The following is a 57,410-nucleotide window of genomic DNA, read 5'->3' as shown; positions in this document are numbered from 1 at the left end:
ATCTACTGGGTGCCTACAACATCGCCAACGCGCTGGCGGCTGCGACGGCGGCTCATGCGCTGGGCGTAACACTCGAAGGCATCGTTGCCGGGCTGACATCGGTACAACCGGTCAAAGGTCGTGCGGTAGCGCAATTGGCCACTAACGGCATTCGTCTGATAGATGACACTTACAACGCCAACCCCACTTCCGTGTGCGCGGCCGTTGATATACTCGCCGGCTTTTCCGGGCGCACCGTCTTGGTGCTCGGGGATATCGGCGAGCTGGGCGAGTGGGCCGAGCAGGGCCATCGTGATGTGGGCGCTTATGCCGCAGGCAAGGTGTCGGCGCTGTACGCGGTTGGACCGCTGATGGCTCACGCCGTGAACGCTTTCGGCGAGCACGGACGTCATTTTGCAAATCAGCAGGACCTGATCGCAGCGCTTGGCGCCGAGCAGGACATCGACACCACCATTTTGATTAAAGGTTCGCGCAGTGCGGCGATGGAAAATATCGTCGCCGGTTTGTGTGGTTCTAGCCAGGAGAAACATTGATGCTGCTGTTGTTGGCGGAGTATTTACAACAATTCTACAAAGGCTTCGCAGTCTTCCAGTACCTGACCCTGCGCGGGATCCTTGGCGTGCTTACTGCATTGTCGCTCTCGCTGTTCCTCGGTCCATGGATGATTCGCACCCTGCAGACCCGCCAGATCGGCCAGTCAGTTCGCAATGATGGGCCGCAATCGCACCTGTCTAAATCGGGCACGCCTACTATGGGTGGCGCGTTGATTCTGTCCGCCATCGCCGTCAGTACGCTGCTGTGGGCGGACCTGAGCAATCGTTATGTGTGGGTTGTTCTGATTGTCACGCTGTTGTTTGGCGGGATCGGTTGGGTTGACGACTACCGCAAAGTCATTGAGAAAAACTCCAAGGGTTTGCCGAGCCGCTGGAAGTATTTCTGGCAGTCGGTATTCGGTCTCGCCGCCGCGATATTTCTTTATGTCACCGCGCCCTCCGCTGTGGAAACCACCCTTATCGTACCGATGCTCAAAGATGTGAGTATTCCCCTGGGCGTCGGCTTCATGGTGTTGACCTACTTCGTCATTGTCGGCTCAAGCAACGCGGTCAACCTGACTGACGGCCTCGACGGGCTGGCGATCTTGCCAACGGTCATGGTCGGCGGGGCGCTGGGCATTTTCTGCTACCTGTCGGGTAACGTGAAATTCGCAGAATACCTGCTGATCCCTTACGTTCCGGGCGCCGGTGAGTTGATCGTGTTCTGCGGCGCATTGATTGGCGCCGGGCTGGGCTTTCTCTGGTTCAACACCTATCCCGCCCAAGTGTTCATGGGGGATGTCGGTGCCCTGGCACTGGGCGCCGCACTGGGCACCATCGCCGTTATCGTCCGTCAGGAAATCGTCCTGTTCATCATGGGCGGCGTGTTCGTGATGGAAACCCTGTCTGTCGTGATTCAGGTTGCTTCTTTCAAGTTGACCGGCCGCCGCGTGTTTCGCATGGCGCCGATTCATCACCACTTTGAACTTAAAGGCTGGCCCGAGCCCCGGGTGATCGTCCGTTTCTGGATTATCACCGTGATTCTCGTGTTGATCGGCCTTGCCACCCTGAAGCTGAGGTAGAACGAGTGTCTCTGATCGCTTCTGACCACTTCCGCATCGTTGTCGGCCTCGGCAAGAGCGGCATGTCTCTGGTTCGCTTTCTAGCGAGCCGGGGTGTGTCGTTTGCCGTGGCAGACACGCGGGACAATCCACCTGAACTGGCGACATTGCGCGAGCAATACCCGCAGGTGGAAGTGCGTTGTGGCGACCTGGACGTAGAGTTTCTGTGCCGCGCTGACGAATTGTACGTAAGCCCCGGCCTGGCCCTGGCTACCCCGGCGTTGCAGCAAGCGGCGGCCCGTGGCGTGAAGTTGTCGGGTGACATCGAGCTGTTCGCGCGCAACGCGAAGGCGCCGATTGTGGCCATCAGCGGTTCGAACGCCAAAAGCACCGTAACCACCATGGTGGGTGACATGGCGCTTGCAGCAGGCAAGCGCGTCGCCGTGGGCGGTAACCTCGGCACACCTGCCCTGGACCTGCTCGACGACTCAATCGAGTTGTATGTGCTTGAGCTTTCCAGCTTCCAGCTTGAGACCACCGACCATCTTGGCGCTGAAGTGGCGACCGTGCTTAACGTCAGCGAAGACCATATGGACCGCTACAGCGGTTTGCCGGCGTACCACTTGGCCAAACATCGGATTTTCCGTGGTGCGCGGCAGGTGGTGGTCAATCGGCAAGACGCGTTGTCGCGGCCGCTGATTGGCGAAGGCTTGCCATGCTGGACCTTTGGCTTGAACAAACCCGATTTTCACGGTTTCGGTTTGCGCGAAGAGAACGGCGAAATGTACCTAGCCTTTCAATTCGAAAACTTGATGCCGGCTCGCGAACTGAAAGTTCGTGGGGCTCACAACCAATCCAACGCCCTGGCCGCGCTGGCGCTGGGGCACGCCGTGGGCTTGCCGTTCGACGCCATGCTCGAGAGCTTGCGCGCCTTCACTGGCTTGACGCACCGCTGCCAATGGCTGCGCGAGCGTGACGGTGTCAGCTATTACGATGATTCCAAAGCCACCAACGTGGGCGCCGCACTGGCCGCTATCGAAGGCTTGGGCGCAGACATCGGCGGCAAGTTGGTGTTGATCGCCGGTGGCGACGGCAAAGGCGCAGATTTCTCTGCCCTGCGCGCGCCGGTTGCTGCTCACTGCCGCGCCGTGGTGCTGCTGGGCCGCGACGCTGAGTTGGTGGCGCAAGCCCTTGGCGATGCTATCCCGTTAATTCGCGTCTCAACATTGGAAGAAGCCGTGCTGCGTGCTGCTGAAGTCGCTCAAGAGGGAGACGCTGTGTTGCTGTCGCCTGCCTGTGCAAGCCTGGATATGTTCAAGAATTACGAAGAACGTGGCCGCCTGTTCGCTCGCTCAGTGGAGGCCCTGTCATGATTCTTGGCGTGATCCGACCTTATCCATCACCCCTGATCAGCGGCCGTGGTATCGACGTCGACTTTCCAATGCTCGCCGGTTGCCTGGCGCTGCTCGGCCTGGGCCTGGTGATGATCACCTCTGCTTCGTCGGAAGTGGCTGCGGTCCAGTCCGGCAACCCGCTCTACATGATGATTCGTCACCTGATTTATCTGGTGATCGGCTTGGGCGCTTGCGCGGCGACCATGATGATTCCCGTGGCGACCTGGCAGCGGTTGGGTTGGCTAATGTTGATCGGCGCCTTCGGTTTGCTAGTGATCGTACTGGTGCCGGGTCTGGGCCGTGAGGTAAACGGTTCCATGCGCTGGATTGGTTTCGGCATGTTCAACGTGCAGCCGTCGGAAATCGCCAAAGTCTTCGTGGTGATCTTCCTCGGTGGCTACTTGGTTCGCCGTCAGCAAGAGGTCCGGGAAAGCTGGATGGGCTTCTTTAAACCCTTCATCGTTTTGCTGCCCATGGCCGGTCTGCTGCTGATGGAGCCGGACTTCGGTGCCACCGTCGTGATGATGGGTGCAGCGGCGGCCATGTTGTTTCTGGGCGGCGTTGGCCTGTTCCGTTTCACCTTGATGGTGGTGCTGGCCGTGGGTGCGGTGTTCGTGCTGGTTCAAGCGCAACCCTACCGTATGGCGCGTCTGATTACCTTCACCGACCCATGGTCCGATCAGTTCGGTTCCGGCTATCAATTGACCCAGGCACTGATTGCGTTCGGTCGCGGTGAGTGGTTTGGCGTAGGCCTGGGCAACAGCGTGCAGAAACAGTTCTACCTGCCAGAAGCGCACACCGACTTTGTGTTCGCTGTACTCGCTGAAGAGCTGGGCGTGGTGGGTTCGCTGCTGACGGTGGCGTTGTTTGTTTTCGTCAGTATCCGCGCGATGTACATCGGTATGTGGGCCGAACGGGCCAAGCAATACTTCGGTGCCTATGTCGCTTATGGCCTGGCGTTCCTGTGGATTGGTCAGTTCTTGATCAATATCGGGGTAAACGTCGGGTTGCTGCCGACCAAAGGCCTGACCTTACCGTTTCTCAGTTACGGCGGCAGTTCGTTGGTGATTTGCTGTGCAAGCCTGGGCTTGCTGCTGCGCATCGAGTGGGAAGCGCGGACCAACACCGGCAGCGAAGAAACAGAATTCAATGAAAGCGACTTCGCTGAGGAGTCGAACAATGGGCGCTAACGTGCTGATCATGGCGGGCGGTACCGGTGGGCATGTGTTCCCGGCACTGGCCTGCGCCCAGGAATTTAAAGCCCGTGGTTACAGCGTCCACTGGTTGGGCACGCCACGGGGTATCGAAAATGAATTGGTGCCCCAGGCAGGCTTGCCGCTGCATTTGATCAACATGACCGGGTTGCGCGGCAAAGGTGTGCTTGCGTTGTTTAAAGCGCCGTTTGTGTTGCTCAAGGCGTTGATTCAGGCGCGCAAGATTGTGCGTCAGTTGCAGCCGGTGTGTGTGCTGGGCTTGGGTGGTTATGTCACGGGGCCTGGCGGACTGGCGGCGAAGCTGGCCGGCATCCCGCTGATCATTCACGAGCAGAACGCCATTGCCGGCACCGCCAACCGCAGTCTGGTGCCGTTTGCCAGCCGCGTGTGTGAGGCGTTCCCGGACACGTTCTCCAAGTCGGCCAAACGCCGCACAACCGGAAACCCGGTGCGTAGCGAGTTGTTTCTGGAAACCCCGCGCCAAGCATTGGCCGGGCGTAAAGCGCGTCTGCTGATCCTCGGTGGCAGCCTCGGCGCCGAGCCATTGAACAAGTTGCTGCCCGAAGCATTGGCGTTGCTGCCATTGGAGCTGCGCCCTGAAGTGTTTCATCAGGCCGGCAAGAATCACGATGAGATTACGGCCGAGCGCTATCGCACTGCCGGTGTCGAGGCGCAAGTAGCCCCGTTCATCAAAGACATGGCTCAAGCCTATGGCTGGGCCGACCTGGTGGTTTGTCGCGCAGGCGCGCTGACCGTCAGTGAACTGGCGGCAGCTGGTCTGCCGTCGCTGTTGGTGCCATTGCCCCACGCAATCGACGACCACCAGTCCCGTAATGCCGACTATTTGGCCCGCGAAGGCGCTGCTTTCGTCATGCCACAAGCAACAACTGGCGTGGCAGAAATGGCTGCACGCCTGACAGAGGTTTTGATGCAACCCGAACAATTGAACAGCATGGCCCGTACGGCTCGCCGCCTGGCCAAACCTGACGCAACACGCACCGTGGTCGAAGTTTGTCTGGAGGTGGCCCGTGGTTGAGAATCAGCGCGCGATGCCGCAACCGGAAATGCGCCGTATCCGTCGTATCCACTTCGTCGGTATTGGCGGTGTGGGCATGTGCGGGATCGCCGAGGTGTTACTCAACCTGGGCTATGGCGTGTCGGGTTCTGACCTGAAAGCTTCCCCGGTGACTGAGCGCCTCGAGTCGTTCGGTGCACAAATCTTTATTGGCCATCGCGCCGAGAACACTGCAAGCGCTGATGTGCTGGTGGTTTCCAGCGCCGTGAATACCTCCAACCCGGAAGTTGCTAGCGCCATCGAGCGCCGGATTCCGGTAGTCCCGCGCGCAGAAATGCTGGCTGAGCTAATGCGTTATCGCCACGGTATCGCGGTCGCTGGCACCCACGGCAAAACCACCACCACCAGCTTGATCGCTTCGGTGTTCGCCGCCGGTGGACTGGACCCGACGTTCGTGATCGGCGGTCGTCTGAACGCCGCTGGCACCAATGCCCAGCTTGGCACCAGTCGTTACCTGATTGCGGAAGCCGATGAAAGCGACGCGAGCTTCCTGCACTTGCAGCCGCTGGTGGCCGTGGTGACTAACATCGACGCTGACCACATGGAAACCTACGAAGGGGACTTCAACAAACTGAAGAAAACCTTCGTCGAGTTTCTGCATAACCTTCCGTTCTACGGCTTGGCCGTGGTCTGTATCGACGACCCTGTGGTGCGCGACATCCTGCCACTGATCAAGCGTCCGACGGTGACTTATGGCTTCAGCGAAGAAGCTGACGTTCGTGCAATCAACGTCCGGCAGGACGGCATGCAAACGTATTTCACCGTGCTGCGCCGCGACCGCGAACCGTTGGATGTGTCGGTGAACATGCCGGGCAACCACAACGTTCTTAACTCGCTGGCAACCATTGCGATCTCCACCGACGAAGGGGTTTCTGACGAAGCCATTGTGCAGGGATTATCCGGCTTCCAAGGCGTCGGTCGGCGCTTTCAGATTTACGGCGAACTGCCGGTGGAAGGCGGCAACGTGATGCTGGTCGATGACTACGGTCACCACCCGCGTGAGGTGGCTGCCGTGATCAATGCCGTCCGTGGCGGCTGGCCGGATCGGCGCCTGGTGATGGTTTACCAACCGCATCGGTTCAGTCGAACCCGTGATCTTTACGACGACTTCGTGCAGGTGCTGACCGAGGCCAACGTGCTGTTGTTGATGGAAGTCTATCCAGCCGGTGAAGAAGCAATCCCCGGTGCGGACAGTCGCCATCTGGCCCACAGCATCCGTCAGCGCGGCCTGCTGGACCCGATTTACATCGAGCGTGGCGTTGAGCTGGCGCCGTTGGTCAAGCCGCTGCTGCGTGCCGGTGACATCCTGCTGTGTCAGGGCGCCGGTGATATTGGCGGCCTCGCACCACAACTGCTGAAAAGCCCGTTGTTCGCGGGTGCAATTGTCGCCCCGACCGAGGGCAAATTGAAATGAGTACACTCGCCATGAAGTCCCCGTTGTTTTGCACGCTGGAGCCAAAGGTTTTCGGCCGTGTGGCGGTGCTGTTCGGCGGTAAAAGCGCTGAGCGCGAGGTCTCGCTGAAATCTGGCCAGGCTGTGCTTGAAGCGCTGCAAGGCGCCGACATCGACGCCTTCGGTATCGACGTAGGTGATGACTTTTTGCAGCGTCTGGTCAGCGAAAAGTTTGACCGCGCATTTATCGTCCTCCACGGGCGTGGCGGCGAAGACGGCAGCATGCAAGGGCTGTTGGAGTGTCTGGAAATCCCTTACACCGGCAGCGGCGTATTGGCGTCGGCATTGGCCATGGACAAATTGCGCACCAAACAAGTGTGGCAAAGCCTGGGGCTGTCGACTCCCCGTCATGCGGTATTGTCCTCCGAGGCCAACTGTATTTCCGCAGCCGGGGAACTGGGCTTCCCTTTGATCGTCAAACCGGCCCATGAAGGTTCCAGTATTGGTATGGCCAAGGTGACCAGCGTCGACGAATTGATCGCCGCCTGGAAAGCCGCCAGCACCTACGATTCGCAAGTGTTGGTTGAGCAGTGGATTCAAGGTCCGGAGTTCACCATTGCCACTCTACGCGGCCAGGTTTTACCGCCCATCCGCCTCGGCACCCCCCACACATTCTATGACTACGACGCCAAGTACCTGGCATCCGATACCCAGTATCAGATCCCATGCGGGCTGGATGATGCCAAAGAGCTAGAGCTTAAAGACCTCACTGCACGTGCATGCGAAGCCCTTGGCATCGCCGGCTGGGCGCGAGCGGATGTCATGCAAGACGCGGACGGCAAGTTCTGGCTGTTGGAAGTGAATACTGTTCCGGGCATGACCGACCACAGCCTGGTTCCAATGGCAGCTCGTGCTGCAGGCCTGGATTTTCAGCAGTTGGTGTTGGCGATATTAGCCGACAGTATCGAGGCGCGAGGTTAATCCCATGCAAGGCGCGATGCTACGTCATCAGCAACCCGTCCCCGGCCGCAAGCCGGTGCCGCGTGGTGCCAGCCGAATGGTGGCTAAAGAGCCGCTATCGGCGCGCCTGCCTAAAGCCAACTTCGGGTTATTCAAACATCTTTTCTGGCCAGTGATGCTGGTGGTCCTGGGCTTTGGTACTTACGAGGCGGCCACCCGGCTGCTGCCGTATGCAGACCGGCCGATTACCAAGATCAACGTCCAGGGCGACCTGAGCTACATCAGCCAACAAGCCGTTCAGCAACGTATCGCGCCGTATGTGGCGGCAAGCTTTTTCACCATCGACCTGACGGGCATGCGTACCGAACTGGAGAAGATGCCGTGGATTGCTCACGCCGAAGTCAGACGCATCTGGCCGGATCAAGTGGTGATTCGTCTGGAAGAACAACTGCCAGTAGCGCGCTGGGGCGATGAGGCCCTGTTGAATAACCAGGGACAGGCATTTGCCCCGCGCGAACTGGCCAATTATGAGCATTTACCCCAGTTGTTCGGCCCGCAGCGTGCCCAGCAACAGGTGATGCAGCAGTACCAGGTACTCAGTCAGATGTTGCGGCCTTTGGGCTTCTCCATCGTGCGCCTGGAATTACGTGAACGCGGCAGTTGGTTTTTGACCACCGGAGCGGGCAGTTCGGGTCCGGGCATCGAGTTGTTGCTGGGCCGCGACCATCTGGTGGAAAAAATGCGCCGTTTTATCGCCATTTACGAAAAAACGCTGAAAGAGCAAATAACGAATATTGCGCGCATCGACCTGCGTTACTCCAACGGCCTTGCCGTCGGATGGCGTGAGCAGGTTGCGCCTACGACGGACAAACCCGCCGTCGCGAAGAATTGATAAGAGGCAGGACCATGGCAAACGTGCAAAGCGGGAAAATGATCGTCGGTTTGGATATCGGCACCTCCAAAGTGGTAGCGCTGGTGGGCGAAGTCGGGGCCGATGGGACCCTGGAAATCGTTGGTATCGGCACGCACCCTTCCCGCGGCTTGAAGAAAGGCGTGGTGGTGAATATCGAGTCCACCGTGCAGTCGATCCAGCGCGCGGTTGAAGAAGCTCAACTGATGGCGGGCTGCCGTATTCACTCAGCATTCGTGGGCGTTGCGGGCAATCATATCCGCAGCCTCAATTCCCACGGCATCGTCGCGATCCGTGATCGTGAAGTCAGCATGGCTGACCTTGAACGTGTGCTTGATGCGGCACAGGCCGTGGCCATACCAGCGGATCAGCGGGTGCTCCATACCCTTCCGCAGGACTACGTCATCGACAATCAGGAAGGCGTGCGCGAGCCGCTGGGTATGTCGGGCGTGCGTCTGGAAGCCAAGGTTCACGTGGTGACCTGCGCCGTAAACGCCGCGCAAAACATTGAAAAATGTGTACGCCGCTGCGGTCTGGAAATCGACGACATTATTCTTGAACAGTTGGCGTCGGCTTATTCCGTGCTGACCGACGACGAGAAAGAACTGGGCGTTTGCCTGGTGGATATCGGTGGCGGTACCACTGACATCGCCATCTTCACTGAAGGCGCGATCCGCCATACCGCAGTGATCCCGATAGCGGGCGATCAGGTGACCAACGACATCGCCATGGCGCTGCGCACACCGACTCAGTACGCCGAAGAAATCAAGATTCGCTACGCCTGCGCCTTGGCCAAGCTGGCCGGTGCCGGTGAAACCATCAAGGTGCCAAGCGTTGGCGACCGTCCACCGCGTGAGTTGTCGCGTCAGGCGCTGGCCGAAGTGGTTGAGCCACGTTATGACGAGCTGTTCACCCTGATTCAGGCTGAACTGCGTCGCAGTGGTTACGAAGATTTGATCCCGGCCGGCATCGTGCTGACCGGTGGTACATCAAAAATGGAAGGCGCCATTGAGTTGGCCGAAGAAATCTTCCACATGCCGGTACGCCTCGGCGTGCCACACAGCGTGAAAGGGCTCGCCGATGTTGTGCGCAACCCGATTTATTCCACCGGTGTGGGGCTATTGCTGTACGGACTGCAAAAGCAGTCCGACGGCATTTCATTGTCCGGCATCAGTAGTAGCAGTAGCGGCTATAGCAGCGATGAACCTAAAGCTCCTGTTCTTGAGCGCCTCAAGCGCTGGGTGCAGGGCAATTTCTAAGTTTCAAAGCGGTAGTGGTAGGCGGCAGTAGGCACAAAACTAGAGAAGGAGAGGGAAAATGTTCGAACTCGTAGACAACGTCCCGCAGAGCCCGGTAATCAAAGTTATCGGTGTAGGTGGTGGTGGTGGCAATGCTGTTAACCACATGGTTAAGAGCAACATCGAAGGCGTGGAATTCATCTGCGCCAACACCGACGCGCAAGCGCTGAAAAGCATTGGCGCGCGGACCATCTTGCAATTGGGTACAGGTGTAACCAAGGGCCTTGGTGCAGGGGCAAACCCTGAAGTAGGTCGCCAGGCAGCGCTGGAAGACCGTGAACGCATCGCTGAAGTGCTGCAAGGCACAAACATGGTGTTCATCACCACTGGCATGGGCGGCGGTACCGGTACCGGTGCTGCACCAATCATTGCCGAAGTGGCCAAGGAAATGGGTATTTTGACCGTCGCTGTTGTGACGCGTCCGTTCCCGTTCGAAGGCAGAAAACGCATGCAGATCGCCGATGAAGGCATTCGCTTGCTTTCGGAAAGCGTCGACTCGTTGATCACCATTCCTAACGAGAAGCTGCTGACCATCCTCGGTAAAGACGCCAGCTTGCTTTCGGCTTTCGCTAAGGCTGACGATGTACTCGCCGGTGCCGTTCGCGGTATCTCCGACATCATCAAACGTCCGGGCATGATCAACGTCGACTTTGCCGACGTACGCACCGTGATGAGCGAAATGGGTATGGCGATGATGGGCACTGGCTGCGCCAGCGGTCCTAACCGTGCACGTGAAGCGACGGAAGCGGCTATCCGCAATCCGCTGCTTGAAGACGTCAACCTGCAAGGTGCTCGCGGTATCCTGGTAAATATCACTGCCGGTCCTGACCTGTCACTGGGTGAGTACTCGGACGTGGGTAGCATCATCGAAGCGTTCGCTTCCGAGCACGCCATGGTCAAGGTCGGTACTGTTATCGATCCGGACATGCGTGACGAGTTGCACGTAACGGTGGTCGCTACAGGTCTGGGCGCGAAAATCGAGAAGCCTGTGAAGGTCATCGACAACACCCTGCAGCCATCGCAGCACGCATCGGCACAATCGTCTGCTCGTCAGGACATGCCGTCGCCGAACTACCGCGATCTGGACCGTCCAACGGTGATGCGCAACCAGGCTCATGCTGGTGCACAAGCGTCTGCCAAGATGAATCCTCATGACGATCTGGACTACCTGGATATCCCGGCATTCCTGCGTCGTCAGGCTGATTAATGAAATGTATCAGGGGTATTAGGGTGATTGGTGTTCAGCAAAGGTCTGGTCTGCTATTATCGCCAGCCTTTGTTGATACCAGTTCGCAACTTGCGCTGAAGCGGCCAATGCCATGATTAAACAACGCACCCTGAAAAATATTATCCGTGCCACAGGTGTAGGGCTGCACTCCGGGGAGAAGGTTTACCTGACCCTCAAGCCCGCACCCGTGAATACCGGCATCGTGTTTTGTCGTGCCGACCTCGACCCTATGGTGCAGATCCCTGCCCGTGCGGAAAACGTCGGTGACACCACCCTGTCGACCACATTGGTCAGCGGGGACACCAAGGTGGACACGGTAGAGCACTTGCTTTCGGCCATGGCTGGCCTGGGCATCGATAACGCCTACGTCGAACTCTCTGCCTCCGAAGTTCCAATCATGGATGGTAGCGCGGGACCCTTCGTATTCCTGATTCAATCTGCCGGCCTGGAAGAGCAGGACGCAGCCAAGAAATTCATCCGTATCCTGAAAGAAGTCACAGTGGAGGAGGGCGGTAAACGCGCTACTTTCCTGCCTTTCGAAGGATTCAAGGTGAGTTTCGAGATCGATTTCGATCACCCGGTCTTCCGTAACCGTACACAAAGCGCAACCGTGGATTTTTCCAGTACCTCTTTTGTTAAAGAAGTCAGCCGCGCACGTACCTTTGGTTTCATGAGTGATATCGAGTACCTGCGCAAGCACAACCTCGCACTCGGCGGTAGCGTAGAAAATGCCATCGTGGTCGATAAGGACGGCGTGCTGAACGAAGATGGCCTGCGGTATGAGGACGAATTCGTCAAACACAAAATTCTAGATGCAATCGGCGACCTTTACCTGCTGGGCAATAGCCTGATAGGCGAGTTCCGAGGCTTCAAGTCCGGGCATGCATTGAACAACGTTCTGCTCCGTGCATTAATTGCACAGACAGACGCTTGGGAAATTGTGACCTTCGAAGATGCCAGCGCCGCACCGATCTCTTATATGCGTCCTGTAGCGGCCGTATAGTTTAGTACTCTCTTTTCTAGTTTTGGGGCTGCCTTCGGGTGGCCTTTTTTTATGGCTGTCAAAAAACCCTGTAGGGAGCCAACAAGTTGGCTCCTGCAGAGATGGTTGTGTTCAGTCGACTTTAGGCTTCCCATGACTCGCCAACCGTTCCAGCGCGGCCTTCAGTTTCGGGTCTGTAATGCCCTCTGCCGTCGCCTGGATACTCTCTGCTGCCATTTCTGACAACGTAATCGTGTGTCCAGCGGCCCCTTGTTGCACGGTAGGCGGCTGTACTTTGAACAGGATGCGGGTCAGGTTGGCGAATTCTTCAAACGCTACAAGCTGTCGTTGCAGGCGTTTTTGTTGGTAGCGCAGGCGAGTTGCCCAGTGGCCGTCGGTCACAATCAACAGCAAACTACCTTCACGCCAAGAGGCAACGTGGCAGTGTTCGCGAGCGGCGGGTTGCAGTTGGCTTTCGAGCAGGCGCTGCAAATGGCCAAGGCGTTGAGCGTGGTGGAATATGGCTTTGAGCGGTTTTGCTTCGCGGAGTAAAACGGCGGGTGCCCGGGCTACCAAGGGGCGAAATGCCATGGGGGACACCTCAAGTTACAGAGTCGCCATGTTAGCAGAAAGCACCTCTGCAGCACGGCTAGATGGCTTTTTCCTTAGCTTTCAACGGTACTTTAATACGCCCCTTCATCCGCTAATGGGTTGAAGTCTGCCAGTTCGCCCCTATTGTAAAAATAGCCCCGTTACAGCGCTGTGCCAGCATCGTGGAATAACGCCACTTTCCTCACCACCGTTTCCGGGTAGAATGCTCGTTCGCATGCGGCCATGAGGGCTGCACGGGCGACTCACGGGGCCGCCCTCCATCCCTATGTGTGGAAGATCCTGTCGATATGTTTGCGCCTTTGTTAAAGAAACTTTTTGGAAGCAAGAATGAGCGCGAAGTCAAACGCATGCTCAAGACGGTTCAACTCGTCAATGCATTCGAAGAGCAAATGGTGGCCCTCTCGGACGAGCAACTGCGTGCCAAGACCGAAGAGTTCAAGGCCCGCTTAGCCAAAGGTGAGACCCTCGATAACCTGCTGCCTGAAGCTTTTGCGGTTGCTCGCGAAGCCGGCAAGCGCGTCATGGGTATGCGCCACTTTGATGTCCAGTTAATTGGTGGCATCACCCTGCATGACGGCATGATCGCCGAAATGCGCACGGGTGAAGGCAAGACTTTAGTCGCGACACTGGCGGTTTATCTCAACGCCTTGTCGGGCAAAGGTGTGCACGTTGTTACCGTGAACGACTATTTGGCTCGTCGAGACGCCAACTGGATGCGTCCGCTGTACGAATTTCTCGGTCTGACCGTGGGTGTTGTCACACCTTTTCAGCCGCCAGAAGAAAAACGTGAAGCCTACGCTTCAGACATCACCTACGGTACGAACAACGAATTCGGTTTCGATTACCTGCGCGACAACATGGCTTTCAGCATGGAAGACAAGTTCCAGCGCGAGCTTAACTTCTCCGTAATCGACGAAGTCGACTCGATCCTGATCGACGAAGCGCGTACCCCGCTGATCATTTCCGGCCAGGCTGAAGACAGCTCCAAGCTGTACACCGAGGTCAACAAGCTGATCCCGAAACTCGAGCAGCACATCGAGGAAGTGGAAGGCGTCGTTACCAAAGCCGGGCACTTCACCGTTGACGAAAAAACCCGTCAGGTCGAGCTGAACGAAGCCGGTCACCAGTTCATCGAAGAGATGCTGACTGAGGTCGGTCTGCTGGCAGTCGGCGAAAGCCTTTACTCCGCCCATAACCTGGGCCTATTGACCCACGTTTATGCCGGTCTGCGGGCGCACAAGCTGTTTCATCGCAACGTCGAATACATCGTTCAGGACGGTCAGATCCTGCTGGTCGATGAACACACCGGTCGTACCATGCCGGGTCGTCGTCTGTCCGAGGGCCTGCACCAGGCCATCGAAGCGAAGGAAATGCTCAACATTCAGGCCGAAAGCCAAACCTTGGCATCGACCACCTTCCAGAACTACTTCCGCCTGTACAACAAACTGTCCGGCATGACCGGTACGGCTGACACCGAGGCGTTCGAGTTCCACCAGATCTACACCTTGTCCGTGACGGTCATTCCGCCGAACAAGCCGTTGGCGCGTAAAGATTTCAACGACCTGGTGTACCTGACGGCCGAAGAGAAATACGCCGCCATCGTTACCGACATCAAGGAAAGCCTGGCCCAGGGCCGTCCTGTCCTGGTGGGCACCGCGACCATCGAAACTTCAGAGCACATGTCCAATCTGCTCATCAAGGAAGGTATCGAGCACAAGGTCTTGAACGCCAAGTATCACGAAAAAGAAGCCGAGATTATTGCCCAGGCTGGACGTCCAGGTGCATTGACCATTGCCACCAACATGGCAGGTCGTGGTACTGACATCCTGTTGGGCGGTAACTGGGAAGTGGAAGTTGCGGCGCTGGAAGACCCTACGCCTGAGCAGATCGCCCAGATCAAGGCTGACTGGCAGAAACGCCATCAGCAAGTGATCGAAGCGGGCGGCTTGCACGTGATCGCATCCGAGCGTCATGAATCGCGCCGTATCGATAACCAGTTGCGCGGTCGTGCCGGCCGTCAGGGTGACACCGGTTCAAGCCGTTTCTACCTGTCGCTGGAAGACAGCCTGATGCGTATTTTCGCCTCTGACCGGGTGAAGAACTTCATGAAGGCGTTGGGCATGCAGTCTGGCGAAGCGATTGAGCACCGCATGGTGACCAACGCGATCGAAAAGGCGCAGCGCAAGGTTGAAGGCCGTAACTTCGATATCCGCAAGCAATTGCTGGAGTTCGATGACGTCTCCAACGAACAGCGTAAAGTGATCTACCACATGCGTAACAGCCTGCTGGCTGCGGCGAACATTGGTGACACCATTGCCGACTTCCGCCTCGACGTTCTCAACAGTCTGGTCAGTCAACACATTCCGCCTCAGTCGCTGCCTGAGCAATGGGACGTTTCGGGTCTGGAAGCTGCACTGAATACTGATTTTGGTGTGCAGTTGCCAATTCAGCAGTGGCTGGACGAAGACGATCACCTGTACGAAGAAACCCTACGCGAGAAGCTGTTGCAAGCGCTGCTGGCGGCGTACAACGAGAAAGAAGAACAAGCCAGTGCTGACGCCCTGCGCACGTTCGAGAAGCAGATTCTGCTGCGTGTACTGGATGACTTGTGGAAAGACCACCTGTCAACCATGGATCACCTGCGTCATGGCATCCATTTGCGCGGTTATGCACAGAAGAACCCGAAGCAGGAATACAAGCGCGAGTCGTTTACCCTGTTCCAGGAACTGCTCGATTCGATCAAGCGCGATACCATTCGCGTGCTGTCCCACGTTCAGGTCCGCCGCGAAGATCCGATCGAAGAAGAAGCGCGTATGCGCCAGGATGCAGAAGACCTGGCTCAGCGCATGCAGTTTGAACACGCCCAGGCACCGGGTCTTGAAGCGCCGCAGGCAATCGTCGAGGAGGGCGGAGATGTCGCCGTCGCCGCCGTGCCGGTTCGTAACGAGCAACCGGTTCGCAACGAACAAAAACAGGGCCGCAACGAGCTGTGCTGGTGTGGTTCAGGCAAGAAGTTCAAGCACTGCCACGGCAAAATCGACTAGATTCAGCCTGGCGTTGTATCGATGAGACATCCGCGCCGCGACCGGCATCAGCCGTCGCGGCGTTTTTCAATTGATGAGCCGTACCCCTACGGGCGGCACAGATAGCTTCCAAGGAGCACTCAATGGCTGTTGGTCTTGGTCCTTTGCCGACATTGCACCCGGTACCCGGTTTTGAATTGGGCATCGCCTCCGCCGGCATCAAGCGCCCAGGGCGCAAAGACGTCGTGGTCATGCGCTGTGCTGAAGGTTCTCGTGTGGCTGGCGTGTTTACCCTGAACGCATTTTGTGCAGCCCCGGTGATTCTGGCCAAGCAACGTTTTGAAGGCCCGGTGCGCTATTTGTTGACCAATACCGGCAACGCCAACGCGGGTACCGGTGAACCTGGCCTTGTTGCTGCGACACGCACTTGCGCCAGGCTGGCTGAGCTGGCAGGCGTCGATGCACATGCAGTGCTGCCATATTCCACCGGGGTGATTGGTGAACCCCTGCCGGTAGAGAAGATTGAGAGTGCCTTGCAAGCGGCGCTTGATGATTTGTCTGTGGATAACTGGGCGGCGGCAGCCACCGGGATTATGACCACTGACACCCTGCCAAAAGGCGCCAGCCGCCAATTCCAGCATGACGGCGTGACGATCACCGTTACCGGTATCAGCAAGGGCGCGGGTATGATTCGCCCAAACATGGCGACCATGCTGGGCTACATCGCCACCGACGCCAAGGTCGCGCAGAGCGTGTTGCAAGACCTGCTGCGTGACGGCGCCAACAAGTCGTTCAACCGCATCACCATCGACGGTGACACCTCGACCAACGACTGCTGCATGCTGATCGCCACTGGCACGGCTGCGCTGCCGGAAATCACCGAGGCCAAAGGCCCGCTGTTCGCCGCACTCAAACAAGCGGTGTTCGATGTCTGCATGGAAGTGGCCCAGGCCATCGTGCGCGATGGCGAAGGCGCTACCAAGTTCGTGACGGTCGAAGTCAACGGCGGCGGCACCCATCAGGAATGCCTGGATGTCGGCTATACCGTGGCCCATTCACCGCTGATCAAAACGGCGTTGTTCGCCTCCGATCCGAACTGGGGTCGCATCCTGGCGGCGGTGGGTCGTGCCGGTGTTCCGGACCTGGACGTCAGCAAAATCGACGTGTTCCTCGGTTCCGTGTGCATCGCCAGTCAAGGCTGCCGCGCGACGACCTACACCGAAGAGCAAGGCTCGGCGGTCATGGCTGAGGCTGAAATTACCATTCGCGTCGAATTGGGTCGTGGTGACTGCCGAGAAACCATCTGGACCACCGACCTGTCCCATGAGTACGTGAAAATCAACGCGGAATACCGCACATGAGCCTGCACCTGGTGATTGGCGACAAGCGCTTTTCTTCGTGGTCCTTGCGCCCTTGGTTGGCGCTGGACATGGCGGGCGCAACGTTTACTGAGCAGGTGGTCCTGCTCAACCAGCCGGACACACTGCAAAATATTTTGCAGCACAGCCCGACTGGCAAAGTCCCGTTGTTGAAAACCGAACACGGTAGCATCGCGGATTCGCTGGCAATTGTTGAATACCTGGCCGAACGTTTCCCCGAGGCGCACCTCTGGCCGCAACAGATCGCGCCTCGGGCTCAAGCCCGCTCGGCGTGTGCACAGATGCACTGCGGTTTCACCGCCTTGCGTTCAAACATGGGTTTCGATTTGCGGCGTGACCAGGCGCTCGATGTTATGCCGGCCGAGGTTCAGGCCGACATCGACCGTATCGTCGCGCTGTGGGCCGAGTGCCGAGCGGCCGCTGCGGAGAGCGGGCCTTACCTGTTTGGCCGGTTGAGCCTGGCGGATGCGTTCTTCGCACCGGTTGCAGTCCGACTGCGTACTTATCGGGTAGCGCTGCCAGCCGAAGCGGCGGCGTACGTGGAGACAATTTATAAATGGCCAGCTTTTCAACGCTGGCAGAAAGCAGGTTTAAAGGAAGTGGTTCGGTGAAACGACTGCATGTAGCGGCTGCGGTTATTCGCGGCAATGACGGCAAGATCCTTATTGCTCGGCGTGCGGGGTCCCAGCACCAGGGCGGTTTATGGGAGTTTCCGGGCGGCAAGGTCGAAGCGGGTGAAACGGTCGAAGCAGCGTTGGCCCGTGAACTCTTGGAAGAACTGGGCATCGTCGTGGTCGCTGCGCGTCCGTTGATCAAGGTTCAACACGACTACCCCGATAAGCAGGTGTTGCTCGATGTCTGGGAAGTGTCGGCATTTAGTGGCGATCCCCACGGCGCGGAAGGTCAGCCGCTGGCATGGGTGACGGCCAGGCAGCTGGCTGATTATGATTTTCCCGCCGCCAATCAACCTATCGTCGCCGCTGCGCGCTTGCCTGATCGTTACCTGATCACCCCTGAGGGGCTGGACACGCCAGAGCTGTTACGCGGCTTGCAGAAAGCCATCGCTGGCGGCATCAAGCTGGTGCAACTGCGAGCACCCAACGGCTACAACCCGCAATACCGCGATCTGGCGGTGGATGCGGTAGGTTTGTGTGCGGGCAAGGCGCAGTTAATGCTCAAAGGTCCGCTGGAGTGGTTGGGCGACTTTCCTGCGGCGGGCTGGCACCTGACGGCTGCACAGCTGCGCAAATTGGCAAGCAATGGCCGTCCGTTCCCAAAAGAGCGCTGGTTGGCCGCCTCCTGTCATAACGCCGAAGAGTTGGCCTTGGCTGAGCTGATGGGCGTCGATTTCGTGACCTTGTCGCCGGTGCAGCCGACAAAAACCCACCCGGATGCGTCGCCATTGGGATGGGAGCCTGCATCGCAGTTGATCGCGGGGTTCAGCAAGCCGGTGTTCCTGCTCGGCGGAGTCGGAAACGATGACCGTCAGCGGGCATGGGAAAGTGGGGCACAAGGTGTGGCCGGAATACGCGCGTTTTGGCCTGAGGTTTAGCTAAAAACCAAAACTGACTACGGCTTCGCCGCCGCCTGCCACAAAATCTCTGCAATTCCCTGGCGCTTGGCGATTAACCGCGCAGCGACAAACAGCAAATCAGACAACCGATTTATGTAGGCCAGGCCAACCCCCGTCAGTGGCTCAACAGCATTGAGATGCTGACAGCGACGTTCGGCGCTGCGCGCCAGGCTGCGGCAGACGTGGGCGTGTGCAATCAGCGCCGAACCGCCCGGTAGTATGAAGTTTTCCAGCGGGCCCAATTCGTCATTCCACAGGTCGATAGCGGCTTCGAGGCGCTGTATCTCGGCGTTATTCAGCGCCTGATAAACCGGCATTGCCAGCTCGCCACCCAGGTCGAACAAGCGGTGCTGGCAAGGCTGCAGTACTTCGATCAGCTCACCCAGTCCGGGGCAGCGTGCAACCTGTTCGTTCAATCCAGCCAAGAGCAAACCTAGTTGGCTGTTCAGCGTGTCCACTTCGCCAATGGCTTCGATTCGCGGGTGATCTTTTGGCACCCGGCGCCCATCACCCAGCCCGGTCTCTCCGGTGTCGCCGGTACGCGTGTAGATTTTTGAAAGCCGAAAGCCCATGCCTATAACTCCGAAAGATTCTGTTCCACAACATTGACCGTGCTGCCCGCCAACGGTAAGCGCAGGGTGAAGCACGTGCCCTGGCCGGGGGTCGAGTGCACTTCCATCTGGCCCTTGTGGTTGCTAGTAATAATAAAGTACGACACCGACAGCCCCAGCCCTGTGCCTTGGCCGATTTCCTTGGTGGTGAAAAACGGCTCGAACGTGCGCTTGCGGACATTTTCCGGCATGCCGACGCCGTTGTCCTCGACCTGGATTTCCGCCCATGGCGGGTTTAACCGCGTGCGTAAAATGATACGACCTGGCTCGCCATCATCGATCCGTTGGTGGATGGCCTGGGCGGCATTTTTTAACAAATTCAGCAGCACTTGTTCCAGCTCGTTCGCGGTCCCCGGGACCGGTCCCAGATTGGGGTCGAACTGGCGAATGATCGCCTGGCCCTTGAAGTCGAACCCGATGGTCAGGTCGAAGTCATTGCTGGCGATTTCTACCGCTTGATCGATCAACGCTGGCAGGTCGCAGGGCGCCATTTTCCGGTTGCTCAGCCGACTGAAATTAAGCATGTGGCTGACAATCTTTGCGGCGCGTGCGCCAGCCTGCTGAATGCCATCCAGCAATTGTGGTACTTCCCGGCTCAGCAGGTATTGATTGACCGCTTCCAGCTTGATCCCCGCCAGCTCGGCTTGCTCAAGGTTTTTCGGCAGGTCCGGGGACAGGCGCCGACGAATGTTTTGCACGTTGTGCAGGATGGCACCCAAGGGATTGTTGATCTCGTGGGCCATGCCAGCGGCCAGTCCACCGACCGAGAGCATTTTTTCTGACTGCACCATCATGTCTTCCAGCGACAGCCGTTGAGTAATGTCGTCAATTCGGATTACTACGCCCCGGCCCGCGCCGCCGGTCAATGGATAAAAAGTTAGCGCGTAATGGTGAGGCACGTCGTCCTTGACCCAGGTGACTCGCTCAATCTTGGCCACAATGTGCCGCTCAACGGTGTGTCTGATTTTTGGCAAAAACGCTTTCATAGGCGGGAAAGCGAGAAAGATCGGCTGATTAAGCGCTTCGTCCAACGGTGTGCCGGAAAGGGCGCTGGCCTCTTGATTCCACTGAGTGACGTACAGCTGTTCGTCCAATGCGATTAGCGCGGAGGGCATGGAGTCGATAATGCTGTTCAGATAGTTCTGAAAACCGGTGAGCTTTTTCTCGATCTTGCTTCGCACTTGAACTTCAAGTTCCAGTTTGCGATTGGTGTGGCGGGTTTCCTCCGCCATACCTTGTGCTTGTGAATAGGCGTCTTGTGAATCGTCGCGAGCACGCTTGAGCTGCTGCTCACGGGCTTCGATGCGCGACAACATGGTGTTGAACGCTTCCGCAAGACTGCCGATCTCGTCGTTGTTACCCGGTTCGGCCCGCAGTGCATAGTCCTCTTCGCGAGTCACCTGCCTGGACAGTTCTTCCAACTGATAAATAGGCTCGGTAATCAGCCGTCGGATCTGCCGCGCCACCACCAACCACAGCAAGACGCTGAACACCAGAATCCCGGCGCTGGCGGTAAAAGTACCGGTGTAAAACGCGGTGGGCAGTTCGCTGCTGGCTACCAACAACAAATGCCCCGATTCCTTGCCAGCCTTGGGGATGGAGATCAGTTGGGTGTTGCGAAACTCGGTGAGACGCCACGCTTCGACGCTTTTGAAGCGTTCAGGCAATTTGAGTTTGTCGCCTTGTTGCAGTTGGGCGAGCCGGTCGCCGTTGCTGTCATATAACGCTGCCGCCCGCAGGGGATTGTAATTTTTCAATTCCTTGAGCAAGGATTGAGCGTTTTCGGCCGAGTTCAAGGCCTGGGCGGCGAGGTTGGGATTGCTAATCAGCCGGCCAATGGTCTGCATCGCCTGAGGGGCCATGCTTTCCTGGGAAATGTAATAAGCCGCGCTGATGAAGGTCAGGTTGGCGACCAACAATACGGTGGTCAACAAGACCAGCAAGGCTGCCAGAAGCTTCTGGCCCACCGGTAGGTTTTCTAGACGTTGGCGCAATGGCATCGGGCAAAATCACACGCGATTAAAGAATCCGCAGGGTAACGCGCTGATTGCTCGCTGGGCAATCTGAACCCGATCCGCTGAGCGCTCCTACAGGGTAGGCAGGCCCCGGGCCTGTAAAAATCGGGTCAATCGCGTCTGTAACTGGTTCATGTGCGGCATCGAACATCCGTGCCGCGTCGCAACGGCGCAGGCGTGGCCCAGCAAATAGCTGATTTCAGTGCGTCTGCCGTGAGCAACGTCCTGGTACATCGATGAGTAATTGGCTGAGGTTGCCTGTATGACTCGCTCTACCTCGCTCTGCAGGTCCTGCGCGGCGGCGGGTTGGCCGCAACAGTTCAGCAGGTCGGTCAGCTCGGCGCACAGCATCGCGACCTCGCATTGGTGCGCTTGCAGGCCACCGTTGGTGCAGTGGTGGAGTACGGTCAGAGGATTGATTGCGCAGTTCAGCGCAAGCTTGCGCCAAAGTCGCGTGAGGATATCCGGCGTCCATTGGTGGGGAATGCCGCTGGCGTATAGGTCATCCAGCCAAAGCGGCGGCGTCGGATCACTGGCATCGCCTAGCCACGTATAACCGTGGCCGGCAAACACCACGCGCCAGTCGCTATCGCGAAAAGCGCCTTCAGTGCTTGAGGCGGAAATACAACGCGCCCGGGGGACTTTTGCCGCGACCGCATCCTGGCTGCCAAGGCCGTTCTGTAGCAGGATCAGCTCGGCATTAGCCGTCAGGCGCGGCGCCAGTCGTGTGATGGCGGCTTCTGCGTCATACGCTTTGCAGGCTACCAGCAGGCGCTCGATGGGTTCGTGGGCGTCGATCGTCTGGGCTGGAATTGAAAAAAACTGGTGATGACCTTGTTCGACCAGGGTCAAACCACCGACAGCCTCATAGGCTGCCAACCGTGCGGGGTCGCGCAGTATCAATCGGACCGGTAAACCTGCACGCGCTAAACGTGTGGCCCACAAACTGCCGAGACTGCCGGCGCCTAACACATGCCATTCTGTGGCCATTATCCGATACCCGAAAAGAGCGTCACGAACCCTAAAGCGATGGAATCGAAGTTCAACATGGCAGGCTCGCACGTGAGAGGGGAAAGTCTCGTTATAATGACCACGCATTCATACCGTCAAGTCAGGCGTGCTCCTTCTTCATACCGAGCCGCGCCATTCATCTGGAGAGATTACATGCCCTCGTTCGACGTAGTGTCCGAACTCGATAAACACGAAGTCACTAATGCCGTCGATAATGCCATCAAAGAGCTGGACCGTCGGTACGATCTCAAGGGCAAAGGCACTTTCGAGTTCAAGGAATTAACGGTCAACCTTACTGCTGAGGCAGATTTCCAGCTGGAAGCAATGATCGAAATTCTTAAGTTGTGCCTGCTCAAGCGCAAAATCGACGCGAAGTGTCTTGAAATCAAAGACGCCTTCGCTTCAGGCAAGTTGATGAAGCAAGAAGCGGTTCTCAAAGAAGGCATCGATAAAGAACTGGCGAAGAAAATTGTCGCCCACATCAAAGAAGCCAAATTGAAAGTGCAGGCTGCTATACAAGGCGAGCAAGTGCGCGTCACCGGCAAAAAGCGTGACGACTTGCAAGAAGCAATGGCCGTGCTGCGCGGTCAAGACTTCGGCATGCCGCTGCAATTCAATAACTTCCGCGATTAAGGAGAGATAAATGGATTTGAATAGTCAGGTCGACAATCTGGTCAAGGTTTCCGAGTCCTGGTGGCCGCTGATCCTGCAATACGGCGGCCGTTTTTTATTGGCAGTGGTTACCCTTGGCATTGGCTGGTGGCTGATCAACCTGGTGACCCGCAGGCTGGGTAGCCTGTTGGCACTGCGCAAAGCCGATTTGGCGTTGCAGGGTTTTATCAGCAGTCTGGCCAACATCATTCTGAAGATCCTGCTGGTTGTCAGCGTCGCTTCGATGATCGGCATCGAAACAACCTCATTCGTCGCGGTAATCGGTGCGGCGGGCCTGGCCATCGGTTTAGCGTTGCAGGGCAGCCTGGCGAATTTCGCCGGTGGCGTGCTGATCTTGCTGTTCCGCCCGTTTCGCATCGGTGACTGGATCGAAGCGCAAAGCATCAGCGGTACGGTGGATAACATTCAGATTTTCCACACCGTGCTGCGTACAGGCGACAACAAGACGGTAATCGTGCCCAACGGCATTTTGTCGAATGGCATCATCACCAACACCAACCGTCAGCCCACCCGCAAAGTCATATTCGACATCGGTGTGGACCACGACGCTGACCTTAAGCAAGCGCTGCAAGTGCTGCTGGACATGGCTCAAGATCCACGCGTGCTGCTGGACCCTGCGCCTGAAGCGGTGGTGTCGGCGTTGGGCGAGAACGCGATCACCTTGTCGCTACGGGTTTGGGCCAAGACCGGAGATTACGGCAGTGTGGTGTCGTACTTCAATATTGAGGCCCGCGACAGGCTCAAGGCGGCGAATATCCCCATTCCCGCCCCGCAGCGAATGGTGCGTGTGATGCAGGAAGCGGCAGCGAAGTAGGATTAGCCGTTGGGTCAAACCCATTCGCGAATGAATTCGCCCACAGGGCTTGGCCTTGGCCTGTGGGCCGAATTCATTAAGGAAGCCGGCGGTGCGTTGTCAGGGTTGTTCGCTAACGGGTGTTTCGGTAACTGGCGTTGGCGGGTCGCCCTTGAGCGCTTCGGCTGCCTTGATGCGGCGGGCTTCCTGGGACCAATGAATGGCGATCATTACCAACGTCGGCACCCCCATCAATGCCGTCATCATAAAGAAGTTGTGGTAGCCGAACTTCTCCACCATCACGCCTGAATAACCGCCAATCAAGCGCGGCAGTAACAGCATGATCGAGCTGAGCAAGGCGTACTGAGTGGCTGAGAACTTCAAGTTGGTCAGGCTTGACAGATAGGCGACGAAAGCCGAAGTCGCGAGCCCTGCGCTGAAGTTATCCAATGAAATGGTCACGATCAGCATCTGCAGATTCGCGCCCATGTCAGCCAGCATCAGGAACAGCAGATTGGTACCAGCAGACGCTGCCCCGCCAACAAACAGAATCGGCAAAATGCCGAAACGCACGATCAACAATCCCCCGAACCCGGCGCCAAGCAGGGTCATGGCCAGGCCAAAGAGTTTACTGACGCTGGCAATCTGGTCCTTGGTAAAGCCCTGATCGATATAAAAAACGTTAGCCATGACGCCCATGACTGTGTCCGACATGCGGTACGTGGCGATCAACCCCAGCAGCAAGAATGCCTGCCAGCGATAACGTCCAATAAAGTCATTGATCGGCGTCAGCACTGGGGCAAGCCCGCGTCTGCCAAAGGATGACAAGCACAGCGTGGTCAGTACGACGTACAACAGCGCACGCAGAAACGCGCGGTCCTCCATGAGCAAATCGGACCAGCTTTCGCCATCGAACAGCACGCTGGCGAAGTCTGTGTAGTAAAGCTGGGTAAACATCGCTGGCACCGACACCAGCAGGATAATCAGGACAAACACCGACGCCAGTTGGTGGCTGAAGCCATAACGAGCGGCTGACAGCTGGGTGCGCAACGATACCGGCGATTCACGCATGATCAGCGTGGTGATCAGTGCGGGCAACATCAATAGGCCGAACAGAATGTAGGTCCCGGCCCACGCCGAATGTTTATAGCTGAAACCGGTAGAGCCGAAGCCTTCGGCGATATACAGCGCCCCAGCGGTGGCCAGAAGCGCGGCGATGCGATAGCCGGACATATAACTGGCGGCCAATGCCGCCTGGCTGCTGTCTTCAGCGATTTCCAGGCGATAGGCGTCGATGGCGATGTCTTGAGTCGCGGACGAAAACGCGACCAGTACCGCGATGGCAATTAACCAGGAGAGGTGCTTTTGAGGATCGCAAAACCCCATGCCGATCAAGCCAATCACCACGAGTGATTGCGAGAGTACCAGCCAGGATCGGCGGCGGCCGAGTCGACCAAGAATTGGCAGGCGCCATTGGTCCAAAAGCGGTGACCAGACCCACTTAAAAGCGTATGCCAAGCCAATCAGGCTGGCATAACCGATGGTTTCGCGGGCGACGCCAGCTTCGCGCAGCCAGACCGACAACGTGGAAAACACCAGCATATAAGGCAAGCCGGCGGCGAATCCGAGCAATAACATCACGAGCGCTGACGGTGTGGCGTAAGCGGCGAGCGCGGCGCGCCAGGTTTTACGGGGCATGGGCTGAAGTCTGCCTCAGATTACGAAACAAAGGGCGCACTCTAACCGCTGTGCTCTATCGGACGCCAGCCATGGCGTCGTATATCTACTCGATTATTCGAGACAGTGACCCCTTCCGCTCTCAAGCGGGCACGCTGTTCGTCGCCCGACGCAGTGCCTGCGGGCAAACTGATCCTGCCTCCGGCACCTAGCACGCGGTGCCAGGGCAGGGTGGTGTCATGGGGTAACTGGCTCAGTAGTCGACCAACCCAACGAGCGGCGCGCCCCAAGCCGGCCATGGCGGCCAACTCCCCGTAACTGACGACCTTGCCTTGGGGCACCTGATGAAGGGTCAAGTATAACGCCGTACGCCTAATCTCAGCCGGGCTGGGGTGCGGAGGGTCGTCACAGGCGGTGGGATGTTCGGTCACGACGTTCGTCCTGTTGCGTGGCGTTGGTCGGGTTGTGGGGAACTACAGATGAAGTCTAGGGTCTTTGAAGCAGATTGTCGTCCTTGGGGGATGATGCCCGATTTATCGCCGTACTCGAGTATTGCGGACACCTATGTTGTCGAAAACCTTGCTGTTCCTCGCTATTACCACCGCCTCAACACCGCTTCTTGCAGACACCGTCTGGATGAAAAACGGTGACAAACTCACCGGCAAAATCTCTGTTTTCGACGGCGGTAAATTGTTACTGCAAACCGACTACGGCGGAGCGATCCCGCTTGACTGGAAGCAGATCAAAACCCTGCAAAGCGATCAAAAGCTGCTGGTCAAGCAGGATCAGTACACAGGTGAAGTCGCCAAGTCCTTGCAACCTGCCGAAGACGGCAAGGTGACGTTGGCCAATGGCGAAGCACCTAAGACCGTCGAGCTGTCCAGCATCCAGCAAATGATGAAGCCTAAACCGATCATCACCGATCTGGTCTGGAAAGGTAATGTCGACGCCGCATTGGACTTTCAGCGCGCCGAAAATGATACCGACGATTACAACATCGCCTTCAAAACCTCGGCTCGCCATGGCTACTGGCGCCAGAACGCCAAGGGCGAATACAACCGCGAAACCCAGGACGAAGCCGTCAGTACCAATAACTGGAGTGCTGAGTATTCCATCGACCGCTTCCTCACCGAAAAATGGTTCTGGGAAGGTCGCGTGACGTACAAACGCGACTTTATCGAAGACCTTGCACGTCAGCGCGTAGTGGGTACGGGTCCAGGCTATCAATTCTGGGACGATGAGCTGGGGGCGTTCTCCCTGGGTTCGCTGCTTAACCGTACTGACTATGAATACTCAAATGGCTTGAAAGACAATTTCTATTCGGCCGCGGTCAAGTGGGATTACAACCGCTTGCTGATGGGCAAGAGATTTGAGTTCTTCACCAATGGCGAATTGGGTAAACCGCTCAGTGGCGTTGCCGATTACAGCCTGGATGCCGAGCTGGGATTGCGTTACAAACTCACCGACTGGGCTTCGCTTAACATGAAGGCCGAGAAAAACGTTATCAGCGGCACCTCAGAAGGCGCGCTGAACACAACCCGCTATACCGCAGGCTTTGGCGTGACCTGGTAATAAGCGATCGCGAGCAAGATCAAGCAACGCATAACTTATTGACTTGAAAATAATCTGTAGGTTTTGCGTATGCTGTGCGACAGCGCGGCGTCGAAGACGTGGCGGACCCTTCTACAGTGGTGAGTGTTATGGAGGTCAACCCTTCCAACTGCCACTAATAATTATTATCTTGTCTTGGTGCTGCCAAATTTTCGAGTGCCCGTCAGGTTTCGGCGGACGCTTCATAAGGAATCATTAAGATGAGCGCGAAAGCCGCTAAGCAGGCCCGAGAGCTGTTACTCAAGGAATTTCGCGGCGTGTTGTCCACGCACTCCAAATCAATGCCCGGCTTTCCGTTTGGCTCGGTGGTGCCTTATTGCCTGGACGACCAGGGCCGGCCGTTGATTTTGATCAGCCGGATCGCTCAGCACACCCACAACCTGCAAAAAGACCCCAAGTGCTCGCTGCTGGTGGGCGAGCGTGGCGCGGAGGATGTGCAAGCGGTGGGCCGCGTGACGGTGTTGGCCGAGGCCGAGAAACTTCAGGACGCTGCGGCCATCGAAGCCGCCGCCCAGCGGTATTACCGGTTCTTCCCCGAGTCCCAGAGTTATCACCGTGCCCACGACTTTGACTTCTGGGTACTGGCTCCGGTGCGCTACCGCTTCATTGGCGGTTTCGGCGCGATCCATTGGCTCGATGAAATTGCGTTGGCCAACCCGTTTGCCGGTAAGGCCGAGGCGAGCATGGTCGAGCACATGAATGAAGACCACACCAAAGCCATTGCGCATTATGTGGAATTGACCGGTTTGCCCCAGACTGAGCCCGCCGTACTGGTTGGCGTTGACAGCGAAGGCATGCACCTGCGCATCGGCCATGGTTTACACTGGTTGCCCTTTGCGAAACCCTGCAATACGCCGACACAAGTTCGCGAAGCCTTGGTACTACTGGCCCACGCCGAGAAATGGCCGGTTGAAGAAGCCCAGGAGGCTTGAATTAACATAGCTGCGACGTCACATAGGGTTTATTGGAAGTCATCTTCCGTCGAGGAACTCATTTGATGCGTGTTTTTCTGTTTTTGTTCGTCCTGTTTCCGATGCTTGAGCTGTTTATTCTGATCAAGGTCGGCATGGCGATAGGTTTTTTCCCCACTGTCTTGTTGGTGGTGGCCAGTTCGATGCTGGGTGTCTTCCTGATCCGGGTGGCCGGTTTCGCCACCGCTTTGCGTGCGCGTGAAAGCCTGACGCGCGGCGAGCTACCTGCTCAGGAAATGCTTGAAGGACTAATGATTGCGGTCGGTGGTGGCTTGCTGCTGCTGCCCGGCTTTATCAGTGACGTGCTGGGTGTTATTTGCCTGCTGCCCATCACTCGTCGGGTGTTGGTGGGCAAGTTGCGCAAGCGTGCGCAAGATCAGGCTACGCGGCAACGTGCATTCGCCGATGAGCCCCAGGCCGGTAATGGTTTTGGTCATGCCGGTATTGCGCCCCAGAGCCACCGAGAGCCGGACGTTATCGAAGGTGAGTTCGAACACCGCGACGACAAGCCATAAGCCCTTTGCCTCTTCATCCGTCTTGGGGCGGCCTGTAAGGCTGTCCCGGCGTCTGCTTTCGTTATAACCGTTGTAGTGCATTGCGAAAAAAAATCGGTCTCAAGCCTTGTAATCACCTTGCTCGCCCTTATGTATGGGTCACCGCAAGGTTTCTGGTGGAATCGCCAGACCGTATTCTGCGTTTCGCTTGTCGAACCGCAACCGGCCACGCCGGATGTTGTAACTCACCGGTGTCAGTCACCGGGGCGTTTAAAACCATAATTAGGAGATCGACAATGAAGCTTCGTCCTCTGCATGACCGCGTCGTAATCCGTCGCAGCGAAGAAGAATCCAAAACCGCTGGCGGTATCGTTTTGCCAGGTTCGGCTGCTGAAAAGCCTAACCGTGGCGAGATCCTCGCTGTAGGTACCGGCCGCGTGCTGGAAAACGGCGAAGTACGTGCGCTGGCTGTGAAAGTGGGTGACAAAGTGGTGTTCGGCCCGTATTCCGGCAGCAACACTGTGAAAGTAGACGGCGAAGACCTGCTGGTGATGAGCGAGAACGAAATTCTCGCAGTCGTTGAAGCCTGAGTCTTACCCGCGAATTTCCCATTACTACAAAGTATTTAAGGAATAACGATCATGGCTGCAAAAGAAGTTAAGTTTGGCGACTCGGCTCGCAAAAAAATGCTCACCGGTGTAAACGTCCTGGCTGACGCAGTTAAAGCGACCCTCGGGCCTAAAGGCCGTAACGTTATCATCGAAAAAAGCTTTGGCGCTCCGCTGATCACCAAAGACGGTGTGTCGGTTGCTAAAGAAATCGAACTGAAAGACCGTTTCGAAAACATGGGCGCGCAGCTGGTCAAAGACGTTGCTTCCCGTGCGAACGATGACGCAGGCGACGGCACCACCACCGCTACCGTTCTGGCTCAGTCGATTGTCAACGAAGGCCTGAAAGCCGTAGCTGCCGGCATGAACCCAATGGACTTGAAGCGCGGCATCGACAAGGCGACCATCGCCATTGTTGCCGAGCTGAAGAAGCTGTCCAAGCCGTGCACCGACACCAAGGCAATCGCTCAGGTGGGTACTATTTCCGCCAACTCCGATAGCTCCATCGGCGACATCATTGCCGAAGCTATGGAAAAAGTGACCAAAGACGGCGTTATCACCGTTGAAGAAGGTACTGGCCTGGAAAACGAATTGTCTGTTGTTGAAGGCATGCAGTTTGACCGTGGTTACCTGTCCCCGTACTTCATCAACAAGCCAGACACCATGGTTGCCGAGCTGGACAGCCCGCTGATCCTGCTGGTCGACAAAAAAATCTCGAACATCCGCGAAATGCTGCCAGTTCTGGAAGCAGTGGCCAAAGCTGGCCGTCCGCTGTTGATCGTTGCCGAAGACGTTGAAGGCGAAGCCCTGGCGACTCTGGTTGTGAACAACATGCGCGGTATCGTGAAAGTTGCAGCTGTTAAAGCTCCAGGTTTCGGCGACCGTCGCAAAGCCATGCTGCAGGACATCGCTGTTCTGACTGGCGGTACTGTTATCTCCGAAGAAATCGGCCTGAGCCTGGAAACCGCTACCCTGGAACACCTGGGTAACGCCAAGCGCGTGGTTCTGAACAAAGAAAACACCACCATCATCGACGGTGCTGGCGTTCGTTCGGACATTGACTCGCGTATCGCTCAGATCCGCACGCAGGTAGCAGACACCACGTCTGACTACGACAAAGAAAAACTGCAAGAGCGTCTGGCCAAATTGTCCGGCGGCGTTGCAGTGATCAAAGTCGGCGCCGGTTCCGAAGTTGAAATGAAAGAGAAAAAAGCACGCGTTGAAGACGCCCTGCACGCTACTCGTGCAGCCGTTGAAGAAGGCGTTGTACCTGGCGGTGGCGTAGCGCTGGTTCGCTCCCTGCAAGCCATTGCTGACCTGAAAGGCGACAACGCTGATCAGAACGTCGGTATCGCTCTGCTGCGTCGCGCTGTAGAAGCTCCACTGCGCCAGATCGTTGCCAACTCCGGTGACGAGCCAAGCGTTGTTGTCGACAAGGTCAAGCAGGGTTCGGGTAACTTCGGTTACAACGCTGCTACCGGCGAATACGGCGACATGATCGAAATGGGTATCCTTGACCCGGCTAAAGTGACTCGCTCTGCTCTGCAAGCGGCGTCGTCCATCGCCAGCCTGATGATCACCACCGAAGCGATGATTGCTGAAGTGGTTGAAGACAAGGCATCTGGCGGCGGTATGCCAGACATGGGCGGCATGGGTGGTATGGGCGGCATGATGTAAGCCAGCTTTACCCCTGCGCTAGACTCAAAAAAACCTCGCCTCGTGCGGGGTTTTTTTATGTTTAAAGGACATGCCGGGTCCGCTCGACCGTTAAGTCTGGTCGAACGCGTCCCGACGCCTTAAGCTGCGCCAGCTTCAAAGGCCATAACTGCATACGGAGACCCTCATGCGAATTCTGCTGGTTGAAGACAACCGCGATATCCTGGCAAACCTCGCTGACTATTTGGGGTTGAAAGGTTACACCGTCGATTGCGCGCAAGATGGTCTTTCCGGACTGCACTTGGCAGCCACCGAACACTACGACCTTATCGTGCTCGACATCATGCTACCCGGCATCGATGGCTATACCTTATGCAAGCGTTTGCGGGAGGATGCGCGCCGCGACACGCCGGTGATCATGCTGACCGCCCGCGATCAACTGGATGATCGGCTGCAGGGCTTCCGCTCCGGCGCCGATGACTATTTGCTCAAACCTTTTGCCTTATCGGAGCTTGCCGCGCGCATTGAAGCAGTACTGCGGCGCGCTCAGGGCGGCGGTCGACGGACATTGACCGTCGCTGATCTGGTTTATGACCTGGACACCCTTGAAGTGAGCCGCGACGGGCGTCTGCTCAAGCTAAACCCGGTTGGCCTCAAGCTGTTGGCCGTATTGATGCAAAAAAGCCCGCATGTGCTGCGCCGGGAAATCCTCGAAGAAGCGTTGTGGGGCGACGATTGCCCGGACAGCGACAGCTTGCGCAGTCATGTCCACCAATTGCGCCAGGTGATCGACAAGCCTTTCGCCAAGCCATTGCTGCAAACGGTGCACGGCGTGGGTTACCGCCTGGCCGAGGGCCGTGATGGAGTTTAAGCAAAGCCTCGCCCAGCGGATCATCATCGCCTTCGCGTTGATGAGCGCATTGGTGGCCGGGTCGTTCGCACTGGGAATCGTGGCAACGGTTCATTTAGTCGAAGAAAAATTGATTTCCTCAGGCTTGGGCGGCGATCTGAATCGCTTGCTGCTGATGGACAGCGTGAGCGACTGGAGCCATCGGCCTGAGCCGGACCAATTGTTCTACTACAGCAACGGCCGTGGCGATTTCGCCTTGCCCAAGGACTTGCGACACCTGGATTCCGGTTTTCACGAAGTCTTTCGCGAGGCGTTGTCCTATCACGCCATGGTCGAGATCGTCGACGGCCGGCGCTATGTGCTGCTGCAAGATCAAAGCGACTTCGAAGAACGTGAGCGAGTGCTGTTCGCCGTGGTGTTGGTTGGGTTTGTCCTGGCGTTGGCCCTGGCTGTGTTCCTCGGCTGGATATTGGCTCGACGGGTAATGGCACCGGTGGTACGTCTGGCCAGGCAAGTGCGTCACCGGGATCAGCTGTTGGGACTGGCGCCGCCCTTGGCGCCGGACTACGCGGCCGATGAGGTGGGAGAACTGGCAACTGCCTTCGACGCCACGCTGGGGCGTCTGCGTCAGGCATTGACCCGTGAGCGTCTGTTCACCAGCGACGTCAGCCACGAGCTGCGTACCCCCCTGATGGTGCTCGCCAGTTCTTGCGAGTTGCTGTTGGAAAACCCCGAACTCGATCATCGGGCACGCACTCAGGTCGAGCGCATCGCCCGTGCCTGCGAAGAAATGCGCGACTTGGTACAGACTTTCCTGATGCTGGCCCGTACCCAGCGCGACGAGGCCGGAGCGTCGAAAATTTCGTTGAACGCTGTGGCTGAACAATTGATCGCGCAATGGCGGGAGCCTATCGAGCGTAAGGGGCTGACGCTGGAGTTCAACCCAGGCGTTCCTTCGCCAGGCAGCTATCACACAACATTCTTACTCGCCGTCATGGGTAATCTGCTGCGTAACGCCCTGCATTACACCGACCACGGTTTTATTCGTTTGACCCTGGAAGCCCACGGCTTTGTGGTTGAGGACAGCGGGGTCGGTATTCCGGAAGAAAAGCGTGAGGCAATGTTTCAGCCGTTTGTACGCGGCAATGAACAGCGGGGTGAGGGGCTAGGTCTTGGGCTGTCGCTGGTTCAGCGGATTTGTGAGAGCGAGGACTGGACTGTTAATCTCAGCACCATGGAACCCAACGGCTGCCGTTTCCGTGTTGTGCTGACTGAAACATCCAGCTGATACGGCATGCAGCAGCTTCGAACTTTACAGACTAAAAACTGTCACACACCGGCGACAATCAGTCGCCCTCCCACCTGCCGCGTATCAGGTTGGCATCAAACAGGCGGGTCCGCTGAAGTTTTCCAGTCCGCGGGTACGGACTTTGCAGCACCTGGATCTACCCTCGGTTCCCCATAGCTTCACCATTGGCAGGTTTTATCCTTAACGCATGAGGTAAGCAATGGCCGTTGATTTCGTAGCCGCACCGGGCGTCGCCCCTCAAGACCGCTTTGCCTATTTCTGGAATCAACAGGGCGAGTGGGTCGAAGAACCTAACCGTCGTCGTGGTGGTGAAAGTGGCGTGCAGCGCGTGGTATCGCCCAACGGCCGCCTGCTTTATGTTAAACGCCAGACAGGTCATACCTATCGTTCATGGCTGCATCCATTCGGCAGGCCCACCGTATTGCGCGAGCGTGATGCCATAGAGGGCTTGCGTCAGCTCAGGGTTAATGTACCCAAGCTGGTGTTTTGCGGCGCAGAGCGCGATGCGGACAAGCAATGGCGGGCACTGCTGGTGACCGCAGCGCTCGATGGCTTTGTTGAGATGGACAACTGGTACGCTGCGGGCGGTCGTGAGCGTCACGGTGAAGCGGTGCATGACCGTTTGCTTGAAGAGTTGGCGGCCAACCTGTCGCGCATGCATTTGGGGCGCTGGCAGCATAGCTGTTTGTATATAAAACACATTTTCGTGCGGGTCAGCGGCGACGGTCCTGATGAGAAAGTTGAGGTGGCGCTGCTTGATCTGGAGAAATGCCGCCGCCGCTGGACGGCCCAAAGCGCGGCCCAGCATGATCTGCAGCAGCTACGCCGCCACTCGTCGTTCAACGACACAGACTGGCTGAAATTAGTCTATTTTTACGAGCATGCGTTTGGCAGCGCTATCAAAGGCTTAAGGTGATGAAACTCGAAATAGCGCGAGGTTTTTTCTTGGTAGGGGCGCTAGGTATAGCGTCTCTGGCCCTGACCGTGTGGGAGCAACCTGGCCCCAAAATATTAAGCGCACAGATTGGTGAGGGGCATTGCCCTTTACCACGCGTAGCCAAGGTCAAGCAGGTGGCTGAACCGAGCCATGATTTGCTGCTGTTCATGTATGGCATGACTCAGTGATGGGCAGGCGTCATGTCAGGACTCTTTAGGAGCCAACTTGTTGGCGAGAGGGTTGATGCGGTGGATCAGACCACCGCCTCGCCAACAAGTTGGCTCCCACAGATTCTGGTGAATCAGATTTCACACCATATGCAGGTGGTTATCCCATAGCCCTGCGGGCAACTGTAAAGGCGTCGCTACTATCTGCGGTTGACGGCAATCGTAAAACCGACATCGGCCTTGGCCTGAGGTTGCGACGAAGCCGTCTGCTACTGCACCAATTCCCGCGCAGTCTGCCAAGGGCGCGTCCAGGCGGACTTCACCGCTGTCCAAATCCCAAATGAACAAGCGATTTCCACGGGGCGCACTCATTGCGACCAGGCGCAAGCCGCTGTGTATGGCAACGCTGGCGCTGTAATGGTTCATCGCTTGCAGCTGGCTTTCACCTACCGGGAACGCAACGAACGGCATACCGGGGCGCTTGATTGCCAGCAGATCGGCAGTGGTTTGCCTGTCGCCCATGAATTGCTGGCCGGACACCAGTGTGCCGTCGCTGGCGATGGCCAAATGACGAATGCTGTTCATCGGTTGGCTGAGGGTTTCCTTGCTGAGCAGCATGCCATCGCGGCGCATCAGTACCAGGCTCGGTTGCATGGCGTTCAAATTCATGTCGACTCGGCTTTCCGCTTCAGTGCGGATGCCGCCGTTGGCGACAACCAGTGTTTCTCCGTCAGGCATCCACGACACTTGGTGCGGACCGACACCGTGAGTGGGCATCTCCGTGCTGCGCACCAGACGCTCATCGATGAACCGATAAACGCCCAGCAGGCCCCTGCCCGGATCAGTGGTGTCGTTCTCCGTGGCGTACAGCCAGTCACCGCCCTTATGAATGACCGCGTGTCCATAGAAATGCCGATTCGGCGCAGAGGTTATCGTCTGCAGCAAACGTCCGTCACGCACGTCCAGCAGGTAGCTTTCCGTTCCCGGCCTGCGGGCAACAAACAGCGCCAGCGGCAAGTCGGGATGGTTGACGATGTCGTGACAGCGTTGGCCGACCTGGGTAGCGAAAACCTGTCGGCCGTCCAGCCGATAACCCACGGCAAAGTGATTGCCATCGCTGTCGTCTCGGGCGGACAGCAGCAGCGGCGGGGTTTGCTTTTGCCGAAAGACCGTCCAACCGCCCAAGGTGCAGGCGCCAAGCAATACACTCCCCAAGGCCAACGCCTGACGTCTCAACATATCAGTCTCCGTCGTTGGCATTGAAGCCGAGTTGAACACCCAATGCCTTGGCCAGTTCACCTTCATGCAAACGGTGGACAGTGTTCAAGCTGTCGTAGAGCCCGTTGAGTTGCTGGCGACCCTGTTCAGTGGTGAGCAGTTGACCTAGCGGTGGCTGCAACGAGGAGAGCAATTTACTGCTGTCGGCATAAGCGGCATCTATCCGGTCGGCTACGGGTTTCTGTTCGGCGCCAAGCAGGCCACGCAAGCCCTGATTGTCTACCCCGGCCCACACCGCTTTGGCGCTGAGCAAGCTGGCCTCCAGGCTTTTCAGCGAGGATTCGCTACGCCATGAATCGGCCTGGAATGGCTGGGGAATGCCCTTGGCCTGGCGCCCTAAGGGCGTGCCAAGTTTCTTTTTCAAACTGTCCAGCGCGGTGACCTGAACCCGCAGTAACTCCGCGATGGCTTCATGGGCATCGGCGTAGCGTTGGTTGGGAAATTTGCTCAGCTGCGCGAGCATGCCGTCGGTGTTGTTCCAGCGGTTGAGGATGTCTTCGGCGAGGCTTTTTTGTCGCGCTCCGATGGCCACCAGTAAGGGGCAGTAGCGGGCCTTCTGCTCGACATTGGTCATGTCGACCACGGCGTCGTACAAAATGTATTCATAGGCAGAAAGGCCTTGCACCACAACGCTGGCGTTGGCTAACGCCGCTGCATCGACCTGCGGTTGTGCGCTCAATAGTTGCTCGACCTGGCGTCCGACCAGATTCTTTTTATCCGGCCAGAACTGTATCTGCCAGGCGCGATTGCCTTCGGCCAACGGCCCGATCAGTAGCGGCTGCAACTCAGCCCAGGCGGTTTGCGCATGGAGGAAGTCGGCGCGAGCCGTGTCCAGGCTGGCGTTGCCTTGGCAGAAAGCCAGGGCGCTGATGGACAATTGGCGGTCGGCGTCAACCCAGCGACTGTAGGTGGGCAGAATCACCTGCCTGGCGATCGCCGCCGAGGTTACCGCCTGTGGGTCCTGTGGCGAACAGGCCGCAGTCGTCAGGGCGGCTAAGGCGGCAAGGCTGGTCAGTAGCAGTTTGGGGCGGAACATGTCCGGCTCCTGAGTGTGTCGTGAGGGTACGCATCAAAGCGAGTTCAAAAAGGCCAGCAAAGCGTCGCGCTGCGAGGCATTGAAGCCAAGTACATGTTGTTGTGCGGCCTGTGCCTCGCCGCCGTGCCACAGGACCGCTTCGAGCAGGTTGCGGGCACGACCGTCATGTAGAAATTGGCTGTGGCCGCTGACGGCTTCGGTCAGGCCGATGCCCCACAGCGGCGCAGTACGCCAATCTCGACCCGAGGCCTGGAATTCGCTGCGTTGATCGGCCAAGCCCTCGCCCATGTCATGCAGCAACAGGTCGCTGTAGGGACGAATGATTTGATTGGCCAGTTCGGGTTCTGCGGCGTCGGCACGGGTGGTAAATACTGGGCTGTGGCATTGCTGACACCCTGCTTGATAGAACAGATTTTTGCCCGCCAGTACTAAAGGATTTTCGACGTCTCGTCGTGCCGGGACACCGAGGTTGCGGCTGTAAAACAGCACCTGACGCAGGATGTTGTCGCTCACCTCTGGCTCACCGGCAGGGCTGCCCCCGTTGGGCGCATTGAGGCAATCGGTTTGCGCCGGGGTGCAGTCATCGGCGGGTTTGAGTCGAGTGGTCAGGCCCATGTCGCCAGAGAAGGCGTGGGCATTTTGCTGATTGAGGTTGGGTTGCCCGGCTTTCCAGCCAAAGCGTCCCATTACGGTTTTTTGCAGGGCATCGTCCCACACCTGATTGGCACGTCCAGCGATGCCGTTGCCGTCGCGGTCATGGGGGTCGGCCTGGGCGAGAATCACTGCCTCAGGAATGGCTTCGAGCAAACCCAATCCAATCATCGGTGGCGCAATACGAGCCGAGAACTGCGTGTGCGGGTGCAGCGGCCCGTAACCCAGTTCAGTGATGTTCAGTGTGGGTTTGCGTAACGAGACCTGAGTACCGTCCTTAAAGCTGATCAGCCGCTCATCGTAGTCGACACGAACCTTGCCTTCGGGCCTGACGCCCGGGATCGCCATGTCCTGCAACTGCCCGCCATACACCGGCTCGGGCAATACGCCGGTCCGTTCAATCAATCGAGCAAACGCGGGATCATCGGGAATTGATAGACGCACCAGCATCGACACCGCATTGACCGCCCCCGGCGTAGGCGGATGACCGCGGCCGTCTTTGATGTGGCAGTTTTGACAGGCGTTGGTATTGAACAATGGACCCAGCCCATCCCGCGCCGTGGTGGTCGATGGGGCAATTACCCAAGGGTTGCGGAAAAAGCTGTTGCCGACACTGAAGTCCAGACGGCGAACCGACGAAAGATTGGCCGACGGTAGTGAAAACGCGTTGCGATCGAGTTTTTTTACCGTGGCGCTTCCACCAGACAACGCTTCCCCCGGTTCTGCCTGGGTGAAGCGCGGAGAGTCGTCACAGGCACCCAGGGCTAAGGCGAAAGTGGCAGGCAGAAGAGGGCGCAACGCAAACATATACATCCTGGTGGAAGCTGACGGGTGCAAGACAACGCGCGACCGGCACGGCGCAAATCCCCTGTAGGCGCTAATTTGTTGGCGAAAGTCAGCGCGGTGTATCAATACGCCGCCTCGCCAACAAGTTGGCGCCTTCAGGGATGGCAATTAACGGCCGATCAACTAAAACGAATGTTCGGCGTTGTCCGGGTTCAGGTCGGCGATGCCCAGACGGCTGGCGGCTTGTTCGATGGCGCCGGTCTGGGTGACCAATGAAGCAATGGCGTCGCGTACCACCTGGTTGCCGTCGGTGTTGCCCGCAGCGATCAGTTGATCGAAGTGTTCGCCGTTATTCGCTCGGTCGACGATCACTTGCAGTTTGGCTTGTGTGCCGTTGAGGTCAGACCTGAGCGTGGCGTCAGTCGCCGCATCGGCCTTGGCCACCAGTGAGGACAGGCTCGGGCCGCTGATTTTTTCACCGTTTACCCGGGTGTATTCCCCCAGATAGACGTTGCGAATGCCCAGGCCGTTGTAGAAGTGTGAATGGTGGGTGTCGTCACTAAAACAGTCGTGTTCGTCTTCGCTGGAGTTGGCTTCCAGTGCGACCTTCATCCGTTCCCCTGCGAGTTCCCCCAGGGACAGGCTGCCCATGCCAAACAGCATTTTACGCAGGCCACTTTCGCCCGGCTCGGCTTCGAGCTTGGCGCGGTAGTTATCGGCCACGCCAGGCTTCCAGTTATTGACCATGGTTTCCAGGTCGGTCACCAACAGGTCGGTGACCGCTTTCAGGTATTCGCGACGGCGGTCGTTGTTGCCGCCCGTGGCGCCTGGACCTTCGACGTAGTCAGTGGCCGGGCGTTCGCCTGCACCTGCTTGGGTGCCATGGAGGTCCTGGCCCCAGAGCAGAAATTCGATGGCGTGATAACCGGTGGCGACGTTTGCTTCTGAACCGCCCAATTCGTTCAGGCTCGCCAGTGTTTCAGCACTGATCCGCGTAACGTCGACCTTGTCTTCGCCGAGCTGGATTGTAGTGTTGCCGATAATGTTGGCGGTGGCGCCTGGATTGCCCAGCGCATGCTGGTAATCGGTGGCGACATAATCGATCAGACCTTCGTCCAGGGGCCACGCGTTAACCTGGCCTTCCCAGTCGTCAATAATGGTATTGCCGAAGCGAAAAACCTCGGTTTGCATATACGGTACGCGCGCGGCGACCCAGGCATCCCGGGCAGCCTTGAGGGTGTGGTCGTCTGGCTTGGCCAGGAAATGGTCGACCTCGCTGCGCAGGGATTTTGCCGTAGATTCAGCATCGCTGAACACGGCGTAAATCATGTTCGTGTAGTTGGCGACAACCGCCTTGGCCGCCGCATTGTCGGGCTGGCCAGTCGCTGCGGATGGGGCGCTGGCAGTTACCGGAGCAGCGACCTTGTCCTTGCCTTCGCCACAGCCAACTAGAGAAACAGCGATGGCCAGCAGACTGGCTGTTGCCAAGGGCATACGAATCATGACGGAATCCTGCGTCGGAAAAAGAATAGAACGCGTTAGCACTGAAAAAGCTGCGCCATGATGCGAAAGATATGCAGTTAGCGTAAGGGGAAGGCGGCAGGAAATTGGTTACATGTCATTTCACGATGTCACAGCCGGCGTGAAATGACGGGCGGATGAGCGCGGCTTGCGTTACGTGGTTGTCGCGTGGATACGCTCGGCTTGCTTGAGATAGGCCAGCAATTCCCGGGCGGGCAACGGCTTGCTGTAGAAGTAGCCCTGACCTTCGTGGCAGCCTTCGGAGATGATGTACGCCTCTTGTTCAGCGGTTTCCACGCCTTCGGCAATTACTTGCATGCCGAGACTTTTACCCAACTGGATAATGGCGCGAACGATGGTCGCGTCGTCGTCGTCATCAATGAGGTCCTGAACGAAACTCTTATCGATCTTGATTTTGTCCAGCGGCAAGCTCTTGAGGTAGCTCAGGGACGAATAACCGGTGCCAAAATCGTCAATGGCGATCAACGCTCCGGAGCGACGCAAGCTCAGTAAATGTTGAGCGGCCGTGCTGATGTCTTCCATCAGGCCGGTTTCGGTGACTTCCAGCTCCAGGCTGCGCGGTGGCAGGCGGTAGATCTGCAACAGGTTATTCACCACCCGAGGCAGCTCGGCGTGGTGCAGCTGGACGGTAGACAGGTTGACGGCCATGCGCAAGTCGCTGAACCCTTGGTCGTGCCATTCACGTAACTGCCGGCACGCTTGATCAAGCACCCATTCGCCAATCGCGATGATCGTGCCGTTTTGTTCCGCAAGGGGAATGAACAGATCCGGTGGTACCAACCCATGTTCAGGGTGTTGCCAGCGCAATAGGGCTTCGACGCCGACCACGCGGTTATCGCGATAGCTGATTTGCGGCTGGTAGACCAGGTACAGCTGATCACGCAGCAGAGCTTCTCGGAGGTCTTTTTCCAGCTCGCGACGTCGGCGCATTTCGCTGTCGACGCTGGCTATATAAAACTGATAACGGTTGCGCGACCGAGACTTGGCCAGCGTCATGGTTTGCTCGGACTTTTGCAGCAACTTCTCGGTACTGTCGCCGTCTTCCGGAAACAAGGTGATACCGATGGTGGCGCGCAGGCGAATTTCCTGCTGATCGAGGGCGAACGGCGCTTCAAGGTCATCGAGGATGTTTTGCGCCAGTTCGGCAGCTTCGTAAGGCTGTTCGATGTCGGCCTGAACCAGCGCGAACTGGTCGCCGCCGAGCCGTGCGAGGGCACCTAAACGTCCGCTATGGCCCCGTAGGCGGTCAGCCAGTGCCAGGAGCAACTGGTCGCCGGTCTGATAGCTGAATTGTTCGTTGATTCCCTTGAAGTCATCAAGGCCAACACACAGCACGGCAACGCGGCGTTGCAGGCGGCCCGCATCAACCAGAATTTTATCCAGCTGTTGTTGGAACTGCTGGCGGTTGGGCAGCCCGGTGAGAAAATCATATTGAGCCATGCGCAACAGGCTGTTTTCCGCCTCATGACGCAGATGGGTGTTGCGCTCGATGGACGCCAGCAGCTGATTGGCAGTATTGACCCAGATGCCCAGTTCATTCTTTTCGTGACCCTTCAACAGCGGCAACTGATGCTCGCTGGGCCGGTCTGGATTGATGTTGGTCAGGTGTTCGATAATTTTCGACAGGGGTTTGGTCAGCAACCAGTGATAGACCAGATACAGGACCAGGCCCATGGCTAACGCGCGCAGTACCCCGGAAATAAAGATAATCACCGAACTGACGATGAAACCTTCGCCGTAAGAGGCGGTGTCGAGGGTAATGCGTAAGTCTCCGTAATATTCACTGTACGGACCACGACCCACTAAAGGCGTGGTGAAGCTGCGCTCTTGCCCAAGGATCAGGTCCGTCAGCCACCGAGTCGGGGTCTGACGCAAGTCTCGGGACTTTTCCGCGAGCATGGTTTCGTTGGGATGGCCGATAGACGCCATGCGTACCGCATTGTCCTGGAACAGGCCTTCAATAACTTGCATGCCCATTTCCCGGTCCAGGCTGTAGACCGCCTGGGTCGAAGGGTCGCGGAACATGTCGAGAATGCGTTCGGCGTCATGCGCAACCGCTTGCCGAGTCTTGTAGGCATCGAAGACGATCTGTGCACAACTCAATACCACCCCTACGATCAGTGCCGAAAGCAATACTACGCGCAGCAACTTCACCGACAGGCTGTTTTTAAGTTCCAGCTTCAAATGCTTATTCCTTAGTCCGTGCCGGGAGCGCGATTGTCCGCGAGTATTGCAAATAGAATCTGCTCGTCAAAGGGGCAAGCGCAGCTAATGCATCCGTTTCTTGCGTGCTCGCCAGTGACGCCGTTCGATGGACCGAATCAGGCTGTCCCTACTGTGTCGGTTAAACACCCAGGAAACTGAAGAGCGGTTTAATTAAATCGTGCAGGTTGGATATTAGTCCGCTATTGCTCTGTGGCAATAGGGGGGAGAGCGAAGAACAGGCGAAAAAAAACCCGGCAGAGCCGGGTTTTTGTCTGGAGCGCAGCTTAAGCAGTGAAAGCCTTGCCTTCGAACTGCTCAGCGACGAATTTCCAGTTGACCAGGTTCCAGAACGCTTCCACGTATTTCGGGCGAACGTTGCGGTAATCGATGTAGTAAGCGTGTTCCCATACATCGCAGGTCAGCAGTGGGGTTTCGCCGCTGGTCAGCGGGTTGCCGGCGCCGATAGTGCTGGCCAGAGCCAGGGAACCGTCAGCCTTTTTCACCAGCCAGCCCCAGCCGGAACCGAAGGTGCCGATAGAGGTTTTGCTGAACTCTTCCTTGAACTTGTCAAAGGACCCGAACGCGGCGTTGATGGCGTCGGCCAGCGCACCGGTAGGTTCGCCGCCAGCGTTTGGCGCCAGGCAGTTCCAGTAGAACGTGTGGTTCCAGACTTGAGCGGCGTTATTGAAGATGCCGCCTGAAGAACTCTTGACGATTTCTTCCAGGGTTTTGCCTTCGAACTCGGTGCCTGGCACCTGGTTGTTCAGGTTCACGTCGTAGGTGTTGTGGTGCTTGTCGTGGTGAAACTCTAGGGTTTCACGAGAAATATGCGGCTGCAGGGCATCGTGTGCGTAGGGCAGCGCTGGCAGTTCAAAAGCCATGGTTAATCTCCTAATCAGTTCGGTTGCGGTGAGCGCAAGGCCGATCACGGGCGGCCAGATGTAAACATGCGTCGGGGAGTTTGTACTCTTTGCGACGCAGGGCTGGATCATAGCACCGGGTTTGCGGCATAACCACGCAACAACTGTGTGGGATATAGGTTCCAGAGCCTCGTTGGGAATTAATGAGGAATATTGATTGGCTGCGTTCACCCGTTTACCGCGCCACGATCAATTGCACGGCGACGCTGAACATCATCACTGCGACCAGCAGATCCAGCAACCGCCAGGTTGCAGGCCTTGCAAGCCACGGTGCCAGCCATGCCGCGCCGACCGCCAGGGTGGTGAACCACAACAATGACGCGCTGGCGGCTCCGACTACGTATGCGCCGGGCACGGTTTGTTGCGCGCCGAGTGAGCCGATCAACAATACAGTGTCGAGGTACACATGGGGATTAAGCAGCGTGACCGCCAAGGCGCTGAGCAGTACAGCGCGGCGTGAACGCAGGCCGGTGCCTTCGCTGTGTTGCAGGCTCTGCCGAGAACAGGCACGCCGCAATGCCAGGCTGCCGTACCAAAGCAAGAAGCCGGCACCACCCCAACGGGCGACTGCCAGCAATGTGGGGTTTTGCGCCAGAAGGTTCGCCAGGCCGAACACGCCGGCCGCCACTAAAAGTGCGTCACAGACGATGCACAATGCAGCCACTGGCAAATGATGCTCGCGGCGCAGGCTTTGCGCCAATACAAAGGCATTCTGCGTACCGATGGCCATGATCAGGCCAGCTGCGACTAACAGCCCGTTGAGATAGCTTTGCCACATAGGTTAGTGCTCCTTCGAACTCATCAGCAATCCGTCGGTTTGATCGCGGTTTGTATAGCCAGTCTGATGGTCCAGCCTGTATAAGAAAAACAAATATTACTGATCGCTCATTAGAGAAACTGATGTTCGACTACAAGTTGCTTTCGGCCTTGGCCGCCGTTATTGAACAGGCGGGCTTCGAACGGGCTGCTCAGGTGCTGGGCCTGTCTCAATCAGCCGTGTCACAGCGGATCAAACTGCTTGAAGCGCGGATTGGGCAACCGGTGCTGGTTCGCGCTACGCCGCCCACACCCACTGACATCGGCAGGCGTCTGCTCAACCATGTGCAGCAAGTTCGTCTGCTCGAACGGGATTTGCAACGTCAGGTTCCGGCGCTGGACGATGAAGGCATGCCCGAGCGTCTGCGCATTGCGCTGAATGCCGACAGCCTGGCAACGTGGTGGGCTGCGGTGGTGGGGGACTTTTGCGCGGACCAGCACCTATTGCTGGACCTGGTGGTCGAAGACCAGGACGTCGGTCTCAAACGCATGCGTGCTGGTGAAGTAGCGGCTTGTTTATGCGGCAGCGAGCGGCCTGTGGCGGGCGCGCGCAGCGTGCTACTCGGCGCCATGCGCTATCGTGCGCTGGCCAGCCCCGGTTTTATCGCGCGACATTTTCCTTTGGGTGTCACCGCCGAGCTGTTGGCGCGTTCCCCTGCGCTGGTGTTCGGCCCTGATGATTTCCTGCAGCATCGTTACTTGGCGTCATTGGGCGTGGAGGGCGGTTTTGAGCATCACCTGTGTCCATCATCCGAGGGGTTTCTGCGTATGACCGAAGCCGGACTGGGCTGGGGGCTGGTGCCAGAAGTGCAAGTGCGCGATCAACTGCGACGTGGATTATTAGTCGAGCTGCTGCCTGATCAACCCGTCGATGTGCCTTTGTATTGGCATCATTGGCGCAATGGTGGTCAATTACTTGCGCAGCTAACCGACCTTCTGACTCGGCGAGCTGGCGAATGGCTGGTGCCGCTTGGCAATCAGTAAGCGTCAGTTGTTTCTAATGAATAGCACCTGCTACGAATACACAGTTAAATGGAGCGGTAAATGAAGATTTTGGTCACCGGCGCCAGCGGCTTTATCGGCGGGCGCTTTGCGCGTTTCGCGTTGGAGCAGGGCTTGGATGTGCGGGTCAATGGCCGTCGGGCCGAGGGCGTCGAACATCTGGTGCGCCGTGGAGCGAAGTTCATACAAGGCGATTTGTCCGACCCGGAATTGGTCCAGCGACTCTGCCATGACGTCGAGGCGGTTGTTCATTGCGCGGGTGCCGTAGGCGTCTGGGGTAAGCGCCAGGCGTTTCAGCAGGATAATGTGCAGGTCACCGAGAACATTGTCGAAGGCTGTTTGAAGCAGCAGGTTCGGCGCCTGGTGCATTTGTCGTCACCTTCGATATATTTTGATGGTCATTCGCACCTGAATCTCAGAGAAGAACAGGTGCCAAAACAGTTCAACAATCACTACGCGGCCACCAAGTACCTGGCTGAGCAAAAGGTCTTTGGTGCCGAGGAATTTGGCTTGGAAGTCATTGCCTTGCGACCGCGTTTCGTCACCGGCGCAGGTGACAACAGCATCTTCCCGCGTCTGTTGAACATGCAGCGTAAAAATCGCCTGTCGATTATCGGCAATGGCCTGAACAAGGTCGACTTCACCAGCATGCAAAACCTGAACGACGCGATACTCAGCAGTTTATTGGCGGCGGGCTCTGCGCTGGGGAAGGCCTACAACATCAGTAACGGTGCGCCCGTGCCGTTGTGGGATGCTGTGAATTACGTCATGCGGCAAATGGACATGCCACAAGTGACGCGTTATCGCTCGTACGGGTTGGCCTACAGCGCTGCGGTGTTGAATGAAGGCGCATGCCTGTTGCGGCCGGGTCGTCCAGAGCCGACGCTGTCCCGTTTGGGCATGCAAATCATGAGCAAAGATTTCACGCTGGACATCAGCCGCGCCCGGCATTATCTCGAATACGAGCCGCGCGTCAGCCTTTGGGCGGCCCTGGACGAGTTTTGTGGCTGGTGGAAGGCGCAACAATCGAATTGACCACTCGCATGACGGCGTACGCCTTGGCAGGCGATTCGAGTGGTTATACTGCAGACCTTTCTGTCTCCGTGTCCCTTGAAGGTTTAACCAATGCGTAACGATCCTCATGACGACTTCGATGATGTGCCGCACCTGAGTGCCAAAGACGACGACGATGATGATTTTGTGCCCACCAGTGGTGCCCGCGAGCGTACAACCGTGCGCTCGCGCAGCACGCCTGTGGTGAACGCCAAACGCACCAATACCGGGCCGATCTGGGCACTGGTCGGTGCGTTGTTCATCGCCTTCGCCGGACTTGCCTGGTGGAGCTTTCAACAGATTTCATTGATGGAGCAACAACTGGTGGCGACCCAGGAAAGCTTCGCGCGCATTAGCGAAGATGCTGCCGGTCGCTTACAGGATATCTCGGGCAAAGTGGTAGCCTCTCAGTCAGCAGCCAGCAACAGCGAGGCGCTGAAACTGCAAATCCAGAAGCTGGAAAGCAAGCTCAACGATCAGGACAAACAGCAGGAAGATGTATCGGGCCAGCAAGGCGAGCTGGACAGTCGTTTGCTGCAGATGTCAGCACAGACCGCGCAATTGCAAACCGCCCACACTCAATTGCAGGACCAAGTGAAAAGCCTGAGCAGCGAATTGACTGCGTTGCAAGGGGCTCAGCCAGACTCAAAAGCCATCCAGGCGTCCCAGGCGCAACTGGACGCTCAGTTAAAAGCGCTGAATGCAGACGTGGCCACGCTGAAGAAGCAGGGCAACCCCAGCGTCGCCATTGATCGCCTTGAACAAGAGTTGCTGGTGCTGAAAAGCGAACAAGACAACCGCCCGGCGGCGGCCCCTCAGGACGGCGGCAACACGGCCGAATTTGACGCTTTCCGCGGTCAGGTCACTCGCAACATCAACACCCTGCAAAGCCAGATTCAGAACCTGCAACAGCAGATCAACGCCCGGCGTTGACGGCTTAAAATTCGCGCGTTGTTAACATGCATCTGTTCCTCAACGTGTAGCGCACGTTGAGGAACAGCCTGGGTGTCGAGAACGCCGTCATAACGTTTTGTCAGAACTATTCCCCTGGCGATGTTGAAATTAGCAACAGTTGCGTGGGAATAGTCTGTGTTTCGCTGTATCCCGGTATCTCACTTGCATTTTTCTCTGCGTTTCGTAAGGTGACTTCAAGCAGGCCTGCTTGAAACTTTGAATGCGCTTGCGCTGTTGGCGCATATCAAACGTAACTTTTATCTTTTATGCAATGTCGCCCGGCCACGCTGGGCGACACAAGGAAGAAATATAATGAATGGATTCATTTCTGAATTTGACGCGGATTGCGCTACACGCTCACCCCTGACAATGCAGGCGAATCAGTGTCGTCTAACGTTGATTACGCTGGGGGTGTAAAGTGAAGGCACCCATTAAGAAGCCGGTAAAGCCATCGGTTAAGCCGCCGGTAAAGCCATCGGTAAAGCCGCCGGTAAAGCCACCGGTAAAACCACTGGTTAAGCCGCCGGTAACGCCGCCTGTAAAACCACCGATTAAGCCACCGGTAACACCGCCCGTAAAACCACCGATCAAGCCGCCGACCACAACGCCGAAAAAACAGATCACGGCTAGACCGTTACCACCAAAGCGCACAGGTCTACCGGTTCCAACGGTGAAGCTACCGGAAAAACCAGTGCGCAAATTTTCCCTGAGGCCGACCGGTGAGATTCTTAGTTCTGCGGTGGATGCCTTAACGCTGGCGCTGCTCGTTTGGGAGCTATCCGATAAACTTCGCGCGGTCACGCTAGATGACGGCAGTGTCGTTCATGTAGAAGAGAAAGTCGTCATATTGCCAGACGGCTCCAGAGTGGACATTGATAATGAAACCGTTATCCAGGCCGATGGCATCATTCAACATCCTGGCGGAGTGTTAGAACACCCGGATGGTCGCTGGGAATATACCGAGCTAAATCTAATTCGTCATCCGGACGGTATCTGGGAATACGAAGACGGAACATTAACCAATGACGAGGGTGATATAATCGGTATGCGTCAGGAATAATATCGTTGCTACCGTTATTACATCGATAAAAAACCCCGGCTCTTTGAGCCGGGGTTTTACGTTCTAACTAAATATTTAAAGCCGTGGGTAGTCGATGTAGCCGACTGCGCCTTTGGCGTAGAAGGTTTCTGGAATGGGTGTGTTCAGTGGTGCGTCTTGTTGCAGGCGCTCTAACAGATCCGGGTTGGCGATGTACGGCACGCCGAACGCCACTGCATCAGCCTTGCCGCTGGACAGCCAGGCGTTGGCGCTGTCTTTGCTGAAGCTTTCGTTGACGATGTAATTGCCGCCGAAGGCTTCTTTCAGTTGTGGGCCAAGGCTGTCGCCGGCTTCTTTTTCACGAGAGCAGATAAACGCGATGCCGCGTTTGCCCAGCTCGCGAGCCACGTAGCTGAAGGTCTCGGACAGGTTTACGTCACCCATATCATGGAGGTCAGCGCGCGGTGACAAGTGCATGCCCACACGGCCAGCGCCCCAGACTTCAATCACGGCATCGGTCACTTCCAACATGAGACGCGCACGATTTTCCAGGGAGCCGCCGTATTCATCGGTGCGCTGGTTAGTGCCGCTTTGCAGGAACTGATCGAGTAGATAGCCGTTGGCGCCATGGATTTCCACACCGTCGAACCCGGCAGCCTTGGCGTTTTCTGCGCCTTGACGGTAAGCATCAACCACGTCGGCAATTTCAGCAGCTTCCAGCGCTCGCGGCGTCGGGTAATCAGCCAGAGGGCGAACCAGGCTCACGTGGCCCTTGGCAGTAATAGCACTTGGCGCTACCGGTGCTTCGCCGTTCAGGTACGAAGTGTGGGAAATCCGGCCTACGTGCCACAGTTGCAGAACGATACGGCCGCCCGCAGCGTGCACGGCTTTGGTGATGTTGCTCCAGCCGCGAACCTGTGTGTCAGACCAAATGCCGGGGGTGTCGGGATAGCCAACGCCCATCGGCGTGACCGAGGTTGCTTCGCTGATGATCAGGCCGGCGCTTGCACGTTGAACGTAATACTCAGCCATCAATGCGTTAGGAACGCGGCCTTCGTCAGCGCGGCAACGGGTCAGTGGCGCCATGATGACGCGGTTCGGCAGTTGCAGATCGCCCAAGGTGATCGGGTCAAAAATAGTGCTCATGGTTAATCCTCTTAAAGATCAGTTGGCAGCAGTAGCCACGTCGGCGATAACCGGCTGGCGAAAAGTAATAAGGGTCAGCAGCAGCGCGATAACCGCCAAGGCTGCAGCGGCCAGCGGCACGCTGTTCAAACCGAAACCGTGGGCAATCACGCTGCCACCGATCCAGGCGCCCAGGGCGTTGCCGACATTGAATGCGCCGATGTTGAGGGTCGAAATCAGGTTGGGTGCGGCTTTGCCGAAGGTCATCACGTTGATTTGCAGCGCGGGGACGGCGGCGAAACCTGCGGTGGCCCAGATGAATAGGGTGATTTCAGTTGGAATCAGGGAGCTGCTGGTCCAGGTCAAGACGCTGGACACCACGGCCATGACGATGAACACACCAATCAAGGTCCGGGACATGTTGCGATCGGCCAGTTTGCCGCCAATCACGTTGCCGAGGGTCAAGCCAAGGCCGATCAGCAACAGGGTCCACGTCACGCCCCGTGGGCTGACGCCAGTGACTTCACCCAGCAGCGGTGCCATATAGGTAAACAGCGCGAACACCGACGCGGCAAACATCACGGTCATGCTCAACGACAGCCAGACACCAGCGCCTCGCAGGGCTGCCAGCTCGGCGCGCATATCAAGTTTTTCTTCGTCGCGTTTAGCTGGCAAAAACTTGATCAGGCCGATCAGCGAGATCACGCCGATCACGGTCACTGCGAAGAAGGTCGAGCGCCAGCCAGCGTATTGACCCAGCGCAGTACCCAGCGGCACACCCAGCACGTTGGCCAGGGTCAGGCCAGTAAACATCATCGCCACGGCCGATGCCCGACGGTTGGGTGCAACCAGATTGGCCGCCACCACCGAACCGATGCCGAAGAAAGCACCGTGACACAGGGCGGTGACGATCCGGGCGAACATCAATACGTTGTAGTCACTGGCCAAGGCACACAGCAGGTTGCCGACGATGAAGATCACCATCAACGAAACCAGCGCGGCTTTGCGTGGAAGTTTTGCCCTCACCATGGCCATGAAGGGGGCGCCAATGGCTACGCCCAAGGCGTACCCGGTGACCAGCCAACCAGCGCCAGGAATGGACACGCCGAGGTCGGCCGCGACATCGGGCAGTAGCCCCATGATCACGAATTCCGTGGTGCCGATGGCGAAAGCGCTCAGGGCCAGCATAAGTAGCGAAAGAGGCACGAAGCGTCTCCTTGAAGGGGTTAGGACGTCAGAGCTGTTTGCTTAACGCTTGCAGGAACGCGTGGATGGTTTCTCCATTGCGCTTGAAAAAATGCCACTGGCCAACTTTCTTGCTGGTGATCAACCCCGCCCGTTGCAGGGTCGCCAAATGCGCCGAGACGGTGGATTGAGACAGTCCCGCACGCTGATCAATTTGACCGGCACACACCCCGTTTTCCAGGGAGTGGTCCTGGTCAGGAAAGTAGTGCGCCGAGTCTTTGAGCCACACGAGAATCTCGCGTCGCACAGGGTGGGCCAGGGCTTTTATTATTTCGTCGAGGTCGATAGGCATGTCGTTCTCAGATCGTGGGATAACGCTATATCGCGATGCGGCGAACTATATATTTGTATTTCGCGATATACAAATACGCAGAATGACTAAGAACCGCATAAAACGGTATATCGGGTTATATCGATATAGGCTCGCGCATTGAATTGGCGTAAGCTTCGATCCATGAATTACCTCGCACACCTCCATTTGGGCGGCGATCGCCCCGCGCAACTGCTCGGCAGCCTGTATGGCGACTTCGTCAAAGGACCGTTGCCGGGCCGCTTCACGCCTGAACTTGAAGCGGCCATCCAGTTGCACCGCAGCATTGATACCTTCACCGACGCGCACCCGCTGGTAAAGGAGGCGATTGCGCGCTTTCCCGCCTCACGGCGGCGTTATGCGGGCATCGTCCTGGATGTGTTTTTTGATCACTGCCTGGCGCGAGACTGGGCCTTGTATGCGGCGCAACCGTTAGGCGCGTTTACTGACCGGGTTTACCGCGTACTGGCTGCCGAACCCGCATTGCCGGAGCGCTTGGCGCTGATCGCGCCGTACATGGCGGCTCAGGATTGGTTGGGCTCGTACCGTGACTTCGATGTACTCGAGGCCGTGTTGCGCGGCATTTCCCGACGCTTGTCGCGGCCGGAAGGGCTGGCCGGCGCCATGCAGGAGTTACAGGCGCTGTATCAGCCCTTGAGCGCGGACTTCGCTGAGTTTTATCCCTTGCTACAGGACTTCGCTCAGGCGGCCTTGGCCGACCGCGTTTCCTTCGTTTGAGCGGGCAGGGGGCTTTCGCCGAACAGCGCCAGTTGTACGGCCTGTTGCGCCTGATACGCCAACGCTGCGCGTTCCTGGTGTTGGCTGGCGATGGGGGTGAGCAATTGAATATGCACATCGCCCTGTGCGTTGGCGAATAAGCGGCGCAAGTGCGAGAGCAAATCGTCATCGCCAATGAACGGCGCGATAGGACACGGTTGGCCGTCACGCAGGTAACGAATTGCCACCGGCTGCAATTGCACGCCCGCATTAATGGCACTGGCCAGCATCCGCCCGTGGAACGTGCGCAGACTGCGGCCGTCAGTGGTGGTGCCTTCGGGGAAGATCATCAATGCGTCTTGGCCCTGCAAGTGCTGGGTCATTTGTTGCAGTACTAAACGGCTGTCACCTGACCCGCGGCGGATAAACAACGTACCGGCTTTGAGCGCCAACCAACCGGCAACCGGCCAGTTGCGGACTTCGGCTTTGGACAGAAAGGACAGCGGTGCAATCATCCCCAACAATGGAATATCGGTCCAGGACACATGATTGCTGACCCATAGCATCGGCTCACGGGGTAATTCCCCGCTGACCGTCACGCGAAACGGCAGTGCCGCGCTCAATCGCGCCATGAACCATCGGGACCAGCGCTGACGGCGGGCCATGGAATCGCCGATGCGTAATTTCTCAAGCACGCCGAACGTGCCGGCAATCGCCAGACCCAGGGCGAGCACCCACAACACCCGGATTAACCGCGCATAACCGCGTACCCGGCTCATCAGACCGCTGCCTTGAAGTGGCGGGCATAACGCGGACACAGGTCATCACGCTTGAGCAGAATGAATACGTCGGCCACTTGAAAGTCTTCGTCCCAGCACGGTTCGCCGCAAATTTTTGCCCCCAGGCGCATGTAGGCTTTGAGCAGCGGCGGCATCTCGCAGATGACGTTGTTGGGCAGGTCCAACGTGGGCAATGGTTTTTTCGGTTCGGCGCGTAGGTTTCTGGTGCACAAGTAGCGTTCGCGCAAGCGTTGCATGATGGCGTGGGCTTGAATGCCGCCGTCCTGCATGGGAATACTGGCGCAGCCCATCAGGTAACTGTAGCTGCCTTCGTTGAGGATCTCTGCCAGTTCGCTCCACAACACGGCGATGGTGCCGCCGTTGCGATAAGCCGGGTCGACACAGGTGCGGCCCAGCTCCAGAATGGGTCCTTGCAGATGGCCGAGGCCGTGTAGGCTGAATTCTTCTTCGCTGTAGTAATTGCCCAACGTGCTGGCGGCTTTGTGGTCGAGCAAACGGGTGGTTGCTACCAGCCGGCCTGTGGCCAAATCGCGAACACCGATATGCGAACAGTGCGCATCGTAGTCATCCATGTCCAGGCCAAGTTCGGCGCCTTTAAGCTTGGCGTTGAACTCACCGCTGAATACGCTGAAACGCAAAGCCTGGGCTTCGTGAAGCGCCTTTGCGCCAGTCAGGCGTTCGGCCTGCAGGCGGCGTTCGACACGGGTGTCGCAAGTACGGGCGATCTGGGTCATGTGGCGTCTCCATAAGCCAGCCAGGCAGTTGCGGCCGGTCGAGTTCAATCGCAAATTTGGGTACAAATGCAGGCTATGGAGGCGCGATGTCACCACTATTAAGCTTTGGTGATGCTTGTATGACAGCGGTTTGACCCCTGACTTAAATCTGAGCCGGCTTGCTGGTAAAAGCAGTAACTTGGTTTTTCAGTGGCGCCGAGGCGCGTAGATAATCGCTGTAGGAAGGTCCGCCACGTCTTCGACGCCGCGCTGTCGCGTAAGTCAATAAGTTACGTGTTGTTTGATAAGAGCGAACGTGTTCGTGAAGCAGGCGACGCGGTATATCAGCAGTGCCGTTTGGAAGGGCCTGCGTCGAGGTTGTCAGTTATTGCCGCAGGGATTTGCAACCGCCTATAACAGCCGGTTAAGGTTGGCCCCCACCGCGCGTACGGAGTTCGCATGCTCAACACACTTCGCCTTCTGCTGACCTCGTCGAGTTTAACGGCATGAGGGGGGCGATTTTTCCGTGGCGCGCCGAGAACCGGTTCAATTTGCTGATCGACGGTCCGGCGTTTTTTCCACGCATGATCGCCGCCATCGAGCAGGCGCAGCAGCAGGTCGAATTGGAGTTGTACCTGGTCGAGGCCGGGAGCTGCGCTGAAGCGGTGGTACAAGCCTTGGTGGCGGCGGCGCAACGGGGCGTCATAGTGCGTTGCCTGTTTGATGGCTTTGGCGCCCAGGCCTTCACGTTGAGCCTGCGCAAACGACTGACCGACGCGGGGGTCGTCCTGCGGTTTTATAACCGAATGCATTGGCGCCGAGGTCTGCGCAACCTGTACCGCGATCACCGAAAGCTGCTGCTGGTGGATAAGCACCTGGCGGTGGTCGGTGGCACTGGCGTTACTGACGAGTTCTGGCACCCGGAACGTGAGACCAGCGACTGGCACGAAGTGATGGTGGAAATTACCGGGCCGATGGTTGTCGATTGGCAGGCGCTGTTCGACCGGCAGTTCCACGCCAACGAACGTCCCACCGCATGGCGCCCCACACATATCTTCGGCCTGCCGCGCTTGCCCAGGCTGCCACTGACCAGCGAAGGCATGGGCCGTGTGGCGTATGCAGATTCCCGCCAGCACCGTGACATCCTGCAATCGCTGGTCCGGGCCTTGGCCAGCGGCCAGCGCCGGATCTGGTTGGCGACCCCGTATTTCCTGCCCACCTGGAAAGTCCGCCGGGCACTGCGCCGAGCTGCATCGCACGGTATCGACGTCCGTTTATTGCTCACGGGGCCACGCACGGATCATCCGTCTGTACGCTACGCGGGCCACCGTTATTATCCGCGGCTATTAAAATCAGGCGTGCGCATTTTCGAATATCAGCCGTGTTTTTTGCATTTGAAAATGGTCCTGGTCGACGACTGGGTGAGCATTGGCTCTTGCAACTTCGACCACTGGAACCTGCGGTTCAATCTCGAAGCCAACCTCGAAGCCCTCGACCCTGGTTTGACCCAGGCAGTAGCCAGCAGCTTCGCCGCTGACTTCGCGCTAAGCACAGAAGTCAGCCTGGAAGATTGGCAGTCTCGGCCGTTTTTGCGCCGAGTACAGCAACGAATCTGGGGCTGGATCGACCGGCTGGTGGTTAACGTGCTGGACCGTCGTAATTAATCAAGTGCCCCGTAGTAGTTGCCTATTACCCGCGCCGTGCTCGTCGGCCGTACGTTGACTATCCTTATCTGCCCACACCTTTGCTTAAGGAGAAAGTCATGGCCGCGAAGAAAATTCTCATGCTGGTCGGCGATTTCGTTGAAGACTACGAAGTGATGGTGCCGTTTCAGGCGTTGCAGATGGTCGGGCACGTTGTCCACGCCGTTTGTCCTGGCAAGACCAACGGTCAATCAGTGCGCACTGCCATTCACGATTTTGAAGGCGATCAAACCTACAGTGAAAAGCCGGGCCACAACTTTGCGCTGAACTTCGATTTCGATAAGGTCAAGGTTGAGGACTACGACGCCTTGGTCATTCCCGGTGGCCGTGCGCCGGAGTACCTGCGCTTGAACGAAACCATTCTTGGCTGGGTTCGCGCATTCGATAAAGCCGATAAACCCATCGCGTCGGTCTGTCACGGTGCGCAATTGCTGGCCGCCGCGGGTGTGCTGGAAGGCCGCGAATGCAGTGCTTACCCTGCCTGCGCCCCGGAAGTGCGTTTGGCTGGCGGCACGTTCATGGACATCGCTGTAACGGCAGCCCATACCCACCGTAACCTGGTGAGTGCGCCCGCCTGGCCTGCGCATTCAGCCTGGTTGAACGGTTTTCTTAAACTGCTCGGGACTGAAATTACTCTGTGAGGAAACACGTATGTGCGAACTCTATGTCAAAGCCGATCCGATTTTGTATGAGTCACGCTCTCGTTCCCTGCGCATCTGTGGCGTAGTAACCACGCTGCGTCTGGAAAATCAATTCTGGGATATCCTGGCGGAAATCGCCCGCAACGACAGCATGACCACCAACCAGTTGATCACCAAGCTGTACGAGGAAGTCATGGGCTTCAACGGCGAAGTGATTAACTTCGCCTCATTCCTTCGGGTCAGTTGTACGCGGTATCTGAGTCAGCGTCGGGTTGCGGCGCCGGAGCTAAGTGTGGTGCGCTCGGCTGCGAAGTGATCTTCAGGTACATTCAGAGCTCGATCAGCGGATCGAGTTTGAATGTGAAGCTCAACGGCCATCGCGATACAAGGTTGTTCGCCTCAGAACTTTTTTAGAATCGAGCCTAGCAGGGTCGTTCTCTTTTTCGAGAGCGAGATGAAGTTGCCAATACCGCGATTCGGGTCGGAAGGCGAGGCCCGAGATATAAGGGATCGATCAGTTGATACAGGCTGTCGTAACGGTAGCGGTTGATGGGGTCGATTTGCTGATTGGCGAAAAAACGTACGGGTAGCGCTGCGTCTTCGACTTTCAGGATATTGCCTACCGGATCGTAGGCGTAATTCAGCTGTTGCAGCGGTGATTGGCCTGCCACAGATGAGGTCAATCCATCGGTCTACCACTGGCTAACTCATAGATGACGACAAGGCTGAGGTTCATTTTTCGCTTTCAGCCTTGAGCGCCAGCATTTCTTGCGCCGTGTCGTTTTCATCCTCGGCAATGGTGTACCACGTCAAATAAGTTTGGCGGCGCATCCAACCGTTTGCAGTCAAGGTGACAGTGGGGCGGCCCAGCGGGTCGTAGAACTGCTTGTCGCAGTAGCCATAATCCCTGAAAAATACGTCATTGATGTGGCGAAGCTTATTGGCAAAATAGGGACGGTATACCCGCACTGCCAAACCTTTATTGTTGTATTCCACTCGTTCGCTGACGCGCCAGCGGGGCGCGGCATTGATGATCTCGGGCCTGGGGGGCGTCGTGCCGTAATCGATAATCAGCTCGCCATAATCGTTGACGTTGAACGCGTCGCCGCTTTCAACTTTTTGCTTGGTTTGCAATGTGCGCCCAAAGCCATCGACAGAGGCGATAGAAATGCGTATTTGTGCGTCCGGGTCGCCGGGGTAGCGGTCGGCCTGGAGTACGGCGCTTCTTACGGGTTCCCGGGTGCGTTCGTCCTTGCACCAACTAAACGTATCGTAGAGACAGACAGTGGCGTAATTGCCCAATACGGCTTCTGGGTAAGCAATTGCTTCGTCGAAGGTAATGTTGCGGTCCATGAGCTCTGTAAGCGGAGCAAACCCGGCTTCAATGCCCAACTCAGTGCCATAAAAACTGGTAGCCCGCAGCCTGCCGAAAGCATCGTACGCCGCCTCCTGAGTGTTCTGATTAGGGTCGACAATTCGCCATGGCTGCAAGCTGTGATAAGCGTAAGTCGCGGTAGTGGCGCAGCCCGCCGGGTCAGTGATTCGGGTCGGAAACAGGTGATAAGGGTCATATTCGACCAAGGTTTCGCCATGACTTCGCGTTGGCCGGAAGGCGGTGATCTGGTGGAAGTCTTCGGGCGCGGCGTAAGTGTTGAAGCCGCGTTTGACTGACCATAGGTTCAGCCCGTCCGCAGGTAGAAAACTGGGCATCAAATGATAGCCGACTTCAAGAAGCTTGGCGATTAATTCATCGGGCGTCATGACCCGATCATAGGCACTGAGTGCGTTGTCATCCAGCTCCGCAGTTTCTGTGTAGTCGGCCAGCGCCTCGAAGGTCGCCTCACCGTCGCCGCAATTGATATAGCGCTGGATTGAAAGCCCGGTCAGCACTCTGGGCAACGTGGCAAAGACGCTGGCAGGGTCGACAAACCGTTCATACGTGACCTCAGTGGGAAGCAGGCTGGCGGCGGGGACGACCATGGCATTACCGCGCAAGCGAAAGGGCAAACCCAGGCGCCAACTCTGCGGTCGATCCAGATGAATGGCTTGGGCCAGCGACTCGTTGAGATACACGCATTGTTGCGCGTCGTCATGGGAGGCCTGCCACCAGCGTTGCTGGTGTTCGTCATAGCCGGTAGGTGGCGTGTCGGTAGGTTGTTTTCGCCTTGCATAGTTGACGCTTACCCCATGGGTCAGCGTGCCAAACGCATCCCACGCCAGGCTCACCGTGTGCTCACACAAGGGGTCGTCAGCAACATGTTCGTAGTGATAGCCGATGGATTCCAGCGCCAGCGTCAAAAGACTTGCATAGCGCTGATGTGGGCCTAGCGGTTGTAACTGCCGAACCAGATAGCGTGAACTCTGTACCGAATAAGGCACGGCGCGCGCTGAATCACCGTCGAGGCCGCTTTGGAGACCAAACACTTCTACCCGCAGTACCGACCCGCTGAGTGCGCGCGCTATTTCCCGGCGCGTTGCCTCGTCGCTGGTGGCGAATAATTGTTCGGTTTGACTGGCATTGTCGAGTTCACTGAAAAGATGAGGCCCCAACGACTGAGCGTCCCTATCGCTAGTGTTGTAATCCGTAGGTGGACGTTCAGGATAACGGCCTGTGTGAAACCATGTTTTGGTCAGGACGGGTGCTGCGAAAGACTCATCCTCCACTCCGCCTGGCTCGGTGTCGATTTGCATAAGCAGGCCGAAGCCACGGAATATCCGTTCATGCCCGTCGTAAAAGCCCTGGCGGTACTGAAAGTTCTGGGTAAGGGTATTTCCGGTGATTTCGTCCAACTGAGTCTGCTGCACAACAACCGGCAATGGAAACGGCACCTCAGATACAGCGACTGCGCCCGATGCTC

General features: G+C 57.4%; 54 protein-coding genes (1 of these 54 running past the window's edge). 34 read left to right on the top strand and 20 right to left on the bottom strand.

What is annotated here, in order from left to right; translation table 11 throughout:
• From murF to lpxC, 11 genes are all read left to right on the top strand, one after another.
• Positions 1–533, top strand: the 3' portion of a protein-coding gene (gene murF, locus JWR17_RS13060) for a UDP-N-acetylmuramoyl-tripeptide--D-alanyl-D-alanine ligase (RefSeq protein ID WP_299832067.1). Its footprint begins 835 nt before the window's first position; only the last 533 of its 1,368 coding nucleotides appear in the window; its start codon lies off the left edge, out of view; the stop codon is at positions 531–533.
• The gene (gene mraY, locus JWR17_RS13055) at positions 533–1,615 is read left to right on the top strand and encodes a phospho-N-acetylmuramoyl-pentapeptide-transferase (RefSeq protein ID WP_299832066.1); all 1,083 of its coding nucleotides are present in this window, start codon (positions 533–535) and stop codon (positions 1,613–1,615) included. Before murF ends, mraY begins: the two co-directional genes overlap by 1 nt.
• A 5-nt stretch (positions 1,616–1,620) precedes the next feature.
• Positions 1,621–2,967 (top strand): UDP-N-acetylmuramoyl-L-alanine--D-glutamate ligase, encoded by a 1,347-nt coding sequence (gene murD / locus JWR17_RS13050; RefSeq protein ID WP_299832065.1) that lies wholly within the window; start codon positions 1,621–1,623, stop codon positions 2,965–2,967.
• Entirely contained in the window at positions 2,967–4,178 is a 1,212-nt protein-coding gene (ftsW, locus tag JWR17_RS13045) for a putative lipid II flippase FtsW (RefSeq protein WP_299832078.1), read from the top strand. Before murD ends, ftsW begins: the two co-directional genes overlap by 1 nt.
• On the top strand, positions 4,168–5,238 hold the full coding sequence (gene murG / locus JWR17_RS13040) for an undecaprenyldiphospho-muramoylpentapeptide beta-N-acetylglucosaminyltransferase (RefSeq protein WP_299832064.1): 1,071 nt from the start codon (positions 4,168–4,170) through the stop codon (positions 5,236–5,238). The genes ftsW and murG overlap by 11 nt, the downstream gene beginning before the upstream one ends.
• Positions 5,239–5,251: 13 nt before the next feature.
• Positions 5,252–6,691, top strand: coding sequence for a UDP-N-acetylmuramate--L-alanine ligase (murC, locus tag JWR17_RS13035; protein ID WP_299832074.1), 1,440 nt, complete (start codon positions 5,252–5,254; stop codon positions 6,689–6,691).
• Positions 6,688–7,650 carry a D-alanine--D-alanine ligase gene (locus JWR17_RS13030; RefSeq protein ID WP_299832061.1) on the top strand — a complete coding sequence of 321 codons (963 nt, stop codon included), beginning with the start codon at positions 6,688–6,690 and terminating at the stop codon, positions 7,648–7,650. The genes murC and JWR17_RS13030 overlap by 4 nt, the downstream gene beginning before the upstream one ends.
• A 4-nt stretch (positions 7,651–7,654) precedes the next feature.
• Complete coding sequence (locus JWR17_RS13025) at positions 7,655–8,521, top strand: cell division protein FtsQ/DivIB (RefSeq protein WP_299832059.1); 867 nt, start codon at positions 7,655–7,657, stop codon at positions 8,519–8,521.
• 14 nt (positions 8,522–8,535) lie between these two features.
• Entirely contained in the window at positions 8,536–9,798 is a 1,263-nt protein-coding gene (ftsA, locus tag JWR17_RS13020) for a cell division protein FtsA (protein ID WP_299832057.1), read from the top strand.
• A 58-nt stretch (positions 9,799–9,856) separates the two neighbouring features.
• A complete protein-coding gene (gene ftsZ, locus JWR17_RS13015; protein WP_299832055.1) occupies positions 9,857–11,044 on the top strand; it encodes a cell division protein FtsZ in 1,188 nt (395 codons plus the stop codon).
• A 112-nt stretch (positions 11,045–11,156) separates the two neighbouring features.
• Positions 11,157–12,068, top strand: coding sequence for a UDP-3-O-acyl-N-acetylglucosamine deacetylase (gene lpxC / locus JWR17_RS13010; RefSeq protein ID WP_299832054.1), 912 nt, complete (start codon positions 11,157–11,159; stop codon positions 12,066–12,068).
• Between the two features lie 111 nt (positions 12,069–12,179).
• Here the strand turns inward: lpxC and JWR17_RS13005 are convergent, their stop codons facing one another.
• Positions 12,180–12,638, bottom strand: a complete 459-nt coding sequence (locus tag JWR17_RS13005; protein ID WP_299832053.1) for a DciA family protein — start codon at positions 12,636–12,638, stop codon at positions 12,180–12,182.
• Positions 12,639–12,946: 308 nt separating this feature from the next.
• On the opposite strand from JWR17_RS13005, the gene secA reads away from it, so the two are divergent.
• The 4 genes from secA to JWR17_RS12985 all read left to right on the top strand — a co-directional run bounded on the left by secA (position 12,947) and on the right by JWR17_RS12985 (position 18,613).
• On the top strand, positions 12,947–15,703 hold the full coding sequence (secA, locus tag JWR17_RS13000) for a preprotein translocase subunit SecA (protein WP_299832051.1): 2,757 nt from the start codon (positions 12,947–12,949) through the stop codon (positions 15,701–15,703).
• A 122-nt stretch (positions 15,704–15,825) separates the two neighbouring features.
• The gene (argJ, locus tag JWR17_RS12995) at positions 15,826–17,043 is read left to right on the top strand and encodes a bifunctional glutamate N-acetyltransferase/amino-acid acetyltransferase ArgJ (protein ID WP_299832049.1); all 1,218 of its coding nucleotides are present in this window, start codon (positions 15,826–15,828) and stop codon (positions 17,041–17,043) included.
• Positions 17,040–17,672: a glutathione S-transferase family protein gene (locus JWR17_RS12990; RefSeq protein WP_299832047.1), complete on the top strand. Its 633-nt coding sequence runs from the start codon at positions 17,040–17,042 to the stop codon at positions 17,670–17,672. Before argJ ends, JWR17_RS12990 begins: the two co-directional genes overlap by 4 nt.
• Positions 17,669–18,613, top strand: coding sequence for a Nudix family hydrolase (locus tag JWR17_RS12985; RefSeq protein WP_299832045.1), 945 nt, complete (start codon positions 17,669–17,671; stop codon positions 18,611–18,613). Before JWR17_RS12990 ends, JWR17_RS12985 begins: the two co-directional genes overlap by 4 nt.
• A 17-nt stretch (positions 18,614–18,630) precedes the next feature.
• Here JWR17_RS12985 and JWR17_RS12980 read toward each other — a convergent pair whose 3' ends face one another.
• The 3 genes from JWR17_RS12980 to JWR17_RS12970 form a co-directional block, all read right to left on the bottom strand.
• Entirely contained in the window at positions 18,631–19,206 is a 576-nt protein-coding gene (locus JWR17_RS12980) for a cob(I)yrinic acid a,c-diamide adenosyltransferase (RefSeq protein ID WP_299832043.1), read from the bottom strand.
• A 2-nt stretch (positions 19,207–19,208) separates the two neighbouring features.
• Positions 19,209–21,245, bottom strand: a complete 2,037-nt coding sequence (locus JWR17_RS12975; protein WP_299832041.1) for an ATP-binding protein — start codon at positions 21,243–21,245, stop codon at positions 19,209–19,211.
• Between the two features lie 87 nt (positions 21,246–21,332).
• On the bottom strand, positions 21,333–22,250 hold the full coding sequence (locus tag JWR17_RS12970; protein ID WP_299832040.1) for a putative 2-dehydropantoate 2-reductase: 918 nt from the start codon (positions 22,248–22,250) through the stop codon (positions 21,333–21,335).
• Positions 22,251–22,424: 174 nt separating this feature from the next.
• Between JWR17_RS12970 and JWR17_RS12965 the strand changes: the two genes are divergently transcribed.
• Both JWR17_RS12965 and JWR17_RS12960 read left to right on the top strand, forming a co-directional pair.
• Complete coding sequence (locus JWR17_RS12965; RefSeq protein ID WP_299832039.1) at positions 22,425–22,904, top strand: YajQ family cyclic di-GMP-binding protein; 480 nt, start codon at positions 22,425–22,427, stop codon at positions 22,902–22,904.
• Between the two features lie 10 nt (positions 22,905–22,914).
• The gene (locus JWR17_RS12960; protein WP_299832037.1) at positions 22,915–23,757 is read left to right on the top strand and encodes a mechanosensitive ion channel domain-containing protein; all 843 of its coding nucleotides are present in this window, start codon (positions 22,915–22,917) and stop codon (positions 23,755–23,757) included.
• A gap of 99 nt (positions 23,758–23,856) precedes the next feature.
• Here JWR17_RS12960 and JWR17_RS12955 read toward each other — a convergent pair whose 3' ends face one another.
• Together JWR17_RS12955 and JWR17_RS12950 are read right to left on the bottom strand one after the other, a co-directional pair.
• A complete protein-coding gene (locus tag JWR17_RS12955; RefSeq protein ID WP_299832035.1) occupies positions 23,857–25,434 on the bottom strand; it encodes an AmpG family muropeptide MFS transporter in 1,578 nt (525 codons plus the stop codon).
• A 41-nt stretch (positions 25,435–25,475) separates the two neighbouring features.
• On the bottom strand, positions 25,476–25,844 hold the full coding sequence (locus JWR17_RS12950) for an MGMT family protein (RefSeq protein ID WP_299832033.1): 369 nt from the start codon (positions 25,842–25,844) through the stop codon (positions 25,476–25,478).
• Between the two features lie 133 nt (positions 25,845–25,977).
• Between JWR17_RS12950 and JWR17_RS12945 the strand changes: the two genes are divergently transcribed.
• The 9 genes from JWR17_RS12945 to JWR17_RS12905 all read left to right on the top strand — a co-directional run bounded on the left by JWR17_RS12945 (position 25,978) and on the right by JWR17_RS12905 (position 34,037).
• Complete coding sequence (locus tag JWR17_RS12945) at positions 25,978–26,985, top strand: DUF481 domain-containing protein (RefSeq protein WP_299832032.1); 1,008 nt, start codon at positions 25,978–25,980, stop codon at positions 26,983–26,985.
• Positions 26,986–27,224: 239 nt separating this feature from the next.
• Entirely contained in the window at positions 27,225–27,956 is a 732-nt protein-coding gene (locus tag JWR17_RS12940) for a DUF2470 domain-containing protein (RefSeq protein ID WP_299832030.1), read from the top strand.
• 65 nt (positions 27,957–28,021) lie between these two features.
• Positions 28,022–28,510 carry an FxsA family protein gene (locus tag JWR17_RS12935; RefSeq protein ID WP_299832028.1) on the top strand — a complete coding sequence of 163 codons (489 nt, stop codon included), beginning with the start codon at positions 28,022–28,024 and terminating at the stop codon, positions 28,508–28,510.
• Positions 28,511–28,785: 275 nt separating this feature from the next.
• Positions 28,786–29,079: a co-chaperone GroES gene (locus JWR17_RS12930; RefSeq protein WP_299832026.1), complete on the top strand. Its 294-nt coding sequence runs from the start codon at positions 28,786–28,788 to the stop codon at positions 29,077–29,079.
• Between the two features lie 51 nt (positions 29,080–29,130).
• Complete coding sequence (gene groL / locus JWR17_RS12925; protein ID WP_299832024.1) at positions 29,131–30,774, top strand: chaperonin GroEL; 1,644 nt, start codon at positions 29,131–29,133, stop codon at positions 30,772–30,774.
• Positions 30,775–30,940: 166 nt separating this feature from the next.
• Positions 30,941–31,624, top strand: a complete 684-nt coding sequence (colR, locus tag JWR17_RS12920) for a two-component system response regulator ColR (RefSeq protein ID WP_299832022.1) — start codon at positions 30,941–30,943, stop codon at positions 31,622–31,624.
• On the top strand, positions 31,614–32,891 hold the full coding sequence (locus tag JWR17_RS12915) for a HAMP domain-containing sensor histidine kinase (protein WP_299832019.1): 1,278 nt from the start codon (positions 31,614–31,616) through the stop codon (positions 32,889–32,891). Before colR ends, JWR17_RS12915 begins: the two co-directional genes overlap by 11 nt.
• A gap of 220 nt (positions 32,892–33,111) precedes the next feature.
• Complete coding sequence (locus JWR17_RS12910) at positions 33,112–33,828, top strand: lipopolysaccharide kinase InaA family protein (RefSeq protein ID WP_299832017.1); 717 nt, start codon at positions 33,112–33,114, stop codon at positions 33,826–33,828.
• Positions 33,828–34,037, top strand: a complete 210-nt coding sequence (locus tag JWR17_RS12905; RefSeq protein WP_299832015.1) for a hypothetical protein — start codon at positions 33,828–33,830, stop codon at positions 34,035–34,037. The genes JWR17_RS12910 and JWR17_RS12905 overlap by 1 nt, the downstream gene beginning before the upstream one ends.
• A 120-nt stretch (positions 34,038–34,157) precedes the next feature.
• Here the strand turns inward: JWR17_RS12905 and JWR17_RS12900 are convergent, their stop codons facing one another.
• From JWR17_RS12900 to JWR17_RS12870, 7 genes are all read right to left on the bottom strand, one after another.
• Complete coding sequence (locus tag JWR17_RS12900; RefSeq protein ID WP_299832013.1) at positions 34,158–35,255, bottom strand: DUF1513 domain-containing protein; 1,098 nt, start codon at positions 35,253–35,255, stop codon at positions 34,158–34,160.
• 1 nt (position 35,256) lies between these two features.
• Positions 35,257–36,330: an imelysin family protein gene (locus JWR17_RS12895; RefSeq protein ID WP_299832011.1), complete on the bottom strand. Its 1,074-nt coding sequence runs from the start codon at positions 36,328–36,330 to the stop codon at positions 35,257–35,259.
• Positions 36,331–36,363: 33 nt separating this feature from the next.
• Positions 36,364–37,788 (bottom strand): di-heme oxidoredictase family protein, encoded by a 1,425-nt coding sequence (locus JWR17_RS12890; protein ID WP_299832009.1) that lies wholly within the window; start codon positions 37,786–37,788, stop codon positions 36,364–36,366.
• A 162-nt stretch (positions 37,789–37,950) separates the two neighbouring features.
• On the bottom strand, positions 37,951–39,270 hold the full coding sequence (locus tag JWR17_RS12885) for an imelysin family protein (RefSeq protein WP_299832007.1): 1,320 nt from the start codon (positions 39,268–39,270) through the stop codon (positions 37,951–37,953).
• 171 nt (positions 39,271–39,441) lie between these two features.
• On the bottom strand, positions 39,442–41,493 hold the full coding sequence (locus JWR17_RS12880) for a bifunctional diguanylate cyclase/phosphodiesterase (protein ID WP_299832005.1): 2,052 nt from the start codon (positions 41,491–41,493) through the stop codon (positions 39,442–39,444).
• 305 nt (positions 41,494–41,798) lie between these two features.
• On the bottom strand, positions 41,799–42,395 hold the full coding sequence (locus JWR17_RS12875) for a Fe-Mn family superoxide dismutase (RefSeq protein ID WP_299832003.1): 597 nt from the start codon (positions 42,393–42,395) through the stop codon (positions 41,799–41,801).
• A gap of 214 nt (positions 42,396–42,609) precedes the next feature.
• Positions 42,610–43,212, bottom strand: coding sequence for a LysE/ArgO family amino acid transporter (locus JWR17_RS12870; protein WP_299832001.1), 603 nt, complete (start codon positions 43,210–43,212; stop codon positions 42,610–42,612).
• Positions 43,213–43,334: 122 nt separating this feature from the next.
• On the opposite strand from JWR17_RS12870, the gene JWR17_RS12865 reads away from it, so the two are divergent.
• From JWR17_RS12865 to JWR17_RS12855, 3 genes are all read left to right on the top strand, one after another.
• The gene (locus tag JWR17_RS12865; RefSeq protein WP_299831999.1) at positions 43,335–44,234 is read left to right on the top strand and encodes a LysR family transcriptional regulator ArgP; all 900 of its coding nucleotides are present in this window, start codon (positions 43,335–43,337) and stop codon (positions 44,232–44,234) included.
• Positions 44,235–44,294: 60 nt separating this feature from the next.
• On the top strand, positions 44,295–45,287 hold the full coding sequence (locus JWR17_RS12860) for an NAD(P)-dependent oxidoreductase (protein WP_299831997.1): 993 nt from the start codon (positions 44,295–44,297) through the stop codon (positions 45,285–45,287).
• A 90-nt stretch (positions 45,288–45,377) separates the two neighbouring features.
• Positions 45,378–46,238, top strand: a complete 861-nt coding sequence (locus JWR17_RS12855; RefSeq protein WP_299831995.1) for an ATPase — start codon at positions 45,378–45,380, stop codon at positions 46,236–46,238.
• Between the two features lie 411 nt (positions 46,239–46,649).
• On the opposite strand, the gene JWR17_RS12850 is transcribed toward JWR17_RS12855, so the two are convergent.
• Positions 46,650–46,958, bottom strand: a complete 309-nt coding sequence (locus JWR17_RS12850; RefSeq protein WP_299831994.1) for a hypothetical protein — start codon at positions 46,956–46,958, stop codon at positions 46,650–46,652.
• On the opposite strand from JWR17_RS12850, the gene JWR17_RS12845 reads away from it, so the two are divergent.
• Positions 46,951–47,319, top strand: a complete 369-nt coding sequence (locus JWR17_RS12845; protein ID WP_299831993.1) for a hypothetical protein — start codon at positions 46,951–46,953, stop codon at positions 47,317–47,319. The two genes, JWR17_RS12850 and JWR17_RS12845, sit on opposite strands and share 8 nt — an antisense overlap.
• A gap of 75 nt (positions 47,320–47,394) precedes the next feature.
• On the opposite strand, the gene JWR17_RS12840 is transcribed toward JWR17_RS12845, so the two are convergent.
• The 3 genes from JWR17_RS12840 to JWR17_RS12830 are packed head-to-tail and all read right to left on the bottom strand — an operon-like array spanning position 47,395 to position 49,960.
• Positions 47,395–48,444 carry an alkene reductase gene (locus tag JWR17_RS12840; RefSeq protein WP_299831991.1) on the bottom strand — a complete coding sequence of 350 codons (1,050 nt, stop codon included), beginning with the start codon at positions 48,442–48,444 and terminating at the stop codon, positions 47,395–47,397.
• A gap of 18 nt (positions 48,445–48,462) precedes the next feature.
• Positions 48,463–49,629: an MFS transporter gene (locus tag JWR17_RS12835; protein ID WP_299831989.1), complete on the bottom strand. Its 1,167-nt coding sequence runs from the start codon at positions 49,627–49,629 to the stop codon at positions 48,463–48,465.
• A gap of 28 nt (positions 49,630–49,657) precedes the next feature.
• On the bottom strand, positions 49,658–49,960 hold the full coding sequence (locus JWR17_RS12830; RefSeq protein WP_299831987.1) for a helix-turn-helix transcriptional regulator: 303 nt from the start codon (positions 49,958–49,960) through the stop codon (positions 49,658–49,660).
• Between the two features lie 162 nt (positions 49,961–50,122).
• On the opposite strand from JWR17_RS12830, the gene JWR17_RS12825 reads away from it, so the two are divergent.
• Entirely contained in the window at positions 50,123–50,716 is a 594-nt protein-coding gene (locus JWR17_RS12825) for an ACP phosphodiesterase (protein WP_299831985.1), read from the top strand.
• Here the strand turns inward: JWR17_RS12825 and JWR17_RS12820 are convergent.
• Entirely contained in the window at positions 50,680–51,474 is a 795-nt protein-coding gene (locus tag JWR17_RS12820) for a lysophospholipid acyltransferase family protein (RefSeq protein ID WP_299831983.1), read from the bottom strand. The genes JWR17_RS12825 and JWR17_RS12820 overlap by 37 nt on opposite strands.
• Complete coding sequence (gene olsB, locus JWR17_RS12815; RefSeq protein ID WP_299831981.1) at positions 51,474–52,229, bottom strand: L-ornithine N(alpha)-acyltransferase; 756 nt, start codon at positions 52,227–52,229, stop codon at positions 51,474–51,476. Before olsB ends, JWR17_RS12820 begins: the two co-directional genes overlap by 1 nt.
• Positions 52,230–52,714: 485 nt before the next feature.
• Here olsB and JWR17_RS12810 point away from each other — a divergent pair, with 485 nt between their 5' ends.
• The 3 genes from JWR17_RS12810 (at position 52,715) to JWR17_RS12800 (ending at position 54,868) form a co-directional block, all read left to right on the top strand.
• Positions 52,715–53,872 (top strand): phosphatidylserine/phosphatidylglycerophosphate/cardiolipin synthase family protein, encoded by a 1,158-nt coding sequence (locus tag JWR17_RS12810; protein ID WP_299831979.1) that lies wholly within the window; start codon positions 52,715–52,717, stop codon positions 53,870–53,872.
• A 98-nt stretch (positions 53,873–53,970) separates the two neighbouring features.
• Complete coding sequence (locus JWR17_RS12805) at positions 53,971–54,552, top strand: DJ-1/PfpI family protein (RefSeq protein WP_299831977.1); 582 nt, start codon at positions 53,971–53,973, stop codon at positions 54,550–54,552.
• A gap of 10 nt (positions 54,553–54,562) precedes the next feature.
• A complete protein-coding gene (locus JWR17_RS12800) occupies positions 54,563–54,868 on the top strand; it encodes a ribbon-helix-helix domain-containing protein (RefSeq protein WP_299831975.1) in 306 nt (101 codons plus the stop codon).
• 416 nt (positions 54,869–55,284) lie between these two features.
• Here the strand turns inward: JWR17_RS12800 and JWR17_RS12795 are convergent.
• Positions 55,285–57,410, bottom strand: a 2,126-nt coding sequence (locus JWR17_RS12795) for a toxin TcdB middle/C-terminal domain-containing protein (protein ID WP_299831973.1), incomplete at its 5' end; no start/stop codon positions are given.

This window comes from Pseudomonas sp. (assembly GCF_028293835.1).
Lineage (GTDB): Bacteria > Pseudomonadota > Gammaproteobacteria > Pseudomonadales > Pseudomonadaceae > Aquipseudomonas.
The sequence above is the reverse complement of the archived record's forward strand: the minus strand, read 5'-3'. Positions and strand labels throughout refer to the sequence as shown.

Coding starts and splice junctions, on each gene's coding strand:
- mraY (WP_299832066.1), top strand. CDS start 533: ATGCTGCTGTTGTTGGCGGAGTATTTACAACAATTCTACAAAGGCTTC.
- murG (WP_299832064.1), top strand. CDS start 4,168: ATGGGCGCTAACGTGCTGATCATGGCGGGCGGTACCGGTGGGCATGTG.
- murC (WP_299832074.1), top strand. CDS start 5,252: ATGCCGCAACCGGAAATGCGCCGTATCCGTCGTATCCACTTCGTCGGT.
- JWR17_RS13030 (WP_299832061.1), top strand. CDS start 6,688: ATGAGTACACTCGCCATGAAGTCCCCGTTGTTTTGCACGCTGGAGCCA.
- JWR17_RS13025 (WP_299832059.1), top strand. CDS start 7,655: ATGCAAGGCGCGATGCTACGTCATCAGCAACCCGTCCCCGGCCGCAAG.
- ftsA (WP_299832057.1), top strand. CDS start 8,536: ATGGCAAACGTGCAAAGCGGGAAAATGATCGTCGGTTTGGATATCGGC.
- ftsZ (WP_299832055.1), top strand. CDS start 9,857: ATGTTCGAACTCGTAGACAACGTCCCGCAGAGCCCGGTAATCAAAGTT.
- lpxC (WP_299832054.1), top strand. CDS start 11,157: ATGATTAAACAACGCACCCTGAAAAATATTATCCGTGCCACAGGTGTA.
- JWR17_RS13005 (WP_299832053.1), bottom strand. CDS start 12,638: ATGGCATTTCGCCCCTTGGTAGCCCGGGCACCCGCCGTTTTACTCCGC.
- secA (WP_299832051.1), top strand. CDS start 12,947: ATGTTTGCGCCTTTGTTAAAGAAACTTTTTGGAAGCAAGAATGAGCGC.
- argJ (WP_299832049.1), top strand. CDS start 15,826: ATGGCTGTTGGTCTTGGTCCTTTGCCGACATTGCACCCGGTACCCGGT.
- JWR17_RS12990 (WP_299832047.1), top strand. CDS start 17,040: ATGAGCCTGCACCTGGTGATTGGCGACAAGCGCTTTTCTTCGTGGTCC.
- JWR17_RS12980 (WP_299832043.1), bottom strand. CDS start 19,206: ATGGGCTTTCGGCTTTCAAAAATCTACACGCGTACCGGCGACACCGGA.
- JWR17_RS12975 (WP_299832041.1), bottom strand. CDS start 21,245: ATGCCATTGCGCCAACGTCTAGAAAACCTACCGGTGGGCCAGAAGCTT.
- JWR17_RS12970 (WP_299832040.1), bottom strand. CDS start 22,250: ATGGCCACAGAATGGCATGTGTTAGGCGCCGGCAGTCTCGGCAGTTTG.
- JWR17_RS12965 (WP_299832039.1), top strand. CDS start 22,425: ATGCCCTCGTTCGACGTAGTGTCCGAACTCGATAAACACGAAGTCACT.
- JWR17_RS12960 (WP_299832037.1), top strand. CDS start 22,915: ATGGATTTGAATAGTCAGGTCGACAATCTGGTCAAGGTTTCCGAGTCC.
- JWR17_RS12955 (WP_299832035.1), bottom strand. CDS start 25,434: ATGCCCCGTAAAACCTGGCGCGCCGCGCTCGCCGCTTACGCCACACCG.
- JWR17_RS12945 (WP_299832032.1), top strand. CDS start 25,978: ATGTTGTCGAAAACCTTGCTGTTCCTCGCTATTACCACCGCCTCAACA.
- JWR17_RS12940 (WP_299832030.1), top strand. CDS start 27,225: ATGAGCGCGAAAGCCGCTAAGCAGGCCCGAGAGCTGTTACTCAAGGAA.
- JWR17_RS12935 (WP_299832028.1), top strand. CDS start 28,022: ATGCGTGTTTTTCTGTTTTTGTTCGTCCTGTTTCCGATGCTTGAGCTG.
- JWR17_RS12930 (WP_299832026.1), top strand. CDS start 28,786: ATGAAGCTTCGTCCTCTGCATGACCGCGTCGTAATCCGTCGCAGCGAA.
- groL (WP_299832024.1), top strand. CDS start 29,131: ATGGCTGCAAAAGAAGTTAAGTTTGGCGACTCGGCTCGCAAAAAAATG.
- colR (WP_299832022.1), top strand. CDS start 30,941: ATGCGAATTCTGCTGGTTGAAGACAACCGCGATATCCTGGCAAACCTC.
- JWR17_RS12915 (WP_299832019.1), top strand. CDS start 31,614: ATGGAGTTTAAGCAAAGCCTCGCCCAGCGGATCATCATCGCCTTCGCG.
- JWR17_RS12910 (WP_299832017.1), top strand. CDS start 33,112: ATGGCCGTTGATTTCGTAGCCGCACCGGGCGTCGCCCCTCAAGACCGC.
- JWR17_RS12905 (WP_299832015.1), top strand. CDS start 33,828: ATGAAACTCGAAATAGCGCGAGGTTTTTTCTTGGTAGGGGCGCTAGGT.
- JWR17_RS12900 (WP_299832013.1), bottom strand. CDS start 35,255: ATGTTGAGACGTCAGGCGTTGGCCTTGGGGAGTGTATTGCTTGGCGCC.
- JWR17_RS12895 (WP_299832011.1), bottom strand. CDS start 36,330: ATGTTCCGCCCCAAACTGCTACTGACCAGCCTTGCCGCCTTAGCCGCC.
- JWR17_RS12890 (WP_299832009.1), bottom strand. CDS start 37,788: ATGTTTGCGTTGCGCCCTCTTCTGCCTGCCACTTTCGCCTTAGCCCTG.
- JWR17_RS12885 (WP_299832007.1), bottom strand. CDS start 39,270: ATGATTCGTATGCCCTTGGCAACAGCCAGTCTGCTGGCCATCGCTGTT.
- JWR17_RS12875 (WP_299832003.1), bottom strand. CDS start 42,395: ATGGCTTTTGAACTGCCAGCGCTGCCCTACGCACACGATGCCCTGCAG.
- JWR17_RS12870 (WP_299832001.1), bottom strand. CDS start 43,212: ATGTGGCAAAGCTATCTCAACGGGCTGTTAGTCGCAGCTGGCCTGATC.
- JWR17_RS12865 (WP_299831999.1), top strand. CDS start 43,335: ATGTTCGACTACAAGTTGCTTTCGGCCTTGGCCGCCGTTATTGAACAG.
- JWR17_RS12860 (WP_299831997.1), top strand. CDS start 44,295: ATGAAGATTTTGGTCACCGGCGCCAGCGGCTTTATCGGCGGGCGCTTT.
- JWR17_RS12855 (WP_299831995.1), top strand. CDS start 45,378: ATGCGTAACGATCCTCATGACGACTTCGATGATGTGCCGCACCTGAGT.
- JWR17_RS12840 (WP_299831991.1), bottom strand. CDS start 48,444: ATGAGCACTATTTTTGACCCGATCACCTTGGGCGATCTGCAACTGCCG.
- JWR17_RS12830 (WP_299831987.1), bottom strand. CDS start 49,960: ATGCCTATCGACCTCGACGAAATAATAAAAGCCCTGGCCCACCCTGTG.
- JWR17_RS12825 (WP_299831985.1), top strand. CDS start 50,123: ATGAATTACCTCGCACACCTCCATTTGGGCGGCGATCGCCCCGCGCAA.
- JWR17_RS12820 (WP_299831983.1), bottom strand. CDS start 51,474: ATGAGCCGGGTACGCGGTTATGCGCGGTTAATCCGGGTGTTGTGGGTG.
- olsB (WP_299831981.1), bottom strand. CDS start 52,229: ATGACCCAGATCGCCCGTACTTGCGACACCCGTGTCGAACGCCGCCTG.
- JWR17_RS12810 (WP_299831979.1), top strand. CDS start 52,715: ATGAGGGGGGCGATTTTTCCGTGGCGCGCCGAGAACCGGTTCAATTTG.
- JWR17_RS12805 (WP_299831977.1), top strand. CDS start 53,971: ATGGCCGCGAAGAAAATTCTCATGCTGGTCGGCGATTTCGTTGAAGAC.
- JWR17_RS12800 (WP_299831975.1), top strand. CDS start 54,563: ATGTGCGAACTCTATGTCAAAGCCGATCCGATTTTGTATGAGTCACGC.